At 60.8% G+C, this 50,303-nt stretch carries 41 protein-coding genes and 2 rRNA genes (2 of these 43 cut by a window edge); 16 read left to right on the top strand and 27 right to left on the bottom strand.

What is annotated here, in order from left to right:
• The 9 genes from ACTG1K_RS20370 to ACTG1K_RS20330 form a co-directional block, all read left to right on the top strand.
• Positions 1 to 1,207: ribosomal RNA gene (locus ACTG1K_RS20370) — 23S ribosomal RNA — on the top strand (it extends 1,683 nt beyond the left edge of the window).
• Between the two features lie 125 nt (positions 1,208 to 1,332).
• A 5S ribosomal RNA gene (rrf, locus tag ACTG1K_RS20365) occupies positions 1,333 to 1,447 on the top strand.
• Positions 1,448 to 1,630: 183 nt separating this feature from the next.
• The gene (locus ACTG1K_RS20360) at positions 1,631 to 2,137 is read left to right on the top strand and encodes an NUDIX domain-containing protein (protein WP_425854724.1); all 507 of its coding nucleotides are present in this window, start codon (positions 1,631 to 1,633) and stop codon (positions 2,135 to 2,137) included.
• Positions 2,138 to 2,269: 132 nt separating this feature from the next.
• Positions 2,270 to 4,432, top strand: a complete 2,163-nt coding sequence (locus ACTG1K_RS20355; protein WP_440006541.1) for an AsmA family protein — start codon at positions 2,270 to 2,272, stop codon at positions 4,430 to 4,432.
• Positions 4,433 to 4,576: 144 nt separating this feature from the next.
• Positions 4,577 to 5,959 (top strand): DUF3404 domain-containing protein, encoded by a 1,383-nt coding sequence (locus ACTG1K_RS20350; protein WP_425854728.1) that lies wholly within the window; start codon positions 4,577 to 4,579, stop codon positions 5,957 to 5,959.
• Complete coding sequence (locus ACTG1K_RS20345; RefSeq protein ID WP_425854729.1) at positions 5,956 to 6,603, top strand: response regulator transcription factor; 648 nt, start codon at positions 5,956 to 5,958, stop codon at positions 6,601 to 6,603. Before ACTG1K_RS20350 ends, ACTG1K_RS20345 begins: the two co-directional genes overlap by 4 nt.
• Before the next feature lie 65 nt (positions 6,604 to 6,668).
• A complete protein-coding gene (locus tag ACTG1K_RS20340; RefSeq protein WP_440006539.1) occupies positions 6,669 to 7,433 on the top strand; it encodes a DUF2861 family protein in 765 nt (254 codons plus the stop codon).
• 108 nt (positions 7,434 to 7,541) lie between these two features.
• Entirely contained in the window at positions 7,542 to 9,743 is a 2,202-nt protein-coding gene (locus ACTG1K_RS20335; protein ID WP_335820500.1) for a glycoside hydrolase, read from the top strand.
• A gap of 95 nt (positions 9,744 to 9,838) precedes the next feature.
• Positions 9,839 to 10,369, top strand: coding sequence for a GNAT family N-acetyltransferase (locus ACTG1K_RS20330; protein WP_069651902.1), 531 nt, complete (start codon positions 9,839 to 9,841; stop codon positions 10,367 to 10,369).
• A gap of 76 nt (positions 10,370 to 10,445) precedes the next feature.
• On the opposite strand, the gene glnE is transcribed toward ACTG1K_RS20330, so the two are convergent.
• From glnE to ettA, 4 genes are all read right to left on the bottom strand, one after another.
• Entirely contained in the window at positions 10,446 to 13,319 is a 2,874-nt protein-coding gene (glnE, locus tag ACTG1K_RS20325) for a bifunctional [glutamate--ammonia ligase]-adenylyl-L-tyrosine phosphorylase/[glutamate--ammonia-ligase] adenylyltransferase (RefSeq protein ID WP_429150563.1), read from the bottom strand.
• A 187-nt stretch (positions 13,320 to 13,506) separates the two neighbouring features.
• A complete protein-coding gene (locus tag ACTG1K_RS20320) occupies positions 13,507 to 14,850 on the bottom strand; it encodes an NCS2 family permease (protein WP_101531589.1) in 1,344 nt (447 codons plus the stop codon).
• Positions 14,851 to 15,114: 264 nt separating this feature from the next.
• Positions 15,115 to 15,444, bottom strand: a complete 330-nt coding sequence (locus tag ACTG1K_RS20315) for a hypothetical protein (protein ID WP_005343410.1) — start codon at positions 15,442 to 15,444, stop codon at positions 15,115 to 15,117.
• A gap of 93 nt (positions 15,445 to 15,537) precedes the next feature.
• A complete protein-coding gene (gene ettA, locus ACTG1K_RS20310; protein WP_042054910.1) occupies positions 15,538 to 17,205 on the bottom strand; it encodes an energy-dependent translational throttle protein EttA in 1,668 nt (555 codons plus the stop codon).
• A gap of 242 nt (positions 17,206 to 17,447) precedes the next feature.
• Between ettA and ACTG1K_RS20305 the strand changes: the two genes are divergently transcribed.
• Together ACTG1K_RS20305 and ACTG1K_RS20300 are read left to right on the top strand one after the other, a co-directional pair.
• On the top strand, positions 17,448 to 18,023 hold the full coding sequence (locus ACTG1K_RS20305; RefSeq protein ID WP_440006536.1) for a Crp/Fnr family transcriptional regulator: 576 nt from the start codon (positions 17,448 to 17,450) through the stop codon (positions 18,021 to 18,023).
• A 57-nt stretch (positions 18,024 to 18,080) separates the two neighbouring features.
• Positions 18,081 to 18,644: a YgjV family protein gene (locus tag ACTG1K_RS20300; protein WP_267516914.1), complete on the top strand. Its 564-nt coding sequence runs from the start codon at positions 18,081 to 18,083 to the stop codon at positions 18,642 to 18,644.
• An 8-nt stretch (positions 18,645 to 18,652) separates the two neighbouring features.
• Here the strand turns inward: ACTG1K_RS20300 and ACTG1K_RS20295 are convergent, their stop codons facing one another.
• The 6 genes from ACTG1K_RS20295 to ACTG1K_RS20270 all read right to left on the bottom strand — a co-directional run bounded on the left by ACTG1K_RS20295 (position 18,653) and on the right by ACTG1K_RS20270 (position 24,181).
• Complete coding sequence (locus tag ACTG1K_RS20295; RefSeq protein WP_258720804.1) at positions 18,653 to 19,507, bottom strand: lytic transglycosylase domain-containing protein; 855 nt, start codon at positions 19,505 to 19,507, stop codon at positions 18,653 to 18,655.
• 155 nt (positions 19,508 to 19,662) lie between these two features.
• Positions 19,663 to 19,851: a hypothetical protein gene (locus ACTG1K_RS20290; RefSeq protein ID WP_368157879.1), complete on the bottom strand. Its 189-nt coding sequence runs from the start codon at positions 19,849 to 19,851 to the stop codon at positions 19,663 to 19,665.
• 174 nt (positions 19,852 to 20,025) lie between these two features.
• On the bottom strand, positions 20,026 to 20,973 hold the full coding sequence (locus tag ACTG1K_RS20285; RefSeq protein ID WP_440006533.1) for an IS481 family transposase: 948 nt from the start codon (positions 20,971 to 20,973) through the stop codon (positions 20,026 to 20,028).
• 114 nt (positions 20,974 to 21,087) lie between these two features.
• On the bottom strand, positions 21,088 to 21,693 hold the full coding sequence (locus ACTG1K_RS20280; RefSeq protein ID WP_331377837.1) for a DUF2076 domain-containing protein: 606 nt from the start codon (positions 21,691 to 21,693) through the stop codon (positions 21,088 to 21,090).
• Positions 21,694 to 21,803: 110 nt separating this feature from the next.
• Positions 21,804 to 22,805: an NAD-dependent epimerase gene (locus tag ACTG1K_RS20275; protein WP_267516917.1), complete on the bottom strand. Its 1,002-nt coding sequence runs from the start codon at positions 22,803 to 22,805 to the stop codon at positions 21,804 to 21,806.
• Complete coding sequence (locus tag ACTG1K_RS20270; protein WP_440006530.1) at positions 22,802 to 24,181, bottom strand: UDP-glucose dehydrogenase family protein; 1,380 nt, start codon at positions 24,179 to 24,181, stop codon at positions 22,802 to 22,804. Before ACTG1K_RS20270 ends, ACTG1K_RS20275 begins: the two co-directional genes overlap by 4 nt.
• A 242-nt stretch (positions 24,182 to 24,423) precedes the next feature.
• Here ACTG1K_RS20270 and ACTG1K_RS20265 point away from each other — a divergent pair, with 242 nt between their 5' ends.
• Positions 24,424 to 25,035: a YitT family protein gene (locus tag ACTG1K_RS20265; RefSeq protein ID WP_005349421.1), complete on the top strand. Its 612-nt coding sequence runs from the start codon at positions 24,424 to 24,426 to the stop codon at positions 25,033 to 25,035.
• A 101-nt stretch (positions 25,036 to 25,136) separates the two neighbouring features.
• On the opposite strand, the gene ACTG1K_RS20260 is transcribed toward ACTG1K_RS20265, so the two are convergent.
• The 5 genes from ACTG1K_RS20260 to ACTG1K_RS20240 form a co-directional block, all read right to left on the bottom strand.
• Entirely contained in the window at positions 25,137 to 26,153 is a 1,017-nt protein-coding gene (locus tag ACTG1K_RS20260) for an ABC transporter ATP-binding protein (RefSeq protein WP_149153518.1), read from the bottom strand.
• Positions 26,150 to 27,208 (bottom strand): ABC transporter ATP-binding protein, encoded by a 1,059-nt coding sequence (locus ACTG1K_RS20255; RefSeq protein WP_440006528.1) that lies wholly within the window; start codon positions 27,206 to 27,208, stop codon positions 26,150 to 26,152. Before ACTG1K_RS20255 ends, ACTG1K_RS20260 begins: the two co-directional genes overlap by 4 nt.
• 31 nt (positions 27,209 to 27,239) lie before the next feature.
• On the bottom strand, positions 27,240 to 29,057 hold the full coding sequence (locus ACTG1K_RS20250; RefSeq protein ID WP_440006526.1) for an extracellular solute-binding protein: 1,818 nt from the start codon (positions 29,055 to 29,057) through the stop codon (positions 27,240 to 27,242).
• Between the two features lie 151 nt (positions 29,058 to 29,208).
• A complete protein-coding gene (locus ACTG1K_RS20245; protein ID WP_335820513.1) occupies positions 29,209 to 30,252 on the bottom strand; it encodes an ABC transporter permease in 1,044 nt (347 codons plus the stop codon).
• 2 nt (positions 30,253 to 30,254) lie between these two features.
• Positions 30,255 to 31,283: an ABC transporter permease subunit gene (locus ACTG1K_RS20240; protein WP_440006524.1), complete on the bottom strand. Its 1,029-nt coding sequence runs from the start codon at positions 31,281 to 31,283 to the stop codon at positions 30,255 to 30,257.
• 526 nt (positions 31,284 to 31,809) lie between these two features.
• On the opposite strand from ACTG1K_RS20240, the gene ACTG1K_RS20235 reads away from it, so the two are divergent.
• Positions 31,810 to 32,730, top strand: a complete 921-nt coding sequence (locus ACTG1K_RS20235; protein WP_005338927.1) for a L,D-transpeptidase family protein — start codon at positions 31,810 to 31,812, stop codon at positions 32,728 to 32,730.
• 91 nt (positions 32,731 to 32,821) lie between these two features.
• Here ACTG1K_RS20235 and sppA read toward each other — a convergent pair whose 3' ends face one another.
• Positions 32,822 to 34,666: a signal peptide peptidase SppA gene (gene sppA / locus ACTG1K_RS20230; RefSeq protein ID WP_374884560.1), complete on the bottom strand. Its 1,845-nt coding sequence runs from the start codon at positions 34,664 to 34,666 to the stop codon at positions 32,822 to 32,824.
• Between the two features lie 318 nt (positions 34,667 to 34,984).
• Between sppA and ACTG1K_RS20225 the strand changes: the two genes are divergently transcribed.
• Together ACTG1K_RS20225 and ACTG1K_RS20220 are read left to right on the top strand one after the other, a co-directional pair.
• On the top strand, positions 34,985 to 37,012 hold the full coding sequence (locus tag ACTG1K_RS20225; protein WP_429150552.1) for an oxidoreductase: 2,028 nt from the start codon (positions 34,985 to 34,987) through the stop codon (positions 37,010 to 37,012).
• Between the two features lie 106 nt (positions 37,013 to 37,118).
• Complete coding sequence (locus tag ACTG1K_RS20220; RefSeq protein WP_005338924.1) at positions 37,119 to 37,667, top strand: NAD(P)H nitroreductase; 549 nt, start codon at positions 37,119 to 37,121, stop codon at positions 37,665 to 37,667.
• Between the two features lie 380 nt (positions 37,668 to 38,047).
• On the opposite strand, the gene ACTG1K_RS20215 is transcribed toward ACTG1K_RS20220, so the two are convergent.
• The 4 genes from ACTG1K_RS20215 to ACTG1K_RS20200 all read right to left on the bottom strand — a co-directional run bounded on the left by ACTG1K_RS20215 (position 38,048) and on the right by ACTG1K_RS20200 (position 42,281).
• Positions 38,048 to 38,602, bottom strand: a complete 555-nt coding sequence (locus ACTG1K_RS20215) for a sugar O-acetyltransferase (RefSeq protein WP_440006521.1) — start codon at positions 38,600 to 38,602, stop codon at positions 38,048 to 38,050.
• Positions 38,603 to 38,668: 66 nt separating this feature from the next.
• Positions 38,669 to 39,646, bottom strand: a complete 978-nt coding sequence (locus ACTG1K_RS20210; protein WP_440006519.1) for a D-2-hydroxyacid dehydrogenase family protein — start codon at positions 39,644 to 39,646, stop codon at positions 38,669 to 38,671.
• A 202-nt stretch (positions 39,647 to 39,848) separates the two neighbouring features.
• A complete protein-coding gene (gene prmA, locus ACTG1K_RS20205) occupies positions 39,849 to 40,727 on the bottom strand; it encodes a 50S ribosomal protein L11 methyltransferase (RefSeq protein ID WP_236357094.1) in 879 nt (292 codons plus the stop codon).
• A 537-nt stretch (positions 40,728 to 41,264) separates the two neighbouring features.
• Entirely contained in the window at positions 41,265 to 42,281 is a 1,017-nt protein-coding gene (locus tag ACTG1K_RS20200) for a zinc-binding alcohol dehydrogenase family protein (protein ID WP_429150549.1), read from the bottom strand.
• Positions 42,282 to 42,381: 100 nt separating this feature from the next.
• Between ACTG1K_RS20200 and ACTG1K_RS20195 the strand changes: the two genes are divergently transcribed.
• Positions 42,382 to 43,254, top strand: coding sequence for a LysR family transcriptional regulator (locus ACTG1K_RS20195; protein ID WP_429150547.1), 873 nt, complete (start codon positions 42,382 to 42,384; stop codon positions 43,252 to 43,254).
• Between the two features lies 1 nt (position 43,255).
• Here the strand turns inward: ACTG1K_RS20195 and ACTG1K_RS20190 are convergent, their stop codons facing one another.
• The 7 genes from ACTG1K_RS20190 to acs form a co-directional block, all read right to left on the bottom strand.
• Entirely contained in the window at positions 43,256 to 44,683 is a 1,428-nt protein-coding gene (locus ACTG1K_RS20190; RefSeq protein WP_064338677.1) for a PTS transporter subunit EIIC, read from the bottom strand.
• A gap of 89 nt (positions 44,684 to 44,772) precedes the next feature.
• Entirely contained in the window at positions 44,773 to 46,230 is a 1,458-nt protein-coding gene (panF, locus tag ACTG1K_RS20185) for a sodium/pantothenate symporter (protein ID WP_440006516.1), read from the bottom strand.
• Positions 46,220 to 46,483, bottom strand: a complete 264-nt coding sequence (locus ACTG1K_RS20180) for a YhdT family protein (RefSeq protein WP_005338912.1) — start codon at positions 46,481 to 46,483, stop codon at positions 46,220 to 46,222. Before ACTG1K_RS20180 ends, panF begins: the two co-directional genes overlap by 11 nt.
• Before the next feature lie 127 nt (positions 46,484 to 46,610).
• Entirely contained in the window at positions 46,611 to 47,951 is a 1,341-nt protein-coding gene (gene accC / locus ACTG1K_RS20175; RefSeq protein ID WP_005338910.1) for an acetyl-CoA carboxylase biotin carboxylase subunit, read from the bottom strand.
• Between the two features lie 15 nt (positions 47,952 to 47,966).
• Positions 47,967 to 48,425 carry an acetyl-CoA carboxylase biotin carboxyl carrier protein gene (accB, locus tag ACTG1K_RS20170; RefSeq protein WP_005338908.1) on the bottom strand — a complete coding sequence of 153 codons (459 nt, stop codon included), beginning with the start codon at positions 48,423 to 48,425 and terminating at the stop codon, positions 47,967 to 47,969.
• A 36-nt stretch (positions 48,426 to 48,461) separates the two neighbouring features.
• Positions 48,462 to 48,911: a type II 3-dehydroquinate dehydratase gene (gene aroQ, locus ACTG1K_RS20165; RefSeq protein ID WP_335819923.1), complete on the bottom strand. Its 450-nt coding sequence runs from the start codon at positions 48,909 to 48,911 to the stop codon at positions 48,462 to 48,464.
• 288 nt (positions 48,912 to 49,199) lie between these two features.
• Positions 49,200 to 50,303: the 3' portion of an acetate--CoA ligase gene (gene acs / locus ACTG1K_RS20160; RefSeq protein WP_101531275.1), read on the bottom strand. Its footprint extends 843 nt past the window's final position; only the last 1,104 of its 1,947 coding nucleotides appear in the window; the start codon falls outside the window, past its right edge — the gene reads right to left on this strand; its stop codon occupies positions 49,200 to 49,202.

Genomic DNA, 50,303 nt, shown 5'->3' with positions numbered 1-50,303 from the left:
GAGAAGGTTCGCTCTTGACAGTGAAGTCCCTTGCGGATGGAGCAGTTGGGAGTCGCAGTGACCAGATGGCTGGGACTGTTTATCAAAAACACAGCACTCTGCAAACACGAAAGTGGACGTATAGGGTGTGACACCTGCCCGGTGCCGGAAGGTTAATTGATGGGGTTAGCGCAAGCGAAGCTCTTGATCGAAGCCCCGGTAAACGGCGGCCGTAACTATAACGGTCCTAAGGTAGCGAAATTCCTTGTCGGGTAAGTTCCGACCTGCACGAATGGTGTAACCATGGCCATGCTGTCTCCACCCGAGACTCAGTGAAATCGAATTCGCCGTGAAGATGCGGTGTACCCGCGGCTAGACGGAAAGACCCCGTGAACCTTTACTACAGCTTGGCACTGAACATTGAACCTACATGTGTAGGATAGGTGGGAGGCTTTGAAGGCGTGACGCCAGTTGCGCTGGAGCCGTCCTTGAAATACCACCCTTGTATGTTTGATGTTCTAACGCAGGGCCCTGAATCGGGCTCGCGGACAGTGCCTGGTGGGTAGTTTGACTGGGGCGGTCTCCTCCCAAAGAGTAACGGAGGAGCACGAAGGTTGGCTAATCCTGGTCGGACATCAGGAGGTTAGTGCAATGGCATAAGCCAGCTTAACTGCGAGACGGACAGGTCGAGCAGGTACGAAAGTAGGTCATAGTGATCCGGTGGTTCTGAATGGAAGGGCCATCGCTCAACGGATAAAAGGTACTCCGGGGATAACAGGCTGATACCGCCCAAGAGTTCATATCGACGGCGGTGTTTGGCACCTCGATGTCGGCTCATCACATCCTGGGGCTGAAGTCGGTCCCAAGGGTATGGCTGTTCGCCATTTAAAGTGGTACGCGAGCTGGGTTCAGAACGTCGTGAGACAGTTCGGTCCCTATCTGCCGTGGGCGTTGGATGATTGAAGGGAGTTGCTCCTAGTACGAGAGGACCGGAGTGAACGAACCTCTGGTGTTCGGGTTGTCACGCCAGTGGCACTGCCCGGTAGCTAAGTTCGGAATCGATAACCGCTGAAAGCATCTAAGCGGGAAGCGAGCCCTGAGATGAGTCATCCCTGACCCCTTGAGGGTCCTAAAGGGCCGTTGGAGACCACAACGTTGATAGGCGGGGTGTGTAAGTGCAGCGATGCATTGAGCTAACCCGTACTAATTACCCGTGAGGCTTAACCATACAACACCCAAGAAGTGTTCTAAGGCTTGTAACAGATACCAAGCGAACTACTCAAAATTCAGTGGTAATGACAAAGCAAACTAGCCAAGTTGTTATTCACGTCAGCTTTTCAGATTAAGAATTTGCCTGGCGGCCATAGCGCCGTGGAACCACCTGATCCCATGCCGAACTCAGAAGTGAAACGCGGTAGCGCCGATGGTAGTGTGGCATTCGCCATGCGAGAGTAGGACACTGCCAGGCACCCAATACAAGAAACCCCGCTCATCGAGCGGGGTTTTTTATTGCATGCAATTTATTAAATCGTCTGATAATTGTCCCGTTTTATTCCTCTCCCTTTGAATGCCTAGTCTTCCCCGTCGGTTTTACTCATAAAAAACGGTCACAACAGCGTAAAATGGTGCTTTATTTCGTCGGAGATAGCCCATGTTTTGTCCAAAATGTGGTGGTCAAACCTTGCAAAGCGTCAGCCCTAAAGAGTTTCTCTGTGGCTGCGGTTTTCATTTTTTCCAGAATGTGGCGACGGCGGTGATGGTGGCGCTTTGCTGGCAGGATGAGGTGCTGGTTGCGGTGCGTGCCCGCAATCCGGGCAAGGGGTTGCTGGATCTGCCGGGCGGATTTGTCGATCCCGGCGAGTCGCTGGAGGGGGCACTGGTGCGCGAGTTGCAGGAGGAGCTGGGGCTCGATGTCAGCGCTCATCCTTGTACCTATCTCGGTTCCTTTCCCAATATCTATCCCTACGATGGCATCACCTATCACACCTGTGACACCTTTTTCACTATCAAGCTGAGTGAAAAACCGTTCATCCAGCCGGCTGACGATGTGGCCGCCTGTCAGTGGCTGAAGATCAGCGATATTCCCTTGCCCCGCTTTGCTTTCGAATCGACGCGCACCGCGGTGGCGCGGCTGCAGCAATCCTCTTTGCAAGCCTGATCCCTGCTGATGACGATGGGGATTGGCAGCGACCATCCCTGTCTCATCCTTGTCCACTTTTGTCCCGCAGACGCCATTCGTCAGACGGTGAGTGGTATAGTCAGCAGTGGATCCGGATTCAAGGAGCATATCGTGAAGAAGATAGTTCTCATCTTGCTCGGCATCGCCGTGGCGGCCTTGCTGGCCATAGTGACGTTGATAAGCCTTATCGACCCCAATCAATTCAAGCCCCAACTGGCTGAACAGGTGCGCAAGAGCACGGGCCGGGAGCTGGTGATGGCGGGGGAGATTGACTGGCGTTTCTGGCCGAGTCTCGGGCTCTCGCTGGAGAAGGTGGCTCTGCGCAATCCGGCCGGTTTTGCCGAGCCGGATCTGGTTCGTTTCGAACAGGGGGAGGCCTCGGTGGCTCTGTTGCCGCTGCTCTCCCATCGGCTGGAGATCGGCAAGGTGACCCTGAGTGGCGCCCATCTCTTTATCCAGACCAAGGCGGATGGCAGCTCCAATCTGAGCGGACTGATCAAGGATGCCACTGCTGATGCAAGCGAACCTGTCGTCCCCGCAACCCCTGCCCCAACCGCTGATAGCAAGCCCTGGCAGATCAGCTTGCAGGGTGTCGCGCTCTCCCAGGCCAGTGCGCTGGTACAGGATGATCGCAGCGGCACGTCGCTGCGACTGGATCGCCTCGATCTCGATATGGGGCAGCTGGCCACCGGTCAGTGGGTATCCGTGACGCTGGCCGCCAAGGGGAGTGCCGACAAGCTCGCTTTCGACGTTAAAGGGCAGACCCAGATCAAGCTGGCGCAGGAGGTGATGGCCAGTGAACTGAAAGATCTGAGCCTCAGTGGCAGCCTGAGTGACCCGTCCATGCGACTCGACAGTTTCTCCATCAAGGGAGACCGACTGGCCCTGGGTGAGTGGAGCAACCTCACGTTGGCGCTGAAAGGGGCCAAGGTAGAGGGGCAGCAAGCTTCACTGGCTGGCTCGCTGGAAGGAACGCTCAAGGGACGGCTCGACAAGGAGATGAAGCTTGCCGAACTCTCCGATGTGCTGCTGACCGCAGCGCTGGAAGGTGATGCGCTGCCGCGCCCGCAGATGAAGCTGAAACTAGCCGGCTTTGCCTGCGCCGAGATCGACAAGCAGTTGATTACCCTGAGCAAGCTGGTGATGAGTGCCGATGAGGCGCTGCTGAGTGGTGATGGAACCGTGCAGCTTGGTGCCGTTCCCGCAATCAGCTTCGATCTCAAGGGGGAGAAGCTGGATCTCGACAAATGGCTCGCCAAATCGGCACCGACTACGACCGCACAGGCGAAAGAGGACAAACCGGCGGCCAGCGCCCCCAACGCCGCTGCAAGTGGCAATAAAGCGGTAACCGGCAAGAGCGAAGCCCTCTCCGCGGTCGAACCCGATCTGGGCGCGATCAAGGGGATGGATCTGGATGGTCGGTTGCAGCTTGGCAGCCTGCGCCTGAAAGGGCTGGATCTTGGCGCAGTCGATCTGCAGGTGGCTCTGGCCAAGGGACTGCTGACGCTTAAACAGTTCAGCGCGACCGTGGCTGGCGGTCAGGTAAACGCGAACGGGGTACTCGACGCGCGCCAGCAACCCGCCACCTACAAGGCGCACAAGCAGGTGGCCGGAGTGAACATTCGTCCCTTATTGCAGACTCTGGCTCAGAGTGATCTGCTGGAGGGCAAGGGCGATCTCGATGTGCAGGTGCAGGGCCGTGGTCTCTCTGAGTTGGCTCTGCGCAACGGGATGCAGGGCAAGGTTACCTTGAAACTGAGCGACGGTGCCCTGCATGGCATCAACCTGCCGGAGATGATCCGCGAGGCGCGGGCCACCCTCACCGGCAAGGGGGCCGAGCAGGTGAAGGAGGCGCGCAAGACCGACTTCAGCGCTCTGACCGCCAGCTTCCAGATTGCCGACGGCATCGCCCGTAGCAACGACATCCAGCTCTTTGCCCCCGCCTTGCGGGTCAAGGGCGAGGGGCAGACGGCGCTGGTGCCGGAGAGCCTCGACTTCTTGTTCCTCACCTCCATCGTCGAGAGCAGCAAGGGGCAGGGAGGCAAGGATGTGGACGAGCTGAAGGAGATCACCATTCCGGTGCGGATCGGCGGTCACTGGCAAGCTCCCAACTATCAGCTCGATGTGAAGGCGCTGCTCAGCAACAACAAGCTGCTGGAGGATAAGGCCCGCAAGGAGGCCGAACGCGGCCTCAAGAAGCTGCTGGGTGACAAGGCCGACAACGAGGCCGTCAAAGGGGTGGCCGACCAGCTGCTCAAGGGGCTGTTCAAATAGATGACGGTTCACATGGCTGGCGGGAGCCGCGCCAATGCCGTTAGCGGTTGACCGGATGTCAGCGCCATTGAAAAATGGCGCTGACATTTTTTATGGCGCAGTGACCTGCTGCGCCTTGAGCCGGAGTCATCTCGAGTTGAACCCATGCGCCTGATCCTGCTGCTCTGCTCCCTGATCTGCTACGGCATGGCGTATCCCGTGCTGGCCGGGCCGCTGGCTGATCGTCTGGCTGGCGCGCTGGCCAAGCAGGTTCCCGAACAGGCGCTGCCTCTTGACGAGGTGCAGCGGCTCGACCGGCGCCTGATTGTTCCCGACTCCCTCTATCCCGCCTGGCAGCGTTACCCGCTGCGCCAGCTGCAGGCCATCTATCGCTATCAGCAGGAGTGCGGGACAGAGAATGACTTGCCCGCCGAGTGGCTGCCGCTGCTGCGGGCGCTTTGTGGCCAAGGGGCTGCGCCCTCGACCCGCTGGTTTGCCGCTCACCCCGTCTATCCGCTGGGGGGCTCCAGCGCAGCTCGCTGGCAGGCTGGTCATCCGGCGGCCGGACTCGACGCTCTGCTCCATGTGCGGGAGCGGCGCGATCAGTTGGGGCTGCTCGGCGAGCTCGATAATGACAACCTCGACGCCCTGCTGCGGGGCGAGCGCTGGTTGCTGCAATCCGGCCAGCTCTGGCTGCTTGCCGATGGGCAGTGGCGTCGCTATGGCGCCGGGCAGTGGCAACCGCTGGCCGAGCGGCTTGGCGTGACGCTGGATAGCCGCACAGCTGGTACTTGTGAAGAGCGAGTCGGAGCGATCTGTTTCAATACTCGCCCCACGCTTGACTGGCAGTGGCTGGCGCTGGCCAGCTCCCTTGGTTTCATCTTGCTGCTGGGATGGGCCAGCTGGCAGCGCTGGCGCCTGCTGCGGGAGCGGCGCATCGCGTTGCAGATGCTGACCCACGAGCTGCGTACCCCCATCATGGCGCTCTCCGGCATCTGCGAGGAGCTGCGCCACGATTTCGACCGGCTGCCCGCTTCCGCCCAGCAGTGCGTGGGGCAACTGCTGGGCAGTGTCGCCCGCCTGCATCAACTGGCGCAGGCCAGTCGCCACTATCTGGCGGCAGAGGCTCTAGAGGATGAACGGGTGGCGGTCAGTCTCACCGAGTGGCTCACCCTGGCTTGCGAGCGGCATGGTGCCGCCTTCTGCCTTGAGCGGGAGATGACTCTGGCGCTCCCCTTCTACTGGCTCGATCTCGCCCTCGACAACCTGCTGCGCAACGCCAGCCAGCATGGCCGCGCACCGGTTCGCGTCTATGCCAGCTGGCAGGCGGGGCGCTTGATCCTCGCAGTCAGCGATGGCGGCGAGCTGCCGGGTTACCGGCTGGCCACCCTGCTGCGCCGCGGTGCCCGTGCCGAGGGTTTGGGACTGGGGCTTGCCATCGTGCGCCATCTGCTGCGCCGTCTTGGCGGGCGCCTCACCCTATCCGGCCCGCCCACTACCTTCACCCTGACGCTGCCCTGCCAACTCTGGAGCGAGACCGAATCATGAAGACCATCTTGCTTGTCGAAGATGAGGCGCTGCTGGCGGAGAACCTGCAACGCTATCTGACCCGCGAGGGGTATCTCTGCCTCTGGTGCGACACCCTAGCTGCGGCGGAGCAGCAGTGGCTGGCGGCGGATCTGGTGTTGCTCGATCGCACCATGCCGGAGGGGGATGCTCTCGACTGGCTACCCCAGTGGCTGGCGCGCAAGGCGCTGCCGGTGATCGTGCTCACCGCAAGGGTGGAGGTGAGCGATCGGGTGGCCGGGCTCGATGCGGGGGCGCGCGACTACCTGACCAAACCCTTCTCCCACGACGAGCTGCTGGCGCGGATCCGGGCCCAGTTGCGTCAGCTGGGGGATGGCACTCAGGCAGTGGGCGGCTTGCAGCTTCATCCCGCCCGGATGCAGGCGAGCTGGCAGGATGCGGAGGTGAGCTTTACCCCTACCGAGTTTGCCCTGCTCACCCTGCTGGTGCGAATGGCGGGGCGGGTGCTGAGCCGGGAGGAGATCCTCAACCGGGTATGGGGCTATCAGGCGTTTCCCTCCACCCGCACCGTCGATACCCATATTCTGCAACTGCGCCAGAAGCTGCCCGGGTTGGCCATCGAGACGGTGCGCGGCATCGGCTACCGGCTGGAGGTGGCACAGTGAAGCACACAAGGCTGGCTGGGCTGCTGTTGGTTCTAAGCGTCGGCCTTCTGAATGCAGGCAGTGTGATGGCAACCGATCGCCTCCTGGAAACCGAGCGCGCCGACCCGCTGCAACCGGCTACCCAGGCGCTGTTGCAGGGGGATAACCGGCACGCCTGGCAATCTTTGCAGCAGGCGTGGCCTGCGCTCAACAGCGATGCCGAGCGCCGCAGCTGGCAGGGGATGCTGGCCGCGCTCAGTGCCCAGCACTGCGGCAAGGATTTCCCGCTCACTCTGCCCGATGGGGTGAGCGAGCTGCGCCTTGAGCTGATCCAGCGCGATGCGCCGCTGCTGCGGGACTATCGGGTGCAGCTGACCGGGGAGGGGCCCATCACCGCCGCTGAACTTATCGATCCCGCTGGCCGTGACCGACTGGCAGGTGCCCAGTGGGAGGCGGAAGAGAATAAAGGGGTCCGGGTCGTGGGGGCCGATCTGCCGACGCCTTTACCAGCCGGACTCTATCAGCTGCGGCTGACGGTGGCGGGCAAGGAGTGGCAGGTGGCGTTGCCGCTGCCTACGGTGCAGGATCTGGACTGGCTCTCCCGCTCGCCGCTGGCGGTGGCCAATCCCCCCGCCAATCCCGCTTCCTGTACACCGCTCTGGCTTGAGCAGACGGTGCTGGCCCGCCCGCAATATTCCCTGCTGTGGTGGAACCGTCTGCCTCTCGATGGCAAGGTGGGTTGGCCTGCTGCCACGCCCGACAGCTGGCGTACCCTTTCGCTGGTGCAGACCAGCCAGCGCGGCCAGCTGGTGTTGCAGCTAAGCCACAGTCAGGCGGGGCCAGTGGATTAATGCGCATCGTGATAGGCAGGTGCATGCAATCCTGACATTGGCCTGACAATCGCAGGCTGCCGATCTGCTGAAATGGCGATTCCCGTGTGTTATCAGGAATCACCGACCATGACTCTTCTTCCCGTGCTAACGAGCCGGATCCGCCCGCTGCTGCTGTTGATGCCGCTGCTCTCCCTGCCTGCCGAGGCGCTGACCCTTGCCAACGATCAGTGGCGCATCGAGCTGGATCCCGCCACCCTGGCGGCCGAGGCTGTGCTGCCCTCGGGCCAGCACCTTGCCATCTCTTCCCCCGGCCCGCGCCAGCCGGTCACCGCCTTGCAGCAGGAGGGGGAGCGTGCCAGCTGGCTGACCCGCGCCGATGGCGAGGTGCGTGCCTTGGCTCGCCTTGAGGGTAACCGTCTGATCCTTACCCTCAGCCGTGCAACTGCTGGCGAGCTGGTGTGGCCGCGGGTACCGGCAGGGGCGCAGGCGCTGATGCTGCCGATCCACGAGGGATTTCGCATTCCGGCTACGCACACTGCGTGGCGCAAGGCGCTGGCGCAGGAGTATCAGGGGATCAACACCACGGATAATCTGACCCTGCCGGTGGTTGGGCTGGATCACGGCGATCAGCAGTTGGCGATCCTCTTTGCCAACCCCTTCAACAACCGGCTCACTTTTACGCCCGGGAAAGATGGCATTGCCCTGACGGCGACCCATAGCGTCAATCGCCTCAATCTGACCGACCCCTATGAGGTGGCGGTGTCGCTGCAACCGGGCAACGACTGGCTGGCGGCGGGCAAGGCCTATCGCAGCTGGCTGCAGGAGCGGGGCGAGCTGGTCTCGCTCGAGAGCAAGCTGGCGGCAGTACCGGATGGCAAGCGGCTGATCGGTGCCTCTCACCTCTATCTCTGGGGCGAGCGACTGCTGGTGCCACAGGATGTGAAGAGTTGGCCCGTGCTGCGCCGCCTGATCCCCGCCGACTGGCTCAAGGGGGAGAGTAAGAGTGCGCTGCAAGCGCCCGATCTTGAGCGCAACCGCTATCTGCAAAACCGGGTGCTGACCGGAGTTGAGCAGGCGCTGGCGCTGCGCCATCCGGGTCAGCAACCGGCCGATTTCGCTGCCCGGCGCACGCTGGCGGCCACGCAACTGGGGGCTGCGCTCAACGAGCCGCAGAGTTGGGGCGATGGCAGTTCGGCCAAGATGATCGCCGCTCTCAAGCAGGCTGGACTACCCAGACTCTGGCTGGGGCTGCCCCAGTGGACCGCCGGTTTTGCCGCGCCAGAGGGGATAGCGCTTGCCAAACAGGCGGGCTATCTCATCGCTCCCTATGACTCCTACGATACCGCGCTGCCGGAGGGGAATCGCCAGCAGAGCTGGCTCACCGCCCAGATGGGGCAGGATATTTATCTGCGCTGCGGCATCATGCAGGAGAACGGCCGGCGCAAGAGCGGCTTTCAAAATAGCGGCGTCTACACCAATCAGGCCTGTGTGCGCCCGGTGATGGAGCAGCGAGTGCCCTGGTTGCAGCAGGCGAGCCACTACAACAGCTGGTTCCTCGATGTGGCGGCGACCGGCATGGTGTTTGACGACTTCGATCCGGCCAAGCCGACCACTCAGGCGCAGGATGCGCAAAACCGGATGGCGGGAATGGCATGGATTGCCAAGAGTCAGGGTGTACTGGTGGGCTCCGAGGAGGGCGGGGCGGTAGCCAACCGCACCGCGGCCTTTGCCCATGGCCCCCAGACCAGCGGCTTTGGCTGGCAGGATCCCGATATGCGCAGCAACAAGCGCTCTCCCTACTATCTGGGGGCCTGGTATCCGGAGCATCAGCCTGCGTTCTTCTTTCACCAGAGCCACCTAAAACCTGAGTATCAGGGACTCTACTTCAATCCGGCGCTGCGGTTGCCGCTGTTCCAGAGCGTCTTTCACGACAGCATAGTGACCACCCACCACTGGACGATGGACAGCCTCAAATTCAGGGAGAGCCGTCAGGTCACCGAACTGTTGCAGCAGCTCTACAACGTGCCGCCGCTGCTCAACCTCAGTCTGGATAGCGCCAGCGCGCGCATTCCCTATCTCAAGGGGCTCGATGCCTTCTTCCGCCCGCTGCATGAGCGGCTCTACAACCAGTCCCTCACCGGTTTTCGCTGGCTCGATAAAAGAGGCGTGGTGCAGCAGAGCGAGTTTGCCGATGGCACTCGACTGATTGCCAACTTCGGCTCGGCCACCGAGCTGTCAGGGATCAAACTGGCCGCTCAAAGCGTGCTGGCGCTGTTGCCAGATGGCAGCCAGCAGCAGTTTGTCTCGCAACCGGATGGCGCCCGCTAATCGGGCGTTCTGGCTTTTATTTCATCAGAGGATGCTGTGGCAGAACTTTTCATGTATAGATGAACGTTCTGCAAAATAAACGAGAGGCAGTTCTGATGATTGAGAGTGAAGTGATTAGAGAGGTAAACCATCCGGCGTGGCCGCTGGTCTGGCAGATCTATGGCGAGAGTTTTCCCCGCTACGAGCAGCGCCAGTCACAGCATCAGCCACAGAAGATGCGGGATCCTCGCTATCACTGCCAAATCTTTTATCAGGACGGCCTGCTGCTCGGTTTCATCTTCTGGTGGGCGTGTGGCGAGCAGATCTATATCGAACATCTGGCCATCAATCCGGCGCTGCGCGGCCGCAACTACGGCAGCCGCCTGCTGGCCGAATTTTGCGAGCGGGCAGGCAAAACCGTCATTCTCGAGATCGATCCGCCAGAGGATGAGATTGCCATTCGCCGTCTGCGCTTCTATCAGGGGCTGGGCTTTTGTCTCAACGATTATGCCCATCTCCACCCACCCTATCATCCTGACTATCAAGGTCATGCGCTGCGGGTGTTGAGCTATCCGGGGCTCCTTGAGGAAGAGGCCTATCAGCGTTTCAACAGCATGCTGGTGGAGACGGTGATGGATCACGGCTGAGCAACCGTAAGGAGATAAGAGAAGGGCCCGCCTGAAGCAATTCAGGCGGGCCCCTTTTCATTGCCGCTGGCGGGAATTACTCCCCCAGCAGGGTTTGCCAGACGGCGAGCACATGGCTGCGCTCACTCTGCAGCTGATCGTCGCTCACCTTGCGGGAGATCTCCGAGAGGTTGAGGCGATGGCCGAGGTTGCGGATCTCCAGATAGGCCTGCTTCAGCCCCTCCGCCTGCTCCAGCGTCAGCACTCCCGCCATCACGCACTCGTCGAAGATGCGCACGTTATCGGACCAGCGGGTGAGGGCATCGGGCTCGCCGCAGGCGTGGGCCAGCACCAGATACTGGGCGATAAACTCGATATCCACCATGCCGCCGGGGGACTGCTTGAGGTCGAACTCGCCAGCGCCCGCCTTGAGCAGGTGATCCCGCATCTTGTGGCGCATCTCGCGCACCTCGCGGGCCAGGGTCGGCAGATCCCGCTCCTTGGCCAGCACATCGCGGCGGATACGGGCAAATTCGGCAACGATGGCGTCATCGCCATAGATGGGGCGAGCCCGCACCAGCGCCTGATGTTCCCAGGTCCATGCCTCGTTTTGCTGGTATTGCTCGTAGGCCGACAGCGACGAGACCAGCAGGCCTGAGTCGCCGGAGGGACGCAGCCGCATATCGATCTCGTAGAGAATGCCGGACGGGGTGCGGGTGCTGAACAGGTGCAGGATCCGCTGGGCGAGGCGCAGGTAGAACTGGCGGCTGTCGATGGGCTTGCGGCCATCTGTGTAGCTGTTGGGGTCGCCGCCATGCAGAAACACCAGATCGAGATCCGAGCCGTAGCCGAGCTCAATGCCACCCAGCTTGCCGTAGGCCACCACCGCAAAGCCGCGCTGGCCGCTGGTTGCCACCTCGGGCGGCACTCCGTAGCGCTCGCTCATCTGGGCCCAGGCCTGATTGACCACCTCTTCGGTGATCGCCTCCGCGAGCCAGGTGAGGTGGTCGCTCACCTTCATCAGCGGCAGGGCGCCGGCGATGTCGGCCGCCACGATGCGCAGCAACTGCACCTGTTTGAACTGGCGCAGCGCCTCCATCTGCTGCTCCACGTCCTCTTCGGGGATGCGCAGCAGGAACTGGCGCAGTTGGGGCTTGTACTGATCGAGCGGGGTGGGGTGGTAGAGGTGCAGGGGATCAAGCAGCTCGTCCAGCAAAATCGGGTAGCGGGCCAGCTGTTCGCTCACCAGATGGCTGGCGTCGCACAGCCGCACCAGCTGGCGCAGGGCGCCCGGGTTCTCCGCCAGCAGTTGCAAATAGGCGCTGCGGGTGAAGATGCGGGTCAGCAGCTCACAGACCCGTTCGAACAGGCGGGCTGGTTGCTCGCTGGCGACCACCAGTCGCAGCAGCTCCGGCATCAGCCAGTCCAGCGCGATGCGCCCCTGCGGCCCTACCTGACGGCGCTTGTACTCCTCCTTGAAACGCAGCAGCGCGGCGCAGAGCGGGGCGGGCTCGGCCACCCCCTGCGCAGTCAGCAATTTTTCCAGCTCGGCGGCGTCGAGCTCGGTGCGCCAGAGATCGAGCCAGAGCTGCTCCAGATGGGCGGGGGCCTCTTTCTCTTCCCCCACCACGGCGGCGAACTCCTGATGGACGGCGGCCATCTCCTCGTCCAGATAAGCCATAAAGGTGCCCCAGTCGGCAAAGCCGAGGGCGGCGATCAGCCGCTGGCGATCCCGCTCCTCGGTGGGCAGGGTCTGGGTCTGTTGATCGCCGATCTCCTGCAATATGTTCTCGACCCGGCGCAGGAAGCGATAGGCCGCCAGCAAGCGGTCGCAATGGGCGGATTCGAGGGCTCCACATTGGGCGATGGCGGCCAGCGCTTCCGGCAGGTGACGCACCCGCAGTGCCGGTTCACGACCGCCGCGAATAAGTTGTAGCGCCTGGGCGATAAACTCCACTTCACGGATGCCGCCAGCCCCCAGCTTGATGTTGCCCTCCAGCCCCTTGCGGCGCACCTCAGCGGCGATCATCGCCTTCATCTGGCGCAGGCCGTCGATGACGCCAAAGTCGATATAGCGGCGAAACACGAAGGGGCGCAGCATCTCGGCCAGCTCCACTGCGTGTTCGCACTGGGGCCCCAGTACCCGCGCCTTGACCATGGCGTAGCGCTCCCAGTTGCGACCGTGGTGCTGGTAATAATCCTCCATGGCGGCAAAGGAGATGGCCAGCGGCCCCGCCTCGCCAAAGGGGCGCAGTCGCATATCGACCCGGAACACCTGACCATCCTGGGTGGGCTGGTGGAGGGCGTTGATGACGCGCTGACCCAGCTTGATAAAGAACTGCTGGTTGGCCAGCTCGCGCCGCCCGCCGACCGTGTAGCCGTTCTCGGGGAAGGTGAAGATAAGGTCGATATCCGAGGAGAAGTTGAGCTCGCCGCCACCGAGCTTGCCCATGCCGAGAATGAGCAGCGGCTGCGGGTTGCCGTTGCCGTCCATCGGGGTGCCCAGCTCGCCGCACTGTTTGGCGTAGAGCCAGTCGCGGGCGGAGCAGATGAGGGCATCTGCCAGTTTGGTGAGATGGATAAAGCTCTCTTCCACCGCGGAATGGCCCAGCAGCTCACGCCAGGCGATCACCAGCATGCGGCTGCGGCGGAACTGGCGCAGGATGCGCTTGAGCGTCTCTTCATCGCTCACCTCGGCGAGCAGGGCTGTGAGGTCACTCTGGTAGGCGGGCCAGCGCTCGGCCTGATCCAGTTCTCCGGAGGCGAGCAGATCGGTCAGCAACGCCGGCTGTTTGAAGAGGGAGTCGGCGACAAAATCGGAGAGGCCAAGCAGGGTCAGCAGGGGCTGGCGAACGGGCTCGGGCTGGTTGCCATAGTCGGGGGCCAGTTCGATCAGCCGTTGCCATTGGCGCTCGGCCTGTTCTTGCAGCAAGGGGGAGAGGGCAGAGAAAGAGGGAGAATGCTGGGCCACGGTTGCCGTCCTTGTGGTTCACGACAGCGGGTTAACGACACGGGGTTAACAACGCTGCCGGTTCAAAATGGTGGTTGCCAATCTAGCACTGTCAGGCCCCCGCGTCACAGCACAGGGGCGAGAAGCATGATCTGGCAAATAAAAATGGGCTCCCTGTCGGGAGCCCATCGGATTGCACTGGTCATTATCAGTGGCTGTCGACCCAGACGAACTTGAGGACGAACAGTAGGGCTACCACCAGCACGCAGGGGTTGATCTCGCGCCAGCGGCCGGTGCCTGCCTTCATCACGCAGTAGGAGATAAAGCCGACGGCGATCCCCTCGGTGATGGAGAAGCTGAACGGCATCATCACTGCGGTCATAAAGGCCGGTACTGCTTCGGTCAGATCTTCCCACTTCACCCGGGTCAGCTCGGAGCACATCAGCACGCCCACATAGATAAGGGCGCCAGCGGCGGCGTAGGCCGGCACCATGGCGGCGACCGGAGAGAAGAAGATCGCCAGCAGGAACAGCAGGCCGACCACGATGGCAGTCAGACCGGTACGGCCGCCGACGGCGACGCCGGAGCTGCTCTCGATAAAGGCGGTGACCGAGGAGGTGCCCATAAAGGCGCCGCCGACGGAGCTGACGCTATCGACCATCAGCGCCTGTTTCATGCGCGGGAAGTGGCCCTTGTCATCGGCCAGCTTGGCGCGGTTGGTGACGCCGATCAGGGTGCCGGAAGAGTCGAACAGGTTGACCAGCATAAAGGAGAAGATGATCCCGGCGAGGCTGATATCGAGCGATCCCATCAGATCCAGTTGGCCGAACACCGGCTCGATGCTGGGGGGCATGGAGACAAAGCCCTTGAAGGTGACATCGCCAAACAGCCAGCCCAGCGCCGTAGTGACCACGATGGCAATCAGCACGGCGGAGTGGACGCCGCGGGCGGAGAAGATGCAGATCAGGAAGAAGCCGAGCAGCCCCAGCAGGCAGGGCAGGGAGGTGAGATTGCCCACGGTTACCATAGTCGCGGGGCTGGCCACCACGATCCCGGCGTTGTGCAGGCCGAGCAGGGCGATCAGCAGACCGATACCGGCGGTGATGCCGACCCGCAGGGTGAGCGGGATGTTGCCGATCAGCCAATAACGCACCCGCAGCAGGGTGAGGATCAACAGACCCATGGCCCCCCAGAAGATGGTGCCCATGCCCACTTGCCAGGAGTAACCCATGCCGGCGACGACCACGAAGGCGAAGAAGGCGTTAAGGCCCATGGCGGGGGCCAGCGCGATCGGCAGGTTGGCCAACAGGCCCATCAGGATGCTGCCGATACCGGCGATGAGGCAGGTGGTGACGAACACGGCCTGGGTGTCCATGCCCGCCGCAGAGAGGATCTGCGGGTTGACGAACACGATATAGACCATGGTCAGGAAGGTGGTGATACCGGCGATCACTTCGGTACGGGCGGTAGTGCCATGGCCTTGCAGGGCAAACAGGCGCTCAAGCAATCCTTGCCCGGCGGCCTGATTGGCAGCTTGGTGTTGTTGATTCATGTTGGATTCCAATAGGTGACGTGAAATAAGCAGCAGGGGAACGGGCTATCCCATCCATGCGGGGTAAATTGCCCTGTTTCTGGCGGTTAAGTAACCAGACTCGTCCTGATACCGTGACAGCGCGCACATTTTTACACAGGCGGCGCCGTTTACAAACCCCGTATCTGCGAAGCAGATCAATGAATAGAGCAAAAATTCAAACGTTTGCTTTTTGAGCGTGAAAAAAGGTTCTCAGCAGAGAACCTTTTATCGAAAATTGGGGGCTTACAGGGTTTTGAAGTAGCGCTCGACCAGCTGGGCCAGTACCGAGTCGAGCCGGTCTTGCACTTCACCCAGTTCACGGCCGAAGCGGCGCAGAAAGAGGCTTGCCTGCTCTTCGGTCAGCTTGCGCCCCTCGATAAAGAACTCCTGCTCCGGCAGTTGCTTGTCGTAGCGGGGGATCAGCACCCAGCTCACCAGCTCGGGCTCCACGGCGGCAAAAATCTTGGCGGCAGCGGCACAGAAGGTCTCTATGTGCTCCTTGCCATCCGGCCCGAGGCAACCCGGTTCAACCCGGATCTGGATGGTGAGTTTTTTCTCTATGGGGGTCGTCATCGTGCTACATCCATGCAAAGGCATCCGTCTAGGATTGTAAGTCAAAAGGCAAGAGAAAGGGGAGCCGAAGCTCCCCTCAACACGCAGTCAGCCTTATTTGGCGATGCGCTTGTACTTGGCGCGATGGGGCTGGATCGCCTCGGCGCCGTAGGTCTTCTTCTTCCACTCTTCGTATTCGGTAAAGTTACCTTCGAAGAACTCGATCTTGCCCTCATCCTGATAGTCGAGGATGTGAGTGGCAATACGGTCGAGGAACCAGCGGTCGTGGGAGATGACCATGGCACAACCCGGGAACTCCAGCAGGGCGTTCTCGAGGGCGCGCAGGGTTTCGATATCCAGATCGTTGGTCGGTTCATCCAGCAGCAGTACGTTGCCGCCGGTCTGCAGCAGCTTGGCCAGATGCAGACGACCGCGCTCACCACCGGAGAGCTCGCCAACCCGCTTCTGCTGGTCGGAACCCTTGAAGTTGAAGCGGCCGATATAGGCGCGGCTCGGGAACTCGTAGTTGCCGATGCGCAGGATATCCTGACCGTCAGCGACTTCCTCGAATACCGTCTTCTTGTCATCCATGCTGTCGCGGAACTGGTCGACAGAGGCCAGTACCACGGTTTCACCCAGGGTGATGGAGCCGGAATCCGGCTGCTCCTGACCCGACATCATGCGGAACAGGGTCGACTTACCGGCACCGTTCGGGCCGATGATGCCGACGATGGCACCCTTCGGAATGGCAAACGACAGATCGTCGATCAGCACCCGATCACCGTAGGATTTGCGCAGGTTGGCCACTTCCACCACCTTGTCGCCGAGGCGCGGTCCGGGCGGAATGAACAGCTCGTTGGTCTCGTTGCGCTTCTGGTAGTCGTTGGTGTTGAGCTCTTCGAAGCGAGCCATACGGGCCTTGGACTTGGCCTGACGGCCTTTCGGGTTTTGACGAACCCACTCCAGCTCTTTCTCGATGGACTTGCGACGGGCCGCTTCGGAACTTGCTTCCTGCGCCAGACGTGCGTCCTTCTGCTCCAGCCAGGAGGAGTAGTTGCCTTCCCACGGGATACCTTCGCCGCGGTCCAGTTCCAGGATCCAGCCTGCCACGTTGTCGAGGAAGTAACGGTCGTGGGTGATGGCCACTACAGTGCCTTCGTAGTCGTGCAGGAAGCGCTCCAGCCAGGCCACGGATTCCGCATCCAGGTGGTTGGTCGGTTCGTCCAGCAGCAGCATGTCCGGCTTTTCCAGCAGCAGACGGCAGAGCGCCACACGGCGGCGCTCACCACCGGAGAGGTGCTTGATCTTGGCATCCCAGGCCGGCAGGCGCAGGGCATCGGCCGCACGCTCCAGCTGGTTTTCCATGTTGTGGCCACCCTGGGCCTGGATGATGGCTTCCAGCTCGCCCTGTTCGCGGGCCAGCTTGTCAAAGTCGGCATCCGGGTCGGCGTAGGCCGCATAGACCTCGTCCAGACGGGCCATGGCGCGCTTCACTTCGCCAACGGCTTCTTCGACCGCTTCGCGTACGGTCTGCTCCGGCTCCAGCTTCGGCTCCTGCGGCAGGTAGCCGATCTTGATGCCGGGCTGCGGACGGGCTTCCCCTTCGATCTCGGTGTCGATGCCTGCCATGATGCGCAGCAGGGTCGATTTACCGGCGCCGTTCAGACCCAGCACGCCGATCTTGGCGCCCGGGAAGAAGCTCAAGGAGATGTTCTTGAGAATATGACGCTTGGGCGGCACTACCTTGCCGACCCGGTTCATGGTGTAAATAAATTGAGCCATTGGCTAATTCTCTTCCTTTTCAGCAGGTTAATGTCTTGGCATTAACAGACTGATGTCGTGGTGGGGCCAGGTCGACACAGGTCAACCGGGTTCCAAAAAACCCGTCGATTGTAAACCAACGGACGAGGGGGGGCAAAGGTGGCACCCGGCTATGTCCCCCCTTTGCCGCAGCAGTCACGCCTTGCTGCATCAGCCGTGCAATTTGGGCATGATGTGGGCTGCCGTTTTGTTCCGGAGCCGTCATGAACCCATCTCCTCAAGCCCCTTCACTGGCCGCCTTTCTCTGCACAATGGGATTGGACGCCGCGCTGAGCGAAGCTATCAGCCTGCGCTTGCCACGGCAGACGCTGCGCGCCGGTCAGGTGCTGTTGGCGCAGGGGTCAGAGCAGGAAGCTGCCTTCTATATCGAAGCGGGCATCGCTCGCGCCTGCCACTACACCCGGGACGGGCAGGAGCGCTGCAAGGAGTTCTACTTCGAAGGGGAGCTCTGCCTGCTCTATGACAGCTGGCTCACGGGATCGCTCGCCCGCTACCAGCTGGAGGCGCTGACGGAGCTGCAGGTGGTGCGGGTGCCGCTCGCCCTGCTGGATGAGCCCGCCTGGCAGCCGGTCTGCATGGCCCTGCTGCGTCAGCAGCTCGGTTACAAGGAGCGCAAGGAGGCGTTTTTGCTGCTCCACTCCCCCGAGGAGCGTTATCGGGAGCTCTGCCACACCTTCCCTCACTGGCCTGCGCGGCTCACTCAGGTGCAGCTCGCCAACTACATCGGCATCAGCCCGGTCACCCTGTCACGGATCCGCAGGCGCATTAACACGGGTTAATGCCGCTCTCCGACCATCCCCTCATGCTGCGCCATCCAAATAACGGATGAGGTGTGGATGATGTCGCTGTTTCTGTGGTCGCAGCTGGTGGTGAGCCTGGCTTTGCTGCTCGATCTGTTGTCGTTTCAGTTGCGGGATCGCCGCAGGATCCTGGCCTGTCTGGCCCTCTCCTGCGCCCTCAATGCCGGTCACTTTGCCCTGCTCGGGCAGTGGTCGGCCGCCAGCCTGTTGCTGCTGGCCAGTATGCGCTTTCTGGTGAGTATCTGGCTGGTTCGCCGCATCTTGATGTGGTTTTTCATGGGGTTGGCCTGTGCGGCGGCGCTAGCGACCTATCAGGGCCTGCTCTCATGGATCGGGCTGCTGGCCACCCTGCTGCAAACCCGGGCCGCGTTTTGCCCCGACGATCGCCAACTGCGGCGCAGGATGCTGCTCGGCACCCTCTGCTGGCTGGGTAACAACTTGCTGGTGGGCTCACCGGTCGCCGCGCTGATGGAGGGGCTGTTTCTGGTCAGCAATCTGGTTGGCTACTATCGCCACTATGGCTTCGATTATTGGGGGCGTGGCCGCCACAGTGGCCGCAGAAAGGGGCGTGTGCCGCCTTCCGGTCGGGCGAGCTCCTGACCTCCCGCTCAGGGCTGCTTGTGGCCAGCGAAGTAGAGCACCCGTTTCACATACTCCTGCGTCTCGTCATAGGGTGGGATCCCGCCATAGCGTTCCACCGCTTTTTCCCCGGCATTGTAGGCTGCCGAGATCAGTACCCAGTCGCCATCGAAGCGGCGATCCAGCCATTTGAGATAACTGACGCCACCCTTGATGTTCTGGGCTGGATCGAATGGCCGGGTTACCCCGAACCGTTGCTGGGTTTCGGGGATCAGCTGCATCAGCCCTTGGGCATTCTTGGGGGAAACGGCACGGCTGTTGAGATTGGATTCGGCGATGGCAATCGCTAGTACCAGCCGGGCATCCACCTTATGGTGTTTGGCGGCGTGACGCAGCATGGTGACCAGCTTCTGTTTGCCCGGTGACTGGCGTGCCAGATATGCCTCGACATTGAACGGTGTGCTGGGCAAGGCGGAATAACTCCCTTGTCCGCCGCGCATGCCGACACCGCACTGATCGCCCATGGGGGCATTGCCGACCCGCGGGTTGTAGTAGCGGCTGGCCTGCTGGTTGCCAAGGCGCATTGCCATGGCGAGATAACTGTTAGCCAGCTTGGCGCTGCGAACCGAGGCGGGGCCGGTGGCGAGCAGGCGACCGATCCGGAAATATCCTTCCGGGTTGCCGGTACTGGCGGCCACGCAATAGAGGGCGATGGCTTTTTGCAGATGACCGTGTTGCTGGGCAACTTGACCCTGCTTGATCGCTGTTAGCGCCTTGGGAGCTTGTCTGAAATCCCTGCCTTGTGCCATCGCCCGCGGCGTACCTGCCAGTAACAACGACAAAAAAAGCAGCAAAAACAGTCCGTTTTCGCTGATGTGCCTCATGGGTTATCTCCTGTTTGAGTACAGAAGATATAGAGGAACATGGCTGCTATCGCCACGAACCCAGTGGATCCTGTTGTTATAGCCGGTTGATTTCAGAGAGCAAAACGGTATGGAACTAACGGCATCTCGACAGTTTCACACCATTTTTCATCCGGTTAGAAGTCGTGGTGATACTCCTGCTCATCCAGCACGGCGGGAGGAAGCGTGCGATAGAAGCTGCCAACTTCGCTGACAACCCAGAGCGAAAGCAGGGCCAGCAGGCTGAGCAGGGGAAGCAGAGAGTGGTTCTGGGTCAGGGCATAGGCCGCAATGGCGGCACCGGTCAAAAGCAGGGTTCGGATCATGAGGTGGCTCCTTGTCGTCATGGGGGTGTTGCGTGGCCACGGACAGAGCGCCTGGGGTCGGGAGTTGTTCCCGGGTGGCACGAAGCGCGCTGAGTATATCGCGTCATGCCGCTGCCGATCCGTGGTGTCATCACACTTTCCATAGTCATGGGTTTCGTATCGAGTTGAGCCCCGCTAGGTGTGTAAACCCACCAGGTTGTTCACAGATTGAAGACGACTGATGGGGGGCTGGTAGCCCAGACTGGCATGAGGACGATGCCAGTTGTACTCATGCAACCACGGTTGCAAGTGCTCTGCCCGTTGCTCTGACGAGTCATAGCTCCGTGCATAAGCCCACTCACGCAGGGCGGTCTGAATGAAGCGCTCTGCTTTGCCATTGGTTTGTGGTGTGTAAGGCTTGGTGCGCAGATGCTTGAGCCCCAGCCGACGACACAGCTTCTGGAAGCGTTTCGACCGGTAACAGGCTCCATTGTCCGTGAGTAGCCGACTGAAACAAATGCCGAGCCCGGCGTAGTAGCGAAGTGCCTGTAACAGCGCCAGGCAGGCACTGCGTCCCGTTTCATCAGGATGCAGAGCGCTGAACGCCACACGGGAGTGGTCATCAATCGCCACATGAACACACTCCCACCCTGCGCCGCGTGAGTCCTTGCTGCGGTCGCCGGTGATACGATGGCCGGGACGGTGGAAACGCCCCAACTTTTTGATGTCCAGATGCAGCAAGTCACCCGGTTTCTCATGTTCATAGCGTTGTACTGGAACAGCTGGGGCCAGATTGGCCAATCGATGAAGTCCCATGCGCTGCAAGATGCGGGCGACAGTACTGTGCCCTATGCCCAGATATTGGCTGATGTGCCGATAGGTCCGTCGCTGCTTGCGCAGTTCGATAATCCTCTGCTGGCGCTGGTCATCAATGGCATGAGGGCAAGATGCGGGTCGAGAAGAGCGATTGTACAAACCATCAGGTCCCTCCTGGCGATATCGAGTGAGCCACTTGTAAGCGGTGCGGATACTGACCCCGGCAGCGTGAGCGGCCTCTTCAACGCGCAGGCCCTGCTCAAGGATACGCTGGACAAGAAGCTGTCGACCAAAGACGGTTAATCGGGCATTTTTATGATTGTTCACTCGGGCACCTCGGATGATTGGTTTGGTTGGTGCCTCCAATTCTCCGGGAATGCCCCGAGTGAACAACCTACAGAGAGATCACAGCTAGGTGCGGGGCCAGTAATGGTTTGACGGTCAGAAGAAACCGCCGTTGTTATCGTCACTGTCGGCCCAGCCGCTACTCTGGCTATCGTCGTCGAGAAAATTGCTGCCAGCATCGGGAGGTGAATCCCAGCCGTCCCAGCGCACCGGTTCCGCATCGACCGGATTGGCGATGGGCGCTGGCTCTATGATGTCGATGATCTCCTCGGGCCGATTGTTGTGAAACAGTCCGCCGATCATATCGGCCAGCATCACGCCACCGGCCACACCGGCGGCGGTTTGCAGGGCGCCCCCTAAAAAGGAGCTGGCACGGGATGCAGGCTGGGCAGAAGCGGTTGCCGGTGGTGGCGTAAAGCGCGGGGGCGGGCTGCTCTCGCTACCAAACAGGCCGGAGAGAAAACTGCCACCACTTGGGGTGCTCTGGCTGGCTTCCAGCTCCTTGACCCGCTCGTTGAGGCGAGTAAGGGCTGCCTGCTGAATTAGCAGCGCCTGGGCCATGTAGTAGGGGGCGTCGGGCTGCTGGGCCAGATGCTGGCGGATCAGCTGATCCGCTTGTGGGTCTCGCTTGCTATCCCTGGCTTGCGCTTGCTTGAGGCGGTCGAACAGTCCATCGATCAGACCCTGTTCCTGTGATTGCATCTCAAATCCTCGCTATGTTGCGCAGACAGTGCGTTTAGCCATCCTAAAACCCGCGGGGCATCAGTGGTATCTGATTAACTCATCAATGACCGAGGGGCAGCCCGCTCTCATCAGCGGGCGGGCTGGTAGTAGTCGAGATACCAGCGGACAAACTCGGCAACACCTTGCTTGAGGGGCGTAGCGGGTCGCAGGCCGGTGAGGGTGTGCAGCGGCTCGCTGTCGGCCCAGGTGGCGTGCATGTCACCTGCCTGCATCGGCAGCATCCGCTTGATGGCGGGCTTGCCGATGGCCTCTTCCAGCGCCTCGATAAAATCGAGCAGCCGCACCGGCTGGCCGTTGCCGATATTGAGGATGCGGTAGGGAGCTGCTCTCTGCTCGCTGGCGTGCCAATCGGAATTGGGGCGGGGCGGCTGATCGGCCACGGCGAGGATCCCCGCGACTATATCGTCTATGTAGGTGAAGTCGCGGCTGAGATCACCGTGGTTGTACACATCGATAGGCTCGTTCGCGAGGATGGCGCGGGTGAACTTGATGATGGCCATGTCGGGGCGGCCCCAGGGGCCGTAGACGGTAAAGAAGCGCAGCCCTGTGGTGGGCAGGCCATAGAGCGCCGAGTATGCGTGGGCCATCAGCTCGCCACTCTTCTTGGTGGCGGCGTAGAGGGAGACCGGGTGATCCACCTGCTGCGCGGTGGAGTAGGGCATCTGATCCACCATGCCATAGACCGAGCTGGAGGAGGCGTAGATGAGGTGCTGAATCCCGTGGTGACGACACCCCTCCAGCACCGTCAGCATGCCGGTAAGGTTGCTGTCGGCATAGGCAAACGGATTGTCGATGGAGTAGCGCACTCCCGCTTGCGCCCCCAGATGGATCACCCGCTCGAAACGGTTGCTGGCAAACAGGGTCGCCATCGCCTCGCGATCCGCCAGATCCAGCCGCTCGAAGTGAAAATGGGGGAAACTGGCCAGCTGGGCCAGCCGCGCCTCTTTCAGACTCACCTCGTAGTAGTCGTTGAGGTTGTCGATCCCCACCACCCGATGACCTGCGGCGCACAGCTGGCTGGCCACATGAAAACCGATAAAACCGGCGACGCCGGTGACCAGATAGATCATGGTTGAGTCTCCGGGTTGCAACTGGTGTTGGCAGGCTGCTTTTGGGCGGGAAGATGTGGTCGCCCGATGGCGTGATAGTCAAACCCGAGTTCGCTGAGCTGGCGCGGGTCATAGAGGTTGCGGCCATCGATGATGACAGGCTGGTTGAGCAGTGCTTTCAACTGTTGGAAATCGGGGGCGCGAAACGCCTGCCATTCGGTGCAGATCAGCAGGGCATCAGCCCCTTCCAGCGCAGATTCCTGAGTGGGGCAGAGCAGCAGATCCGGCCGCTGGCCGTAGATCTGGCGGGCGCGCTCCATCGCCTTGGGATCAAAGGCCTGCACCCGGCCACCGGCAGCCCAGATGGCGGCCAGCAGCGGGCGGCTCGGCGCATCGCGCATATCGTCGGTGCCGGGTTTGAACGCCAGTCCCCACAAGGCAAAGGTGTGGCCACGCAGATCCGGGCCGAAGCGGGTCAGCAGGGTTTGCGCCATCTTCTGTTGCTGGCGCTGGTTGACCTGCTCGACCGCCGCTAAAAGCGGGGCGTCGCAGCCGACACTCGCCGCGGTATGGCACAACGACTTGATATCCTTGGGGAAGCAGGAGCCGCCGTAGCCGCAGCCCGGGTAGATAAAGTGGTAACCGATGCGGGGATCTGCCCCCATCCCCTGGCGTACTGCCTCGATATCGGCCCCCAGCTGCTCGGCGAGGGCCGCCATCTCGTTCATAAAGGATATCTTGGTGGCCAGCATGGCGTTGGCAGCGTATTTGGTAAGCTCGGCGCTGCGCAGATCCATCACTACGATCCGGTCGTGATTGCGGTTGAAGGGGGCGTAGAGGGCGCGCAACTGCTCAAGTGCCCGCTCACTGTCACAGCCGATGATGATGCGATCCGGCCGCATGCAGTCGTTGACCGCCGCTCCCTCCTTGAGAAACTCGGGATTGGCCGCCACCTCGCAGGTGAAGGCCAGCCCACGCACGGCCAACTGCTGCTCAATGTGTTCTCTTACTTGCTGCGCCGTGCCGACCGGCACAGTGCTTTTGGTCACCACCAGCTTGGGGCTGCTCATCAGTCGGCCTATGGTGTCGGCCACCGCCAGCACATGTTGCAGATCGGCCGAGCCATCCTCGTCAGCCGGGGTGCCCACGGCGATCAGCAGCAGGTCGGCGTGTGCCACGCCAATGGCGGGATCGACCGTGAAGCTCAGGCGGCCGCTGGCCAGATGACTCTCGACCAGCGGGGCCAGCCCCGGTTCATAGAAGGGGATCTGCCCCAGCCTGAGGGCGGCGATCCGCTCGTCATCCACATCCACGCAGCAGACCTGATGGCCCACCTCGGCCAGAACGGCGGCCTGCACCAGCCCGACATAGCCTGTGCCAAAAATGGTGACCTTCATGAAAAGTGCCTCGTGCTGTGAATGGGGGATGGCGCGCTTAAACCGCGGCATGCTGCATCTTGGTGCAGCAGGTGTCAATGCCAGATGACAGGCACCAGAATGGGGCGTTCAGCCTGCCTGTTGTGATCCTTTTCACAAAAAATAGACTGGACCCCATAACGAAGCCCTGTGGACAGGGCTCGCAGCATGCCCGCAACGGCAGGCGACAGACACTCTCTCTTTACTTCGCTTGGATACAGGTTATGGACAACACCTCGATTCGCACTGCCCATCCTATTTATGAGGATGTGCTGGCCCTGCTGACGGCGGCCGGCTTTGTTTCCCTCGGCATCTTTCTGTTTCATCAGGTTGGCCTGCTCACCGGCGGGACTGCCGGGCTGGCGCTGTTGTTGCAAAAGGTGACCGGCATCAGCTTCGGCCTGCTGTTTTTCGGCATAAACCTGCCCTTCTATGCGCTGGCATGGCTGCGGATGGGGCCACGTTTTACCTTCAACACCTTCGTCTCGGTGGCGGCGGTCTCCTACATGACCGATCACCTCAACGGGGTGTTGCAGATCGGCAAGATAGAGCCCCTCTATGCGGCGCTGATCGGCGGCACCCTGATCGGCATGGGGCTGCTCATCATGTTTCGCCACAAGTCGAGTCTGGGGGGCTTCAACATTCTGGCGCTCTTTATTCAGGATCGCTTTGGCATCCGGGCGGGCAAGCTGCAGATGGGGCTCGATTGCGCCATTGTTGTTGCCTCGTTTTTCGTGGTGCAGCCCTGGATCCTGGCGCTATCCATCGTGGCGGCGGTTATCTGTAATCTGGTGTTGACACTCAACCACAAGCCCGGCCGTTACCAGATTGCCTGACAAGCTGCGGCAGTGGCTCGATAAGACAAGCGTGACCCGATAGCACGAGGCGGCCTGATGGCCGCCTCGTCTGTTTCTACCCTGATGTTTGTTCGCTGCGCCTAGCTCGCCTGCTCCAGCCTGCTGTCGCCGCTGATAGCGTGACCACCGACGGCGAGCGGGGTGTGGCAGGCCACCTGATGATGGGCCTCATCACACGCCTCAAGCTTGGGCGCCTTGCTTTTGCACAGTTCGGTCGCATGTGGACAGCGCTGGTGGAAGTGGCAGCCGCTTGGCGGCGAGATGGGGGAGGGCACATCGCCGGTCAGCAGAATGCGCTGGCTGCGCCTGCGCGGGTCCGGTACCGGAATGGCGGAGATCAGCGCCTGGGTATACGGGTGGCGCGGCGCCAGATAGAGCGACTGGGCATCCGCCAGCTCGACGATCCGTCCCAGATACATCACCGCAATCCGATCCGAGATGTGTTTGACCACCGACAGATCGTGGGCGATGAAGATGATGGAGAGGTTCATCTCCCGCTGCAGGCTGAGCAGCAGGTTGACGATTTGCGACTGCACCGAGACATCGAGGGCCGAGACCGCCTCGTCGCACACCAGCAGCTTGGGCTTGAGAGCGATGGCGCGGGCGATGCCGATCCGCTGGCGCTGACCGCCGGAAAACTCGTGGGGGTAGCGATCCACCGCACTGCCCGGCAGGCCCACTTTTGCCAGCAACTCCTGCACCCAGCCGCGGCGCTGCTCAGTGTTGCCTTTACCGTGGATGATAAAGGGCTCCTCCAAAATTTGGCCCACGGTGTGGCGGCTGTTGAGGGATTCTGCAGGATCCTGAAATACCATCTGCATCTCCTGGCGCAGGGAGCGCATCTCCTTCGGGCTGAGGGCGGTGATATCGCGCCCCTCGAAGGTGATGGTGCCCGCGGTCGGCTCGAACAGCTTGAGCAGGCTGCGCCCGAGGGTGGACTTGCCGCAGCCCGACTCACCCACCAGCCCCAGCGTCTCCCCCTGCTTGAGATCGAAGCTGATGCCATCCACCGCATGAACCGTATATTGCTTGCGCAGGAAGCCGCCTCCCAGCCGGAAGTGCTGTTTCAGATCCCTGACCGATAACAGAGTGCTCATGGGGTCAACTCCTTCCAGTAGTGACAGGCGACATGGTGGCGCGGATTGAGTTGCTCCACCGCCGGAATGGCGCTGATGCAGAGATCGGTCGCATGGGAGCAGCGGTTGGAGAAGCGGCAGCCAGCGGGCATCTCGTGCAGGGCCGGTACCTGTCCCTTGATGGTCTTGAGCAGGCTCTTGGGCTCATCCTCCAGGCGCGGGATCGAGCTCATCAAGCCGTGGGTATAGGGGTGACGGGGATGGTCAAACAGTTCGAACACATCGGCCTGCTCCACCGCCCGCCCGGCGTACATCACCACCACTTCGTCGCACAGCTCTGCAACCACCCCCAGATCGTGGGTGATAAAGATGATGGCCATCCCGGTCTGGGCCTGCAGCTCTTTCATCAGTTCGAGGATCTGGGCCTGAATGGTGACATCCAGCGCCGTGGTCGGCTCGTCGCAGATAAGCAGGTCTGGCTCGCAGGAGAGCGCCATGGCGATCATCACCCGTTGGCGCATACCGCCGGAGAGATTATGGGGATAGACCGCAAAGCGCTGGGCCGGTTCCGGGATCCCCACCTTCTGCAGCATGGCGATGGCCGCGGCTTTGCGTTGGGCCTTGTCATACTCGGGGCGATGGAGGCGAAACACCTCCATCAGCTGTTCCCCCACCGTCTGCACCGGGTTGAGGGCCGTCATCGGCTCCTGAAAGATCATCGAGATGCGGTTGCCGCGCACCTTGTACATCTGATCCGGTGCAAGCGACAACAGATCTTCCCCCTGAAAGCGGATGGAACCGGCGACTACCTGACCGTGGGGCTTGGGCAGCAGCCCCATGATGGCGAGTGAAGTGACACTCTTGCCACAGCCGGACTCGCCGACGATCCCCAGCGTCTGACCCGGGGCCACCTTGAAGCTGACCCCGTCGAGCACCTTGATCTTGCCGTCATCGACGGCGAACTCCACCTCGAGATCGCGTACTTCGAGGATTGGGGCATGGTGCTGGCCGTTATCAACGGCGAACTCCCACCCGTTATCCGGTACGTCAAGAATGGGGGCCTGGGTGTTGGGCATAACGGCTGCTCCCTTCGCAATGGCCTGAATATCAATGACGTGCATAGGTCTTGTCGAGCAGGTTGATGGGCGCCAGCGCTTCCCCTGCCTCCTTGGCGTTGCGGGTCTCTTCCTTCACCTTGGGATCGAGCCAGAGCAGACCGCCGCTACTGTGAGGATAACCATCCATCGGCCAGTAGAGCAGGTCCGGCGTGTTCTTGGTGGCAGGCACTTCCGGCAGCATCACATAACGCCAACTGCTGGCCCGCACATAGTTGAGCTGCACCCCGGGCACGAAGATGGCGAGATCATAGATACGCTGCTGGATCTGCTGGGAGAGCTTGGCCCGTTTGGCCATGTCGAATTCGACGTTGTAGGCATCGATCAGCGCGTCCAGCTCCTTGTCAGCCACGTTGAACAAGTTGTTGGTCTGCGGTTTGTTGGCGTTGGCGGAGTGGAAAAACTCCCAATATTGCGGATAGAGACCGCCGCCGCCCCAACCGAGCCAGGCCGCCTCGTGTTTCTTCTCCAGCATCACCTTGAAGCCGGTGGCGCCATCCACCAGATTGAGCTCCAGATCCAGACCCGCTTTCTTGGCCTCCTCTTTCAGCACGGTCAGGCGCTTGGAGTGCTCCTGACTGGTGTAGGTGAGCGCCAGCGTCAGCCGCTCACCCTTCTCATTTTGCAGGATGCCGTCCGGCCCCGGCTTGTTGTAGCCGCCCTTGGCAAAGTACTCCCGCGCCTTGCCGATGTCATAAGCCCGCTCCGGCAGCGTGATGTCAGTGAACTCGCCAAAGCCCGAGTCAAAGGTGGTGGCTCTGTCATAGTCGCCGCGCAGCACGGTCTCGATCATCTTGTCGATGTTGAAGGCGTGCTGGATGCCGAGGCGCACGTTCACGTCCGCCAGCTTGGGGTTGGCCACATTGAGGTGAACCCCCTGACCGCCCTGTTTGGTATCGGTCATGGCCATTACCTTCTGCACGTAGCCTTTCTTGTACTCCGGGGTGACCGCTTTTTCATGCCACCAGTTGGGCAGGATCATCTCGAAGGTATCGATCTCCCCTTTCAGGAAGTGGCGGAAGGCGATGTTGTGGTCGCGGATCACCTGCACCTTGATGGTGTCGATGTTGAATCTCTGCTGGTTGTAGCGATCGTCTTTTGCCCACCAATCCTTCTGCTTGCTGAAGGTGACCGACTTGCCCTTCTTGACGTCGCTGATCACGTAGGGGCCTGTGGTGGGCACCACGGCCCAGTTGTACTGCTTCACCCAGTTGGGGGTCAGCTTGTAGTAGTGCTTGGGCTGGGGCCACAGCTCGGTGGTGTTGAGCAGGTCCATCTTGGCCTTGCGGTTGCCCGCTTTGACCATAATGGTGTGGTCGTCGATCTTCTCTACCGCTACCACTTCAGTGGTGTAGTAGTTGTTGAACCAGGGCCCCTTGATGTGTTTGGATCGCATCATCTCGTAACCGAAGGTGTAGTCGTCAGCATTGACTGGCTTGCCATCCGACCATTTGGCGCGGGGATCCAGCTTGAAGTAGACGGTCTGGCTGTCTGGCGCGATGGCCCAGTGGGTCGCCAGCGAGGGGATGGGGTTGCCGGTATTGGGGTGGAAGCTGATGAGCCGCAGCTGGTTATCGAGAATAAAGGAGCGGAACGAACCGTTGGAGTCAGGCCCCACGGTGCGAAACGTCAGCGGAAAGCTCTCCACAAACATATTGAGGCTGCCGCCCGGCAGCGCCTTGGGGGAGGCGAACACAGGATCCGTGTCGTTGGTCTCCCATTTGAGATCCGCGGGCAGGCTGGCCGCCCAGACCCAGGATCCGTTTACCAGCACAAAGAGAGCACCTATCCATTTGATTTTATTCTTCATGTTTGACTTCCAGGTCTGGCCCCTGCACTGGGGGTCTTGATTGATAACGGGATTATCCCTTGCTCCCGGGACCGCCGATGGCGGCGGCCCGTCCTTGATTAATCACTGTTCGTTACCCGACGCCTGCCGATGCGCGCTGGTACCGGCTGGCTTATTGGTAACGGGTAAATTTGCGCGGATCGAACGCCTCGCGGATCGCCTCACCGATAAAGGAGACCATGATCAGCACCAGACTCACCGCTGCCACCACTGAGCTGACGATCCAGATGGCATCCAGATTGTTGATGCCCTGGGAGAGCAGCTCCCCCCAGCTCGGGGTCGGCGGTGCCAGCCCGAAGCCCAGATAGTCGAGTGCTGTCAGGGTGGAGATATTGCCCACCACGGCGAACGGCGCCAGGGTGACGATCATCATCAGGGTGTTGGGCAGGATGTGGTTGAAGATGATCCGCCCGGTGGTCGCTCCTTGTGCCCGCGCCGCCATCACATAGTCCCGCGCCCGCTCCTTGTAGGTGAGGGTGCGCATATACCAGGTGATCCCCATCCAGCCGAACAGCACGTTGATGGCAACAAACAGGCCGAAGTTGGGCTTGGCCAGCGACACCAGGATCATGATGACGTAGAGAAACGGCACCTGGGACCAGATCTCGATAAAGCGTTGCAGGATGAGGTCGAAGCGGCCGCCGAGAAAGCCCATCAGACAGCCGATGGTTACCCCGATGGCGTAACTGGCCGCCAGCGCGATAAAGGCAAAGCCGATGGCGATGCGAAAGCCGTAAACCAGCCGCGCCAGTACGTCGCGGCCGCTGGTGTCGGTACCGAGGAAGTGGCGCTCAGCCGCGCTGGGGGCGTAGGGCGGGTAGGCATCCTCCTTGAAATCCTGCTCGTAGGGATTCCAGGGCACCGGCGGCAGCAGCACCCAGTCGCCCTGGCCCTCTGCGGCAAATTTGGCCTTGAGCTGGCGGTAGTTGGTTTCGTACTCGTAATCGAGCCCGAACTGCTGGCCGGGGATCACATCGCCATAGGTGGGGAAGTGCAGCTGGCCCTGATAGCTCACCATCAGTGCCCGACTGTTGATCAGCAGCTCCGCCAGCAGGGAGAGCAGCACTAGGGTGGTGAAGATGATGAAGGAGTAGTAACCGCGCTTGATCGACTTGAAGCGCTTGAGTTTTTTCAAGGTAACCGGATTGAGCTTCATGGTCAGTCTCCAAACCGCACGCGGGGGTCAACAGAAGGTGCAACGCAGATATCGGAGACGATATTGCCAATCAGCATCAGCATGGAGGTGATGGCCAGAATGCCCATGACGGTGGGGTAATCCCGCTCGACGATCGCCTCGTAACCGAGCAGGCCGATGCCGTCGATGTTGAAGATGGTCTCGATGAGGAAGGAGCCGCCAAAGAAAACGGTGAGCACAGACCCCAGGTGACTGGCGATGGGGATTAGGCTGTTGCGCATGGCGTGGTCTGTGACCGCCTTGCGAAACGGCAACCCCTTGGCCACCGCAGTACGCACATAATCGGCCGACAGGTTCTCCATCAGGCTGTTTTTCATAGTCATGGTGAGGATGGCGAAATCGCCGATGGCGTAGGCGATAAGCGGCAGCAGGGCGTGGGCAAAGACCGTGCGGATCTGATCCCAGCTGCTCTCCATGTACTCAAAGTCGTCTCCCGGAAAACCGCCCATCGGCAGCCACTCCAGATGGAAGGCGAAGACGGTGATGAGGAAGATCCCCACCACGTAGGCGGGCAGGGCATAGGCCATGTAGATAAGCATGGAGCTCAACGAGTCGAAGCGGCTGTTGTGCCTGAGCGCCTTGGCCACCCCGAGCGGAATGGAGACCGCATAGCTCAGCAGAAAGGTTGCCAGCCCGAAGAAGGCGGTAACGGGGAGCCGCTCCTTGATGAGATCCCACACCGGTTCGTAGTAGCGGGTCGATTCGCCCAGATCCAGCACCGCCAGCTTCTGCAGCCACTCCCAGTAGGCGACCAGCATGGGCTTGTCGAGGCCATAGAAGGCCTTGAGCTCCTCGATCTGTTCATCGGAGAGGGCCTGCGCCCCCTTGCTGCCACTGGAGCGGCCAGATTCATTCTGGGAAACCTGGGCTTGCAGCAGCATGCGTTCGACCGGACCGCCCGGCACGAAACGGGTGATGGTGAAGACGAGCAGGGTGATACCGAGAAACGTCGGGATGATCAAAAGCATCCGGCGTAGGAAATACGACAGCATGATGGAACCTCGTCCTTGTGTTGTTCTGCTGCAGCTTGTCACATCCGGTGTATGGCACACATCGTGCTGCTGATTATTGGTAAACATAAACCCAAATCAGATCAATCAAATAATCATGGTTGGAAGGGTAAGGTGCCCTCTTTCACGCCAATAAGCTGCCACCGTCTGTATTGGCTTATCTCCCCGGATGAGACAAACGTTTTAGCTAGGGCTGCAACCGTGACACAAGGTGGCGCAGCGCTGTGGCTGACGGGAGCTCGGGTGGCTCGCTGCCAGGCGGGCCGTGCCATTCATCTTTCTCTTTGCTGCGACTTGCCAGTGTGGCTTTTGCCCTGTTGATAAGCGTCACATCGAAAACGGCTACTTTTAACAAGAAAAGCAACATATGGAAGTTGAAATTTTGGCCGACTCAGGAAAGAATGCGCGCTCGGTTATTGGCGTCGTGGGGCAGGTTGACCCGCCACCGGCAGACCGAGGATGAGACGGCCCCCGGCCCATTTGGTACAGGAAACCACACAGGAATTTTATGAATCCCCTTCGCACTGCCGCTTCGGCCCTTTTATGCACATTTGCGCTGGTCAGCCAGCAGGCTGCCGCTGTCGAGTACCGTCTGCCTGCGGCCAACAGTCGCCTGATCGGTGAAAACCAGGAATACGTGGTGCCTGCGGACAACCGTCCGCTGGAGCAGATCGCTGCTGACTTCCAGCTGGGTCTGACCAACATCATGGAAGCCAACCCGGGCGTTGATCCCTATCTGCCGAAAGCGGGTAGCACCCTGATCATCCCCCACCAGCTGATCCTGCCCAACGCGCCCCGCGAAGGGATCGTCATCAACGTTGCCGAGATGCGTCTCTACTACTACCCGAAAGGGAAGAACGTGGTGGAAGTGCTGCCCATCGGCATCGGTCAGCTGGGGGTAAACACCCCGGAGAACTGGATCACCAAGGTAGAGCGCAAGCGCGCCAACCCGACCTGGACCCCGACCGAGAACATCCGTCGCCGCTATGCCGCCCAGGGCAAGACTCTGCCGGCAGTATGGCCAGCCGGTCCGGATAACCCCATGGGTCTGCACGCCCTCTACATTGGCAACCTCTATGCCATCCACGGCACCAACGCCACCTTCGGTATCGGTCTGCGGGTGAGCAGCGGTTGCGTGCGTCTGCGCGCTGACGACATCAAGTATCTGTTCGACAACGTGCCGGTCGGCACCCGCGTCCAGTTCGTCAACCAGCCGGTCAAGACCACGGTCGAGCCGGATGGCGGTCGCTACATGGAAGTACACGAGCCGCTGTCGCGCACCGAGGAGGAGTTCAACTCCACCGCCTCCGTGCCGCTCCCGATGACACCGGCTATCACCCGCTTCATCGCTCACGCCGAGTCTGACTCCAACGTGGTCAAGCAGGTGCTGGAACAGCGTACCGGTATGCCGACTCGCCTCAATCCCTGATTGAGCAAGTTGGCGGTGCCGCGCGCACTGGCTGAATAAAGAAAACGGCGACCAGATGGTCGCCGTTTTTTATGGGGCATTCGCCGCTTGCTTACTGCACGCAGACCGGACAGAAGGCGTAGGTGCCTTGCGGATCGTTGAAGCGGGTGAGCGGGTCGAGACTGCGGTTCACTTCCACCAATGCCTTGCCAAATCCAGCTGGCAGCCAGCTTTGCAACTGGGGGGCCAGCACTTGGGCACTGCTGTCAAACAGCTGGCGCAGGAACTTGTCCTTGGTGGACTCCTCCTGCTCGATGGGGGTGACCTGCCACTCCTTGAGGTTGGCCAGTTCGGCGGCGGCCTTGATGGCGTCATCCAGATTGCCGAACTCGTCCACCAGCCCCAGGGCCTTGGCATCTTCGCCGGTCCAGACCCGGCCTTCGGCCGCTTTCTCTGCCTCTTCCGGGCTCAGACCACGACCCTTGCTGACCAGACCGATGAAGCGCTGGTAGGTATCTTCCACGCTCAGCTGGATTGCCTGACCGACGTGATCCGGTAGGGCGCGGGTCGGGCCGACGCCGACGTAATCTGTGGTGCCAACCCCGTCGGTATGCACGCCGAACTGGGCCAACGCCTTGTCGATGGTGGCAAACATGCCGAACACCCCGATGGAACCGGTGAGTGTGGTGGGGGAGGCGAAGATCTTGTCCGCATCGGCGGAGATCCAGTAGCCACCGGAGGCGGCATAGCTGCCCATGGAGACCACTACCGGTTTGCCTGCCTGTTTCAGGGCCAGCAGCTCGGCGCGGATCTGCTCGGCGGCGAAGGCGCTGCCGCCCGGGCTGTCGACCCGCAGGACCACGGCTTTGACCTTGTCATCGCGGCGGGCATCGGCCAGCAGGTCGGAGAGGCTATCACCGCCTATGGTACCGGCAGGCTGGACGCCATCCATGATGGCGCCGCTGGCGACCACCAGACCCACCTCATCCTTGCCGCTCTGGGGATATTGTTCCGGAATGGCAGCCAGATACTCTTTCAGGCCGACCCCTTTCCAGCCGTGGTCGTCCGCTTCACCCACCTCTTTAATGACCGCCTGGGTCATCTCGTCGCGGGTGGCCAGCTGATCCACCAGCCCGTTGTCGAGGGCGTAGTTGGCGGCATTGCCACCGGCTTTGCGCAGCAGCTCGAGGAAGCGCTCCTTGCCCGGCGCGACCGCATCGGGTTCGATCTCCCGCAGCTCGGCTACGTCAGCCACATAGGATTGCCACAGCTGATCCAGCCAGCGCTGGTTCGCTTCTTTGCTCTCGGGAGACATCTCGTCGCGGGTATAGGGCTCGACGAAGGATTTGTAGGTGCCGACCTTGAATACATGCGGGGTGATGTTGAGCTTCTCCAGCGCCGACTTGAAGTAGGTCTGGTAGACCCCAAGCCCCTCGATCACCACGGCGCCACTCTGGTTGAGCAGCACGTGATCGGCGTGGGCCGCCAGCAGGTATTGCCCCTGAGTGTAGAAGTCGGCCATGGCGATCACCGGTTTGCCGCTCTCCCGGAAGGAGTCGATGGCACTCGCCACCTCCTGCAGTTTGGTGAAGTTGGCTCCCTGCAGCCCTTGCGGCTTGATCACCAGCGCCTTGATGCGCTCGTCATCCTTGGCACTCTTGATGGCCCATAGCAGGTCGGAGAGGACGATCTCGCTCGGCTGCTCGTCGCTGCTGTCCATCTGACGCAGCAGTTGTACGGTGGGATCTGTCTGGGAGCGTTGCTCCACCAGCACGCCGTTGAGATTGAGAGTCAGCGCGCCTTCGATGGGCGCCTTGGGAGCCTCTTTCTGGCTGACGCTGAAGACGATGACCAGCACTACGATGAGAAACAGCAGATTGACCAGCATCAGCCGGGTGAAATTGAGCAGGCGCCACAGGCTGCGGAACAACCAACCCAGACCTTTGAAAATAGACATAGTCGCGTTATCGCCCTGTTAATGGGTAGAGAAGAGCCATTATTAACCAGTTGCGGGCGAAATTGCCATTTCCGACTGGCGGATCCCGCCTATCTTCGTTCAGGGCACGGCTGTTCGCTGAAAAATTGTCCAAACATTTGTTTGAAAAAGAATTTTCGATTCTTTACTCTAGCCTCAGTTTGATAACAAAAAATTAACTGGAGGCATCGTGAGCCGCTATCCGACCCTGCTGACCCCGCTCGACCTTGGCTTTACCCAACTGCGCAACCGTGTGTTGGGCGTTGTTCCATGCACCCTGGCCTTAAAGAGGAAGGCATCATGAGTCGCTATCCCCATCTGCTGAAGCCCCTTGACCTCGGTTTTACCCAGCTGCGCAACCGCGTGTTGATGGGCTCCATGCATACCGGCCTCGAAGAGGAGAAGGGCGGTTTTGACAAGCTGGCTGCCTTTTATGCCGAGCGCGCCCGTGGTGGAGTAGGCCTTATCGTCACCGGCGGCATTGCCCCCAATCTGCGCGGTCGGCTGGTACCTCACGGATCTCAGCTGAGCTTCCCCTGGCAGGTGAGCAAGCACAAGAAGGTGACCAGCGCCGTGCATCAGGAGGGGGGCAAGATAGCGCTGCAGATCCTCCATGCCGGTCGTTACGCCTATCATCCCTTCAGTCTGGCCCCGAGTGCCCTCAAGGCCCCCATCTCCCCGTTCAAACCGCGCGCCATGAGCGAGCGGCAGATCCGCGGCACTATTCGCGACTTCGCGGCTACAGCAGCGTTGGCCAAGGCGGCCGGTTATGACGGCGTCGAGGTGATGGGCTCGGAAGGCTATCTCATCAACCAGTTCATCTGCGAGCGAACCAACAAACGCACCGATGGCTGGGGCGGCAGCAGCGAAAACCGGATGCGCTTTCCGGTGGAGATTGTCCGCGCCATCCGCGAGCGGGTCGGCACCGACTTCATCATTATCTTCCGCCTCTCCATGCTCGATCTGGTGGAGCAGGGCTCGACTCTGGAAGAGGTGATCGCCCTTGGCAAAGCGCTGGAAGCGGTGGGGGTGACCCTGATCAACACCGGCATCGGTTGGCACGAAGCACGTATTCCCACCATCGCCACCAGCGTGCCACGCGGCGCCTTCAGCTGGGTGACCGCCGAGCTGAAAAAACACCTCAAGGTGCCCCTCATTACCACCAACCGGATCAACACCCCGGAGGTGGCCGAACGCATTCTGGCGGGGGGCGAGGCGGATATGGTCTCCATGGCGCGCCCTTTCCTGGCGGATCCCGAATTTGTCATCAAGGCGGCCGAGAACCGGGCGGACGAGATCAACACCTGCATCGCTTGCAATCAAGCTTGCCTTGACCATGTGTTCAAGCAGAAGCGCGCCTCCTGTCTGGTCAATCCCCGCGCCTGCTTCGAGACCGAGCTGACCTTTGGCCGCGTGCCCCAGCCCAAGAAGCTGGCGGTCGTGGGGGCGGGCCCGGCCGGGCTGGCGTTTGCTTGCTACGCTGCCGAGCGCGGTCATCAGGTGAGCCTGTTCGATCAGGCCAGCGAAATCGGCGGCCAGTTCAACTTCGCCAAGCAGATCCCGGGCAAGGAGGAGTTTCACGAAACCCTGCGCTATTTCGCCAAACGGCTGGAGAAGTGCGGCGTAGAGCTCTATCTCGGCCAGCGTCAGAGCGCCGAGAGCCTGCTCGGCGGCGGTTTTGACGAGGTGATCCTTGCCACCGGCATCCGTCCGCGCACCCCCAATATTCCGGGTATCGAGCATGCCAAGGTGATGAACTACCTCGATGTATTGCGGGATCACAAACCGGTCGGCCAGAAGGTGGCGGTGATCGGTGCCGGCGGCATCGGCTTCGATGTAGCTGAATATCTGGTGGAGAAGAAGGTGGAGATGGATGCCGACGGCCATCGTGATCACTGGCTCAAGGAGTGGGGCATCGACAAGCAACTCGACCAGCGCGGTGGGCTGATCGCCCCCGAGATCGACGCCCCCGAGCGCCAGATCTGGCTGCTGCAGCGCAAGGAGAGCAAGGTAGGTGACGGCCTTGGCAAGACCACCGGCTGGATCCACCGTACCGTGCTCAAGAACCGCAAGGTGCAGATGCTCTCCGGGGTGCAATATCTGCGTATCGATGACGAGGGGCTGCATATTCAGGTGGGCGAGACCAAACAGTGCCTGCCAGTGGATCAGGTGATCATCTGTGCCGGGCAAGAGCCCCTCAAGGAGCTGCAGGCGGGATTGCAGGCGGCAGGCAAGCCGGTGCATATCATCGGCGGTGCGGATGTAGCCGCCGAGCTGGATGCCAAGCGCGCCATTCGACAAGGGGCCGAGCTGGCAGCCATCATCTAGTCAGCCATGCCCTCTATACTGCGATAAACCCCTGAGCTTCAGGGGTTTTCTTCATCCGGTGCTGTGCTAAGGTAGCGCCATCATTGCCCCAGAGAAGGAATTGCCCATGGATGCCCTCACCCTGTTGCTCAATCGCCACTCCTGTGGCCGTCTCGCCGATCCCGCCCCGAGCGGTGAGGTGCTCGACAATATCCTCAAGGCGGGCCTGCGCGCGCCGGATCACGGCACCCTGACCCCCTGGCAGTTCATTCTGTTTGAAGGGGAGGGGCGCGAGCGGCTGGGCAAGCTGCTGGCCGAGGCGGCCCGTGCTCGTGGCGAAGATGAAGAGAGCATCAAGAAGTGCAGCGAAGCGCCGCTGCGGGCGCCCTTGGTCGTCGCCGTGGCAACCCGTTATCAGGATCACCCCAAGGTGCCGAAACTGGAGCAGGAGCTCTCTGCCGGTTGTGCCCTGATGGCGATGCAGATGGCCGCGCAGGCGCAGGGCTTCAACGGTATCTGGCGCTCCGGCTGGTTTATCTTCGATGAGCAGATCAACAAGGGATTGGGACTGGCGGCAGAGGATCAGCTGGTGGGTTTCCTCTATCTCGGTACTCCCATGCTGGAAGCACGCAAACTGCGCGAGCTGCCGCTCGATGAGTTTGTCCGCCGTTTCTGACTTTTCGGCCACGTTGCGGTTGAGAGAAGCAAAGCCTCGAGAAATCGGGGCTTTTCTGTTTAACCGTGAATAGTAACCAGAGAAATTGGGGAAAATAAATGGGTCAAAGAGGCTTCGCGCGCCATAGCAGGTAATTATTTAAATAGTGCGATGTACCTCGCAATCCTGTTGTATTTCACTATGTAAAACGTTTGCGCATTCGCTAATATCTCCCTGCCAGTTTAGAAGGGCACTCCTTCTAATTTTTCTGCGATGAGAGTCGCAATTCCGTAGCACCTTTTAACAGCCCAACGTCTTCGTGACATTGGGCTTTATTTTTATGGGGTGTAGGGGTTGCAGTGAGCTGATGGCGGCATCAAGATGCAGCCCGGTTGGCAGCCTTATGCCCTGTTTTTGGCTGGCAGGATCCGGGCCGGGTTGCCGACTACCCGAATACCGGCCGGTACATCTTTGGTGACTACGGCGCCCGCGCTGACGATCGCCTCCCGCCCTATGGTGACGCCGGGCAGCAAGATGGCGCCGCCCCCAATCCAGACCTTGTCTTCAATGGTAACCGGCAGCGCCGTCTCTGTTCCCTGAATCCGTTCATCGGCCTCCAGCGCATGGGCTGCGGTATAGATCTGCATGTTTGGCCCAATCATCACATGGGCGCCGATGCGAATGGGGGCATTGTCCAGCAGGGTCGCTCCCATATTGATGTAGGAGTCCTTGCCCAGGTGGGTGTGGTGGCCATAGGTGCAGTAGAGGGGCGGGCAGATAAAGGCGTTCTCTGCCAGTTCGCCAATCAGCTCCGCCAGTAGTGCCCGCTGCTCAGCCTCCTCTTCCGCCTGATTGAAACGGCGATAGTGCCGTGCTGCCTCCCGGCGCAACTGGGCCAGCTCGGGTGCCATGCAGTTGTACGGTTGGCTGCTGATCATCTTCTGGTATTCGATCATGAAGGTTGCTTTCCTTTATATGCCAGGGACTTGGATATTGGCGCCAATACGGCAGAAGTAACGTGATCACCCACCCGATATGGGCAGAACCAGGTTGGCAGGTTTGCCTTCGGCAAAGGCCAGCACATTCTCGAACGCCACGCGAAAGTAGAGTTCGTAGCTGTTTTGCTCCACATAGCCGAGATGAGGCGTTGCCAATACATTGGGCAGGTGCAGCAGGGGCTCGTTTTGTAGTGTTGCCGGCTCGATGTCAAATACATCGAGCGCGGCCCGTTTTCCAGGATGGGTACTTAGCTCTGCATAGAGGGCGTCCGGCTCGATAAGTTCGGCACGGCTCGTATTGACCAGCAGAGAGTCAACTTTCATGCGGGCCAGATCTGCGCGGGTAACAGCGCCGCGGGTTGCCTCGCTCAGGCGCAGATGCAGCGTGAGGATATCGGATTGACTGAAGAGAACCTCCTTGCTGGAGGCGCAGGCATAGCCATCCAGCTCGGCCTGCCTGCGCGAAGCCTCACTGCCCCATATCAGTACCGACATGCCAAATGCCTTGCCATAGCGGGCGATCCGCTGGCCTATCTTGCCGTAGCCCCAGATGCCGAGCGTCAGCCCATGCAGCGTGCGTCCCAAACCGAGGTCACCAGATTGCTGCCATTGGCCTTGGCTTAACGCCTGGCTGTAAACAGGTATATGGCGGGAGGCTGCCATGATGAGCGCCCAGCAGAGCTCGGCGGGAGCAATAGGGCTGCCGATCCCTTCTGCCACGGCAACGCCGTACTGCTGGCACAGTGCCGGGTCGATATGCTGGCTGACTTTGCCGGTCTGGCTGATGAGTTTAAGGGTGGGAAGCCGCATCAGCAGCTGTTCGTCGATGCAGGTACGCTCGCGGGTCAGCACCAGTGCTTCCATTCCTTCCAGCAGGGTGGCAAGGCGCGTTGTATCGGGTTCGCTCTGGTTGAGGATGGTGACGTCATGACCCGCCAGCAGGGCAAAGCAGGGGAGGTGGCGCACCTGATCCTGATAGTCATCCAGAATGGCAATCCGCATAAGAAATCCTTCTCGGTTGCGTTGGCTCGGACCGCTATCTTACCGGAATAAAAGGTGTCTGTTGTTTTCAAACGAACACAATCAGAAGGGAGGGCGATCAAGCCCATGTCCACGGACCGGGAAGAGCCTGACAGGCCAAAACAATCAGGGCCCCCGAATGGGAGCCCTGATGGCATGAGGTTGGCGTCTATGTTGCCCGCGTTTAGCCGTGTTTGCGGCCGGAGAGGCGGCACCACTCCTCCTTGACGGCGGTCGGGTCCATCTCGAACCACTGACCGTAGATAGTTTCCAGCTCCGGGGCTTGGCTTTCCAGCACGCCGGAGAGGGCCATCAGGCTGCCCGCTTTGCCGTGACCGGCGATAAGTGGAGCCAGTTCGCGCAGCGGGCCGGCCAGGATGTTGGCGACCACCACGTCCGCTTCGACATCTTGCGGTTGGTCGGCTGGCAGATAGAGCTCAATCTGGTCGGCGACGCCGTTGCGCGCGGCGTTGTCGCGGCTGGCCTGAATGGCCTGCGGGTCGATGTCGATGCCGATGACGCGGGCGGCACCCAGTTTCAGGGCGGCGATGCCGAGAATGCCGGAGCCACAGCCAAAATCGACCACGGTTTTACCGCTCAGATCCAGCCCGTCCAGCCACTGCAGGCAGAGAGCTGTGGTGGGGTGGGTACCGGTACCGAAGGCCAGACCCGGATCCAGCATGACGTTGACCGCATCTGGGTTCGGCACATCGCGCCAGCTCGGGCAGATCCAGAGGCGCTCGCCAAACTGCATGGGGTGGAAGTGATCCATCCACTCGCGCACCCAGTCTTTGTCTTCCAGCTGCTCGACCTTATAGCCGACGTCTTCACCGAAGATTTGCTGGAAGAAGGCGATGGTGGGAGCCGGATCAGTTTCGGCATCGAACAGCCCCATCACTTCGGTCTCACCCCAGAGCGGGGTTTCACCGGGCATGGGTTCGTAGACGGGCACATCCTTGGCATCCATAAAGGTCACCGCCTGGGCTCCACGCCCCAGCAGCATGTTGCTCACCTTGTCTGCGGTCTTGGCAGTGGCGTTGATTCGAATTTGTATCCAGGGCATGGCGTCGACTCTTCATAAATGTGAAACCGCGAGATTCTACCATCATGGGGCAGTGCTGTCGTGGTTTGCCCATGACGTGGAGGGATTCGGGGGCTTTTGCCGGATTGGCACGGTTCCTGTATTGCTCTATGCAGGCGAAGACGACCGGTTTTCGCTGAACGCTTTGCTCAAGTTCCGTCATCTTTCACTGCCACCCTCGGGTGGCATTTTTTTATCTGCACTTGTTTGCCTGGTAAACAGTCTGCCAGATAAAAAAAGAGCAAGGTCGGCACCTTGCTCAAGGACGGGCTGACGCCGTTTTGGCGCATTCATGCTGCTGTTGGCACGCCAGATGCAAAGACTAATATGTCCTGCATAAGGATATGTGTGTGATTGTTACCCCAATGTTCAGGTATTCAGGCCATTTCTCGCGAAATGGCCTCTTTTTTGGCTGATTGTCGGACGTTGGCCTGCCACAGGCAGTCATGAGTGCCGCTGGTTGTGCCCGTTTGGGGCATCTCCTTGGTGAACTTATCCCATCATGGTGCGTTTGAGGGCCTAGTTGGCAAAGCCGCTCATGTCGATCACCAGCTTGCCTACCATGCGGCCTGCTTCCACCTCGGCATGGGCCTGAGCCAGCGTGACCGGGCTCAGTGACGGGATGGTTCTGGTCAGGGTGGTCTGCAATACCCCTTCATCGACCAGTGCCGCCACCCGGCCGAGCAGGCGGTGCTGTTCGATCATGTCCGGCGTCTGGAACAGGGAGCGGGTGAACATGAACTCCTGGCTGAAGGTGACGCTCTTGCTCTTGAGCAGGGAGAGATCCCACGGCTCGCTTGATTCGGCGATGGTGCAGATATGGCCAAACGGGCGGATCAGCCCTGCCATGGTGGCCCAGTGCTCGGCGGTGGCGTTGGTGCAGAAGATGGCATCGATCTGAGTGATGCCAAGGGCGGTCAGCTCCTCCTGCAACTTGTGGTGGTTTACGACCTGATGGGCGCCCATCTCGAGGCACCACTCGCGGCTCTCGGGGCGGGAGGCGGTAGCAATCACCTCCATACCTGTGAGTTGGCGGGCCAGCTGGATGGCGATGGAGCCCACGCCACCGGCGCCGCCGATGATCAGCAGTTTGCCACGGCTTTCGCGGGTAAGAGCGAAGCGCTCGAACAGGGTCTCCCAGGCGGTGATGGCGGTGAGCGGCAGGGCGGCGGCCTCCACATCGCTCACGCTGGTGGGGGCGATGGCGGCGATACGCTCATCCACCAGTTGCAGGGCGCTGTTGCTGCCCGGGCGGCTGATATCGCCGGCATACCAGACCCGGTCGCCCGCCTTGAACAGGGTCACTTCGCTGCCGGTGGCGATCACTTCCCCCACCGCATCCCAACCCAGTACCCGGGGCGAGCTTTCAATTTTGGCCTTGGGGGAGCGCACCTTGGTATCCACCGGATTGACGGAGGTGGCGGTGACCCGCACCAGCAGATCCCGCGGACCCGGAACCGGATCGGGCAGGTTGGCGGCGATGAAGCAGTCGGGGTGGTCGCTTGGCAGATAGTGAGTCAGGGCAATGGCTTTCATGGTTTTTCCTTTCAAATCGCTGTGTTCGGGATTGCCACTCACTCTAGTCTGGTTGATTATCAAGATTAAGATGGGTAATTGGTAAAGACTGTTTGAATATATGAACAATGTCGTTCTGGAGTTGATGGGACTGTTTGCCACCGTGGTGGAGCAGGGAAGCTTTACCCGGGCCGCCGAGCTGCTTGGTATGCCCAAGTCATCGGTGAGCCAGAAGATCTCGCGGCTCGAATCCCAGCTCGGGGTGCGGCTGTTGCAGCGCACCACCCGCAGGTTGAGCCTGACCCCGCAGGGGGAACTCTATGTGGAGCACTGTCAGGGGCTGCTGGCACTGGCCCGCAGTGCCAATCTGGCGATGGCACGGCTGCGCTCGGCCCCGGCGGGGCGGGTGCGGATCACCGCCCCCGAGGCGACCGGCACCCTGCTGCTTGGCCGGATCCTCGCCGAGTTTCGCGCCCTCTATCCCGAAGTGGTGCTGGAGCTGACCCTGAGTGACGATCAGCTAGATCTGGTGGGGGAAGGTTATGATTTGGCGCTGCGGGCGGCGCCGCTGAAAGACTCCAGCCTCATCTGTCGGCGTATCGGTCAGGTGGCGCGTCATCTGGTGGCAGCGCCCGCCTATCTGGCGGCCCACGGCATGCCGCAACAGCTGAGCGAGCTGGGCCGCTATGCCTGTCTGGTGCACTCGGCCATGCCGGTGTGGCCATTGCAGGAGGGTGGCTGGCGGCCGCAGGGGGCCTGTGTCAGCAACAGCTTGCTGGCGCTGCGGGAGATGGCGCTTCATGACGGGGGGATTGCCCTGTTGCCCCACCATGTCTGTGAAGGGGATTTGGCGGCGGGGCGGCTGCAGAAGGTGTTGCCGGATCAGCCCATTCCGGCCAACCCGTTCTACCTAATCTATCCGAGTCGGGAGCATCTGGCTCCCGCTCTGCGCACCCTGATGGATTTCGTGGCCGAGCGGTTGCCGTTCGCTTGAGTTACCAGCTGCTCTGGCTGGCCGACTCCTGATTGGGTTTGAGGCCGAGGGGGACCGACTGGCGCTCCGCCAGCATGCGGATCTGCCCTTCAATCAGGCTGGCGCTGGGGCCCAGCACCAGCACCAGCTGGTGGTCGTTGAGCTGGATCCAGGAGAGGCAGCCCAGGCCCAGCAGGCGGGATTGATCCACCAGTGAAATATCGCGCACCCGCAGGCTGAGGCGGGTGATGCAGACACTCATCGCCACCAGATTGTCCATTCCGCCCAGCACCTTGAGATACTGGATCGCCAGCATCTGCGGGTCTGAGGGGGCAACGCTGGCAAGGCGCGGATGCTCCACTGCGATGGGCTTGCTCGGCATGCTGAGGGGGGCGCGCTCCAGCAACTGATAGAACAGCAGGGTGTAGGCGACGAAGAACAGGATACCGACCGGAATGAGCCAGAAGCTGTGCTCCCCAGCCTGATAGCTCAGCACCAGATCCAGCAGACCGGCGGAGAAGTAACTGCCCACCTTGATCCCCAGCCCGCTACAGACAGCGAGCGACAGTCCGGTCAGCAGGGCGTGGGCGAGAAACAGCCAGGGGGCGGTAAAGGCGAACAGAAACTCGATAGGCTCTGTGATACCTACCAGTGCCGAGGTGAGCGCCAGGGTGAGTAGCAGCCCGCCCTGTGGCAGTCGTTGCATCCGTTGGCGGTGCAGCCAGATGGCAAAACAGGCGCCCGGCAGGCCGAACATGATGATGGGGTAGAGACCGGCCACATACCCTTCATGAAGGGGTTGGGCGGTGGCTAGCGCCTGCAGGTTGCTCTCGCCAAGGCCGATGACGCTGCCCAATACCTGATGGAGCCCGAGCGGGATCAGCAGCCGGTTGAGGGTGCCGTAGCAGAAAGCGCCAAATGGCGTGGTAAGCAGCTCGGAGGTGAGCAGGGTCAGCCCGCGCTCCAGTGGCGGCCACAGCAGCGAGAGGGGGATGGCGATCAGCAGGCAGGCCAAGGCCGACACCAGCAGGCTGGGAAACTCCCCCCTGGCGATCTGCAGCCAGCGGGGCAGCGTTTGCTGGTGAACCCAGGGATAGATAATGGCGGTGGTGAGTCCCGCCAGCAGGCCGCAGATCATGTCGGCGTGCAGGTTGGGGGCCAGCGTATTGAAGGCGGTGCTGAGCAGCAGGAAGTTGACTGCCCCCGCCAGCGTCTGCCCGCCCAGCTCTTGCCGACTCAGGCCAAAGGCGATCGCCACCGCATAGATAAGCGGCATCTGGCTGAAGATCGCCTGACCGGTGAGGGAGAGCACCGCCAAATCGAGCACGTCGGGTTGACCAAGCCGGTATATCAGCGCCGCCATCGGCAGGATGGAGACGGGCAGCAGCAGGGCATAACCGAGCCGCTGCAGGGCTTGAGTAACGACTTGTCGAGTGGCTTTAACGGGCATACAGCGGCTACGTTCTGTGACTTGGCGCACAGTTTAACCGGAAAACACCTATTTGGGGATAGTTTTGGAACCCCTAATTTATATTTTTATTATTTCTGCCCGAAAAGCTCGCGCACTTCCCGCGATGGCGGTGCCGTCAGCAGGCTGACCGTGATAAAGACCACCAGCGCCAGCGTGAGGCTTGGCACGATGGCGTGCAGGCCAGCCAGCTTGATCCCCCACTGACTCAGTACCCCATAGCTGACGATGCCGCTGACCATGCTGGCCAGTGCGCCCGGGCCATTGGCCCGCGACCAGTAGAGGCCGAGCACCAGTGGCCAGAGGAACACCGCCTGCAGACCGCCAAAGGCGAGCAGGTTGAGCCAGATGATCATTTCGGGGGGCTGCAACGCCGCCAGCAGCACCAGGGTGCCGAGGATCAGGGTACAGAGCAGGGAGAGGCGCGGAATGCGCACCTCCAGCTTCTCCTGCTTTGGACTCAGATAGTTGAGATAGAGATCCTTGACCAGAGTGGCGGAGGCCTGGATCAGCTGGGAGTCGATGGTGGACATGATGGCCGCCATCGGTGCCGCCAGAAAGACCCCGGCCAGCCAGGGGGGCAGCACTTCCATCATCAGGGAGGGCATGATCTTGTCCGGGCTGTCCATGCCCGGCAGGATGGCGCGGCCAAGGGCACCCGCCAGATGCATGCCAAACATCAGCAGGGCGCTGACCACGGTGCCGATCAGAATGCCGCGATGGAGCGCCTTGCTGTCGCGATAACCAAAGCAGCGCAGCGCCGAGTGGGGCAGCCCCACCACCCCGACACAGACCAGGATCCAGAAGCTCAGCATAAAGGGCTGGGTCAGCATGTCGCCGGCCCCCTGCGGGCTCACCAGTTTGGGATCGATCTCCCTGAGCTGGTGGATGAGGTTCGGCAGGCCGTCACCGGCAATCAAAATCCCCGCCAGCAAGGCGCCGGTGCCGATCAGCATGATGATCCCCTGCAGGGCATCGGTCATCACCACGGCGCGGAAGCCGCCGATGATGGTGTAGAGCAGTACGCAGCTGGCAAACAGCATCAAGCCCTGCTGGTAGGAGAGGCCGGTGGCGGTCTCCAGCAGGCGGGCGCCGCCGATAAACTGCACCACCATGGTCGCGATAAAGGCGAGGATGATAGTAATAGAGCCGAGGATCACCACCGCCTTGCTCTGGTAGCGGGCCCACAGCATGTCGTTGATGGTCACCGCATTGACCCGGCGGGCGATGATGGCGAACTTCTTGCCAAGCACCCCCAGAGTGAGCCAGACGGTGGGCAGCTGGATCATCGCCAGCAACACCCAGCCCAGACCGATCTTGTAGGCCGCGCCCGGCCCACCGATAAAGGAGGAGGCCGAGGTGTAGGTAGCCACTAGCGTCATCGCCAGCACCAGACCGCCCATGCTGCGGTTGCCGATGAAGTACTCCTGCACGAAGTTGCCTTCTGCACGATGGCGGCTGGCCCAGAAACCCACCCCCTGCACCAGCACCAGATAGATGACGAGCGGCAGCATCAACTCAAGATTCATGGGATGACTCCTTGCCGGAAGGGGAGTGGGTATCGAGGGGGATCTCCACAAACAGCCGGTTCACCATCAGGGCGCAGAGCAGAATGAACAGCAGCGGCATCACCATGCAGCTGAGCAGGAACCACAACGGCAGCCCCCACAACTCCAGCTGGAGCGGGATAAAATAGGCGGTGCCATACCAGGCAAAGAAGTAGAGCAGGGTCAGCAGCAGGCAGAAAGCTGCTTCCCGGCGGGCGAGAGCAAAACGGTTCACCTTGGCCTCCGACAAATTTGAGGGGCGCAAGGATAACAAAAAAGGGCCATGTCGCCATGGCCCTTTTTCAGCAGAGGCTCCTTGCGGAGCAGACTTCCACCGGAAGTCCGGTCTCTATCAGCGATCCTTACAGACCCAACTTCTTGTGCAGGTAGTGGATATTGGTGCCACCGTGCTGGAAGTTTTCGTCTTTCATGATCTCTTTTTGCAGCGGTACGTTGGTCTTGATCCCTTCCACCACCAGCTCGTCCAGCGCATGACGCATGCGGGCGATGGCAATGTCACGATTCTCGCCGTAGCAGATCAGCTTGCCGATCATCGAATCGTAGTGGGGCGGTACCTTGTAACCGGCATAGATGTGGGAGTCCCAACGCACGCCCAGACCACCCGGCGCGTGGAAGCGCTGAACCAGACCCGGCGAGGGCATAAAGGTGGCCGGATCTTCGGCGTTGATCCGGCACTCGATGGCATGGCCACGGATGCGGATATCCTGCTGGGTGATCGACAGGGGCTGGCCGGCGGCGATGCGCAGCTGCTCCTTGATCAGATCGATACCGGTGACCATCTCGGTGACCGGATGCTCAACCTGGATACGGGTGTTCATTTCGATGAAATAGAACTCGCCGTTCTCGTACAGGAACTCGAAAGTACCCGCACCGCGGTAGCCGATCTCGATACAGGCACGCACACAGCGCTCACCGATGAACTTGCGCATTTCGGCGGTGATGCCCGGTGCCGGCGCCTCTTCCACCACTTTCTGGTGGCGACGCTGCATGGAGCAGTCACGCTCGCCCAGATAGAGGGCGTTGCCCTGGCCGTCTGCCAACACCTGAATTTCGATGTGGCGCGGGTTTTCCAGGTACTTCTCCATGTAGACCATGTCGTTCTTGAAGAACTGGCCTGCTTCGGATTTGGTCAGGGCGATGGCGCCCGCCAGTTCCGCTTCATTGCGCACCACACGCATACCGCGACCACCACCGCCACCGGCGGCCTTGATGATCACCGGATAGCCGATGCGCTTGGCAATGGCGGCGTTGTGCTTGGCGTCGTTGTCGACGGGGCCGTCAGAGCCCGGTACACACGGTACGCCCGCTTTCTTCATCGCTTCGATGGCGGAGACCTTGTCACCCATCAGGCGAATGGTCTCGGCGCGCGGGCCGATGAAGATGAAGCCGGATTTTTCGACCACTTCGGCGAAATCGGCGTTCTCGGAGAGGAAGCCGTAACCCGGGTGGATGGCCACGGCACCGGTTACCTCGGCAGCGGCGATGATCGCCGGGACGTTGAGGTAGGATTCAGTACTGGCCGGTCTGCCGATACAGATGGATTCGTCGGCCAGCAGCACATGTTTGAGCTCCCGGTCGGCGGTGGAGTGAACGGCCACTGTCTTGATCCCGAGCTCTTTACAGGCGCGCAGGATCCGCAGGGCAATTTCACCGCGGTTGGCGATGACTACTTTGTCCAACATGGGTGGCGATTTCCCTTATTCGATGATGAACAGCGGCTCGTCAAATTCGACGGCCTGACCATTTTCAACCAGGATCGCTTTGATCACACCGGCCTTGTCAGACTCGATTTGGTTCATCATTTTCATGGCTTCGACGATGCACAGGGTGTCGCCGACATTGACTTGCTGACCCACTTCCGCGAACGGCTTGGCATCCGGGCTGGAGGAGCGGTAGAAGGAGCCAACCATCGGGGAGCGCATCAGGTGACCGCTCGGGGCGGCATCTGCGGCCGGTGCGGCGGCAACCGGGGCGGCAGCGGCAGGTGCGGCAACCGGAGCGGCTTGCTGCATCATCATCTGCGGCATGGCGGTGGTCACCTGACCGGAGAAGTTGCGGCTGATGCGAACGGACTCTTCACCTTCGGAGATCTCCAGTTCGGCGATGCCGGACTCTTCAACCAGTTCAATCAGCTTCTTGATTTTGCGGATATCCATTAGCATTCTCTTTCTTCTTTATCTGATCAGTGATTATCAAGCCGCGCGCAGATGGTGCACGGCCGCGGTTAAAGCGAATTGGTAGCCATCGGCCCCCAGACCACAAATGACCCCTTTGGCGACATCAGACAGATAGGAGTGATGACGGAACGGCTCCCTGGCATGGACGTTTGACAGGTGAACCTCGATAAAAGGGATGGCGACACCCAGCAGCGCATCGCGAATGGCGACGCTGGTGTGGGTGAAGGCGGCTGGATTGATGATGATAAAATCCACCTGGCCCATGGCCTGATGGATGCGGCCGACCAACTCATGTTCGGCGTTGGATTGCAGATGTTCCAGAGTGACACCGAGTTCGCTGGCGTTAAGCTTCAGATCGGCGACGATCTCATCAAGCGTCTTGCTGCCGTAGATACCCGGTTCCCGTTTGCCCAGCAGATTCAGGTTTGCTCCGTTGAGCAGGAGAATGCGGTGATTTTGCGACATATTGAGTACATCCTCGATGATAATGCTGCTATCTATCAGCTATCTTGTGGACTACCAGAAATCTAGCCATTTTCTGCGCAAATCGGTGTGCCCTGGCACACAGATTTCGCAATTATATTGATTTCGTGAAAATTAGCAGCATTTTACTGGTCTAATCTCTACATCTGGCTATTTATTGCACGTTTCGGCCTGAGATACTTCTTCGCTGCCACCTTGCTGTTTGCTGGCAGATGAGAAACGACAAAGCCGGCACAGGGCCGGCTTTATTGAGCAACAAACGAAGCGGGATCAGGCTGCTTCCGACTTCTCGCGGATGAGTTTGTCTACTACCCCCGGATCCGCCAGGGTGGAGATATCCCCCAAGCTGTCGGTCTCGCCGGTGGCGATCTTGCGCAAGATGCGGCGCATGATCTTGCCGGAACGGGTCTTCGGCAGCCCCTCTGCCCAGTGGATCACGTCCGGCGTGGCGATGGCACCAATCTCCTTGCGGACCCACTCCTTCACCTCTTTGTGCAGCTCGCGGCTCGGCTCTTCCCCGGCGATCAGGGTGACATAGGCATAGATACCCTGACCCTTGATCTCGTGAGGAACCCCCACCACCGCGGCTTCAGCGATCTTGGGATGGGCCACCAGCGCCGATTCAATTTCGGCGGTACCCATGCGGTGGCCAGAGACGTTCAGTACATCATCCACCCGACCGGTGATCCAGTAGTAGCCGTCCTCGTCGCGACGGGCACCGTCGCCGGTGAAGTAGCGGCCCGGGAAGGTGGAGAAGTAGGTCTGCTCAAAGCGTTCGTGATCGCCGAACACGGTGCGCATCTGGCCTGGCCAGGAGTCGGTGATCACCAGGTTACCCTCGGTGGCCCCTTCCAGCGGTTCGCCCATGTTGTCCACCAGCGCCGGTTGCACCCCGAAGAAGGGTTTTGTGGCCGAGCCCGGTTTCAGGTCGGTGACGCCGGGCAGCGGCGTAATCAGGATGCCGCCGGTCTCGGTCTGCCACCAGGTATCGACAATGGGGCAGCGCTCATCGCCAATGGTGCGGTAGTACCACTCCCAGGCTTCCGGGTTGATGGGTTCACCCACCGACCCCATGATGCGCAGGCTCTGGCGCGAGGTGCCGGTGACCGCTTCGTTGCCTTTGGCCATCAGGGCGCGGATGGCGGTAGGGGCGGTATAGAGGATGGTGACCTGGTGCTTGTCCACCACCTGACTCATGCGGTTGGTGGCCGGGTAGTTGGGCACCCCTTCGAACATGATGGTGGTGGCGCCGTTGGCAAGCGGCCCGTAGACCAGATAGGAGTGACCGGTGACCCAGCCCACATCGGCGGTACACCAGTAGATATCCTCTTCGTGGTAGTCGAACACATATTTGAAGGTGAGACTGGCATAAAC

It is taken from the genome of Aeromonas sp. 102P, from assembly GCF_051920345.1.
In the GTDB taxonomy this organism is placed as follows: Bacteria; Pseudomonadota; Gammaproteobacteria; order Enterobacterales; family Aeromonadaceae; genus Aeromonas; species Aeromonas veronii.
This window is presented reverse-complemented; position numbering and strand designations above follow the sequence as displayed.

Excerpts from the sequence above, each read along its gene's own strand:
- ACTG1K_RS20360 (WP_425854724.1), top strand. The coding sequence starts at position 1,631 with ATGTTTTGTCCAAAATGTGGTGGTCAAACCTTGCAAAGCGTCAGCCCT.
- ACTG1K_RS20350 (WP_425854728.1), top strand. The coding sequence starts at position 4,577 with ATGCGCCTGATCCTGCTGCTCTGCTCCCTGATCTGCTACGGCATGGCG.
- ACTG1K_RS20345 (WP_425854729.1), top strand. The coding sequence starts at position 5,956 with ATGAAGACCATCTTGCTTGTCGAAGATGAGGCGCTGCTGGCGGAGAAC.
- ACTG1K_RS20340 (WP_440006539.1), top strand. The coding sequence starts at position 6,669 with ATGGCAACCGATCGCCTCCTGGAAACCGAGCGCGCCGACCCGCTGCAA.
- ACTG1K_RS20335 (WP_335820500.1), top strand. The coding sequence starts at position 7,542 with ATGACTCTTCTTCCCGTGCTAACGAGCCGGATCCGCCCGCTGCTGCTG.
- ACTG1K_RS20330 (WP_069651902.1), top strand. The coding sequence starts at position 9,839 with ATGATTGAGAGTGAAGTGATTAGAGAGGTAAACCATCCGGCGTGGCCG.
- ACTG1K_RS20320 (WP_101531589.1), bottom strand. The coding sequence starts at position 14,850 with ATGAATCAACAACACCAAGCTGCCAATCAGGCCGCCGGGCAAGGATTG.
- ACTG1K_RS20315 (WP_005343410.1), bottom strand. The coding sequence starts at position 15,444 with ATGACGACCCCCATAGAGAAAAAACTCACCATCCAGATCCGGGTTGAA.
- ettA (WP_042054910.1), bottom strand. The coding sequence starts at position 17,205 with ATGGCTCAATTTATTTACACCATGAACCGGGTCGGCAAGGTAGTGCCG.
- ACTG1K_RS20305 (WP_440006536.1), top strand. The coding sequence starts at position 17,448 with ATGAACCCATCTCCTCAAGCCCCTTCACTGGCCGCCTTTCTCTGCACA.
- ACTG1K_RS20300 (WP_267516914.1), top strand. The coding sequence starts at position 18,081 with ATGATGTCGCTGTTTCTGTGGTCGCAGCTGGTGGTGAGCCTGGCTTTG.
- ACTG1K_RS20295 (WP_258720804.1), bottom strand. The coding sequence starts at position 19,507 with ATGAGGCACATCAGCGAAAACGGACTGTTTTTGCTGCTTTTTTTGTCG.
- ACTG1K_RS20290 (WP_368157879.1), bottom strand. The coding sequence starts at position 19,851 with ATGATCCGAACCCTGCTTTTGACCGGTGCCGCCATTGCGGCCTATGCC.
- ACTG1K_RS20280 (WP_331377837.1), bottom strand. The coding sequence starts at position 21,693 with ATGCAATCACAGGAACAGGGTCTGATCGATGGACTGTTCGACCGCCTC.
- ACTG1K_RS20275 (WP_267516917.1), bottom strand. The coding sequence starts at position 22,805 with ATGATCTATCTGGTCACCGGCGTCGCCGGTTTTATCGGTTTTCATGTG.
- ACTG1K_RS20270 (WP_440006530.1), bottom strand. The coding sequence starts at position 24,181 with ATGAAGGTCACCATTTTTGGCACAGGCTATGTCGGGCTGGTGCAGGCC.
- ACTG1K_RS20265 (WP_005349421.1), top strand. The coding sequence starts at position 24,424 with ATGGACAACACCTCGATTCGCACTGCCCATCCTATTTATGAGGATGTG.
- ACTG1K_RS20260 (WP_149153518.1), bottom strand. The coding sequence starts at position 26,153 with ATGAGCACTCTGTTATCGGTCAGGGATCTGAAACAGCACTTCCGGCTG.
- ACTG1K_RS20255 (WP_440006528.1), bottom strand. The coding sequence starts at position 27,208 with ATGCCCAACACCCAGGCCCCCATTCTTGACGTACCGGATAACGGGTGG.
- ACTG1K_RS20250 (WP_440006526.1), bottom strand. The coding sequence starts at position 29,057 with ATGAAGAATAAAATCAAATGGATAGGTGCTCTCTTTGTGCTGGTAAAC.
- ACTG1K_RS20245 (WP_335820513.1), bottom strand. The coding sequence starts at position 30,252 with ATGAAGCTCAATCCGGTTACCTTGAAAAAACTCAAGCGCTTCAAGTCG.
- ACTG1K_RS20240 (WP_440006524.1), bottom strand. The coding sequence starts at position 31,283 with ATGCTGTCGTATTTCCTACGCCGGATGCTTTTGATCATCCCGACGTTT.
- ACTG1K_RS20235 (WP_005338927.1), top strand. The coding sequence starts at position 31,810 with ATGAATCCCCTTCGCACTGCCGCTTCGGCCCTTTTATGCACATTTGCG.
- sppA (WP_374884560.1), bottom strand. The coding sequence starts at position 34,666 with ATGTCTATTTTCAAAGGTCTGGGTTGGTTGTTCCGCAGCCTGTGGCGC.
- ACTG1K_RS20225 (WP_429150552.1), top strand. The coding sequence starts at position 34,985 with ATGAGTCGCTATCCCCATCTGCTGAAGCCCCTTGACCTCGGTTTTACC.
- ACTG1K_RS20220 (WP_005338924.1), top strand. The coding sequence starts at position 37,119 with ATGGATGCCCTCACCCTGTTGCTCAATCGCCACTCCTGTGGCCGTCTC.
- ACTG1K_RS20215 (WP_440006521.1), bottom strand. The coding sequence starts at position 38,602 with ATGATCGAATACCAGAAGATGATCAGCAGCCAACCGTACAACTGCATG.
- ACTG1K_RS20210 (WP_440006519.1), bottom strand. The coding sequence starts at position 39,646 with ATGCGGATTGCCATTCTGGATGACTATCAGGATCAGGTGCGCCACCTC.
- prmA (WP_236357094.1), bottom strand. The coding sequence starts at position 40,727 with ATGCCCTGGATACAAATTCGAATCAACGCCACTGCCAAGACCGCAGAC.
- ACTG1K_RS20200 (WP_429150549.1), bottom strand. The coding sequence starts at position 42,281 with ATGAAAGCCATTGCCCTGACTCACTATCTGCCAAGCGACCACCCCGAC.
- ACTG1K_RS20195 (WP_429150547.1), top strand. The coding sequence starts at position 42,382 with ATGAACAATGTCGTTCTGGAGTTGATGGGACTGTTTGCCACCGTGGTG.
- ACTG1K_RS20190 (WP_064338677.1), bottom strand. The coding sequence starts at position 44,683 with ATGCCCGTTAAAGCCACTCGACAAGTCGTTACTCAAGCCCTGCAGCGG.
- panF (WP_440006516.1), bottom strand. The coding sequence starts at position 46,230 with ATGAATCTTGAGTTGATGCTGCCGCTCGTCATCTATCTGGTGCTGGTG.
- accC (WP_005338910.1), bottom strand. The coding sequence starts at position 47,951 with ATGTTGGACAAAGTAGTCATCGCCAACCGCGGTGAAATTGCCCTGCGG.
- accB (WP_005338908.1), bottom strand. The coding sequence starts at position 48,425 with ATGGATATCCGCAAAATCAAGAAGCTGATTGAACTGGTTGAAGAGTCC.
- aroQ (WP_335819923.1), bottom strand. The coding sequence starts at position 48,911 with ATGTCGCAAAATCACCGCATTCTCCTGCTCAACGGAGCAAACCTGAAT.